Origin of the sequence: Micromonospora sp. NPDC023888, assembly GCF_040639415.1 — a bacterium.
Classification (GTDB): domain Bacteria; phylum Actinomycetota; class Actinomycetes; order Mycobacteriales; family Micromonosporaceae; genus Micromonospora.
The window spans coordinates 1-55728 of record NZ_JBEZZW010000035.1 but is presented as its reverse complement, the minus strand read 5'-3'; the positions used below and the strand labels follow the sequence as shown (position 1 = coordinate 55728).

Here is a 55728-nt window from a genome sequence, read left to right as displayed (position 1 = left end):
TGAACATTCCTGGTGGGGTGGTGGCATCGGTCCGGGGTGTCGGCGGTAACGTGACGTTTGGGGAGCGTGAGGTTGCCGAGGTTTCGGCGCTGCACGCTCCGATCAAGTTAGAACACGCCCGTCCGGTCTCCTGACCGGCGCGGCCGCGCCGGGCCCGGGTGGTCCGGGGCACCGATGGATGAAGGACGCGTCTGGTGATTCCTGAGGATCTGCGATACACCGCCGAGCATGAGTGGGTGGCGGGTGACGGCACGGGTTCGATCCGGGTCGGTATCACGCACTTCGCGCAGGACGCGCTGGGTGACATCGTGTACGTGCAGTTGCCCGAGGCGGGTGCGGTGGTCGCGGCCGGTGATTCGTTGGGTGAGATCGAGTCGACCAAGAGTGTGTCGGAGATCTACGCTCCGGTCGCCGGTACGGTGGTGGCGCCCAACGAGGCGTTGGGTGACACGCCGGAGCTGATCAACACTGATCCGTACGGTGCGGGTTGGTTGGTGGAGATCACGCCGAACGATCCGACGGCGACGGATGGGTTGCTGACGGCGGCTGCTTATCAGAAGATCACCGAAGGCTGAGTGTGCGTGATCCGGTGCGTGGGTTGTGTGCGCGCGTCCGGTTGCCCTGCATTTCGGCGCTGGCTAGGCTCGCCCAGTCGACCGAGAACCCAAATAGTTGAGCGTTGCGGAATTGCCTTCCCGGGCACGGGGAGCCAGCCGCCGGGTGTTCACCTGCCCGGCGGCCAGACCCGCCATTACCCGACGCCGACCGAACAGATCCGTGAGGTGGTCCCATGACGCGGCCAGACGACGAGTTCCCCCCGCTCGACGTCACTTCGACGCTCAATCTCGGTTCGCTCGACGAAGTGCTGGAAGGGCCGGACACCGATGTGGTGCCGAGCCGGATGTCCGGCTCGTTGCCGCCGGGTATGGCGCTGCTTGTGGTTCGTCGAGGTCCGAATGCGGGTGCCCGGTTCCTGTTGGACCACGATGTGACGACAAGTGGCCGGCATCCGGACAGTGACATCTTCCTCGATGACGTGACGGTGTCGCGTCGGCACGCGGAGTTCCACCGCGATGGTGGGACGTTCACGGTGCGGGACGTGGGTAGCCTGAATGGCACGTACGTGAATCGTGAGCGGGTCGAGGCGGCCACGTTGAGCAATGGTGACGAGGTTCAGATCGGTAAGTTCCGGGTGGTGTTCATCGCCGGTCCGCGCCCGGAGGAGGAGGCCGGCCGGGGGTGAACGAGCCTGCGGCCTCCATGTCACCCGGGGCGGCTCGGTCTGAGCCGCTGATGAGCATCGGTGAGGTGCTTGGGCAGTTGCGGGTGGATTTCCCGGACACCACGATTTCGAAGCTGCGGTTTCTTGAGGCCGAGGGTTTGGTCGAGCCGCAGCGGACGGCGGCGGGTTACCGGAAGTACAGCTGGGACGATGTGGCGCGGTTGCGGTTCGTGTTGACCGCGCAGCGGGACAAGTACCTGCCGTTGCGGGTGATCCGTGAGCAGTTGGCCCAGTGGGATTCGTCTGGTGAGCAGCCGGGGCGGTCGCGGCCGGCGTTGGTGGCGGTTGGTCCTGATGGTGCGGTGCCGGGTCGTGAGTCGGTGGAGCCGGCCGAGTCGTCGCAGGTGCGGCTCGGCCGGTCGGATCTGGTGGCGCGTAGTGGGATCGACGAGTCGACGCTTGTGGAGTTGGAGCGGCTCGGTGTGCTGGTGTCGGATCCGCCGGGGTGGTATGACGCGGATGCGTTGATCATCGCGTCGGCGGTGGCGGGGTTGGCGTCGTACGGGTTGGAGCCGCGGCATCTGCGGGGTTACCGGACGGCGGCGGATCGTGAGGTTGGTTTGTTCGCCCAGCTGGTGGCGCCGTTGGCGCGGCAGAGTGATCCGGCGGCGCGGGCTCGGGCGGCGGAGACGGCGCGTGAGTTGGTGGCGTTGTCGGAGCAGTTGCACGCGGCGTTGGTGCGGGTGGGTTTGCGTTCGACGTTGGGTCGGTGAGGGTGCCCGGTGGGTGGTGGCTGAGCGGAAAGATCTCTTCCGGGAAGCGTGCCGTAGGCTTGCCGGGGTAACCCCTTTCTGGCGCGGGCGTGGTGCGGTAGCGCACGGGACGACCGTGTCGCGGTCCGTGTACCGTGCAGGGAAGGGCGCGGTGCGGCGTAGGTGACAACGACACGGAGGCGGCGGTGCGCGAGCTGAGCGTGGTCGGAGTTCGGGTGGAGCTGCCTAGCAACCAGCCGATCGTCCTGCTCAGGGAGGTCGAGGGGGACCGCTATCTGCCGATTTGGATCGGCGCGGTCGAGGCCACGGCTATCGCTTATGAGCAGCAGGGGGTCAAGCCGGCCCGACCGTTGACGCATGATCTTCTGCGGGACGTGTTGGCGGCGTTGAAGGCGCCCTTGCAGGCGGTGGAGATCACCGAGCTCAAGGAGAACGTGTTCTACGCGGATCTGTTGATCGGTGATGGGGTGCGGGTGTCGGCGCGGCCAAGCGATTCGATCGCGTTGGCGTTGCGTGTCGGTGCGCCGATTCGTTGTGCTGAGCAGGTCCTCAGCGAGGCCGGGATCGTCATTCCTGATGAGCAGGAGGACGAGGTGGAGAAGTTCCGGGAGTTCCTGGAGCAGGTGCGTCCGGAGGATTTCGCGGGCTGAGGTGGGCCGTGGGCTCTGCTCCCGGGGGTAGCGGTCGGTGCTGCCCCGGTTCGGTTGGTGATCTTTCTCGGTGGCTGCGCGGCGTGTCGTGTCGGTTCCTCCGTGGTAACCCCTGAAGGTGGCTATAGGGTTGCCGTGTCGAGGGGTGCGCGTCCCGGAAACGACGCGTCGCCACACTGACGGGGGAGGTTGTCCGGATGCACGAGCCGCGGGATTCCGATCCGGGTGGAGAGTTCGACGAACCGGGTGCCTCGTCGCCAGGTGTGGCGATTGAGGGTGACGGTTCGGTCGGCTACCGGGGTGTGACGGCCTGCCACGCGGTGGGCATCAGTTACCGGCAGTTGGATTACTGGGCGCGGACGGCGCTTGTCGTGCCGAGTGTGCGGGATGCCTCTGGTTCGGGGACGCAGCGGTTGTACTCGTTCCGGGATCTGGTGGTGTTGAAGGTCGTGAAGCGGTTGTTGGATGCGGGGGTGTCCCTGCAGAACATCCGTAAGGCGATCGAGGCGCTGCGGTCGCGTGGTGTGGAGGATCTGGCCGGGATCACTCTGATCTCCGATGGGACGACGGTGTACGAGTGTCGGTCGCCGGAGGAGGTGGTCGACCTGTTGCAGGGTGGCCAGGGTGTCTTCGGGATTGCCATCGGTGGGGCGTTCAAGGAGATTCAGGGGTCGTTGTCGCATCTGCCGGCGGAGCCGGCGACGAGCGCTCCGGTGGAGCGTGCGGTGGCGTCGGGGTCGGATCCGGTGGGTGACGAGTTGGCTGCGCGGCGAGCGCGGCGGCGGGCTGGCTGAGCGCGGCGGCCGGTTTTTTCGGTAGGTTTTTTCGCGACCGTCGGTGACGGTGCGTGGCGCCGGTGGGTGACTTCGCTCCACTGTGGACACCCTGGGTGTCGTTCTGGTTGCCGATTGTGGAGATACCCGTCGGTAGTGGTGACGCTGCGTTCTGCGCATCTGTCGGGAACGCGATAGGGGGGCAATGACCCCAGGCGGTTGACACGCTATGGTCCCTCACGGTTATCGACCCTTCCCCGGAGGAAACGACCGTGACGGTTACCGAAGAGGCTGCCCCCAAGTCGCACTACGACCGTATTGGCGGTGCCAGCTCGGTCAAGGCGGCTGTTGAGCTGTTCTATGACAAGGTGTTGGCCGACCCGGCTTTGGCGGGCTATTTCGCCGAGGTGGAGATGGTGGGTCAGCGGCGGCACCTGACGTTGATGTTGACCACGGTGTTGGGTGGTCCGAACGAGTACACCGGCCGTGGGTTGGCCGAGGCGCACCAGCCGTTGAACATCCCGGTGGAGCACTACGCGAAGGTGGGCGAGCACCTCCTGGCGACGCTGACCGAGCTGGGTGTGCCGGCGGACATCCTGGCCGACGTGCAGACGGTGCTGGGTCAGGTGCAGGACCAGGTGGTGGCCTCCGGAGACCGGTCGGGCGCCTGAGCGTGGACGCGGCCCAACTCAAGCAGAGCTGGTCGGTGGTCGCCGAGCACGGCGACCAGGTGCCGCTCTATTTCTACTCGACGTTGTTCCTCGCTCATCCTGAGACGCGGCAGATGTTCCCGACGAACATGGCCGGGCAGCGGGACCGTCTGGTGACCGCGTTGGGGCACATCGTGTCCAACGTGGACCAGGTGGACCGGCTTGTGGGTTTCCTGCAGGATCTCGGTGCGGACCACCGCAAGTTCGCGGTACGCGCGGAGCACTACCCGGCCGTCGGTGAGGCGCTGTTGGCGACGTTGCAGCATTTCCTCGCCGACCGATGGACCGAGGAGTTGGCTGCGGACTGGGCGGCCGCGTACGGGCTGGTGGCCCAGGTGATGATGGAGGCCGCGCAGGCCGCCGAGGCGGTGAACCCGCCGTGGTGGGTGGCGGAGATCGTGGCGCACGAGCGGCGGGCGTTCGACGTGGCGGTGTTGACGGTGCGCCCGCAGTATCTGTTGCCGTTCACCCCGGGTCAGTCGATCGGGGTGTCGCATCCGTCGGTGCGTTCGTGGCGGTACTACTCGCCGGCGAACGCGCCGCGGGCGGACGGCACCCTGGAGTTGCATGTGCGGGCCGCGCCGGGTGGCGCGGTGTCGTCGCGGTTGGTCTACGGGTCGGCGGTGGGGGATCGGATCCACCTGGCGGCGCCGGTCGGGGACCGGCTGGGGTTGTGGTCGGCGGGCTCCAGTGATCTGTTGCTGCTGGTCGCGGGCACCGGCTGGGCGCCGGTGAAGGCGCTGGTGGAGCAGGTGGCGGCGGAGGGTTCCCGCCGGCGGGTGGACCTGTACGTGGGGGCCCGTTCCCGCAGTGAGCTTTACGACAGCGACGCGATCGACAAGTTGGCGTCGTCGTATCCGTGGTTGACGGTCACCTACGTGGTGGGTGCCGATGCGAACCGGCCCGGGGAGTTTTCACACGCGGTGGATCGGGCGTTGGCCGACGGTGACTGGCGCTCCCGGCACGTGTTCGTGTGTGGGTCGGACGAGATGGTGTCGTACGCGGTGCGGGCGTTGCTGCAGGCGGGTTTCCACGCGGGTCAGGTGCACCACGAGGGCCTGGGTGAGCAGTGGTACGGCCCGGCGTGGCGTACGGCGGTGCAGCAGTCGCCTGTCGGTGACGTTTCGGGAGGTGGGCACAGGTGAGCGCGACCCCGATCAGCCGGTACGACGGGATGCAGGTTTCCGGCGCGGTGCAGGTGCGGATGACCGCCGATCGGGTTCGGCGGTGGCAGTTCGGTGCGGCGTCGTTCGCACGGCGTGGCTACGACAACGCCGACGTGGACCGGTTCCGGATGCAGATCGCCGACGAGTTGGATGTGTTGGCGACGCAGATCGCGACGTTGCGGGCGGAGAACGAGCGGCTGACCGACCGGGTGGAGCTGCACCGGCACGGGGTGATCCCGAGCACGGGGACGGCGGGAAAGGCCCCGGCGGCGCGGGAGGTGAATCTGCTGTCCGCGGCGCAGCGGGAGGCGGAGCAGATCATCGCGCAGGCGCATGACTACGCGCGGCGGGTCGCCGAGTACGCCCGGGTGCAGTACGAGAGTTACCTGCACGCGGCGGAGGCGGAGGCGAAGCAGGAAGCGGAGCGGGCCGTGGCGGAGTATCGCAGCGCGGCGGGGCCGAGTTTCGACGACACGGTGGCGACCCGGGAGGCGTTGCGGATTTTCGGGGAGATGATGGTGTCGCACATGCAGGCGGCGGCGCGGCATCTCGATGATGGCAGTGAGCAGTTGGCCCGGACGATGGATCGGATCGCGGCGGAGACGCCGGGGGCGCCGTTCGTCGGCGGTGTGGTGGATCAGTCGGCGTTGCCGCGCCACCAGCAGCGGTGAGCACCCGGGTGGGGTGCGTCCCCACCCGGGTGCTCAGGTGAGGCGTTGTGCGAGGTGGAAGGTCACCTCGGTGCCGGCGTCGCTGGCGAACGCGCCGTCCTTCTCGATGGGCGCGGTGAAGCGGTGATCGAGTGGCTGCGGGTCCATTGCTCTCCTCCGTGGGGCCGGTCAGGTCGTGGCGGCGCGGATGGCGTCGGCGATCGGGGTGGGCCCGCTGACGAGTTCGAGGGTCGCTCCGGTGGTGGCTGGTTCGTCGAGCAGGGCGACGAGGACGTGGGCGACGTCCGCGCGGCTGATCGCGCCCCGCCCGGCGTGTCGGGTGAGGGTGACCCGGCCGGTGGGTTGGTCGTCGGTGAGCCGCCCGGGGCGTAGCACCGTCCAGGCCAGGTCGCGGCCGCGCAGGTCGTCCTCGGCGGCCTTCTTCGCCCGCAGGTACGCCGCCCACACGTCGTCGGTGCCGGCGGAGGGTGGGTCGTCCACTCCCATGGAGGAGACGAGCAGGTAGCGGTGGACACCGGCGCGGGTGGCGGCGTCGGCGAGGAGCGCGGCGGCGCCCCGGTCGACGGTGTCCTTGCGGGCGGCGCCGCTGCCGGGGCCGGCGCCCGCGGCGAAGACCACGGCGTCGGCGTCGGTGAGGTGCGCGGCGACCTCCGCGGCGTCGGCGTGTTCCAGGTCGCAGACGACGGGGGTGGCGCCGGCGGCGCGCAGCGTGGCGGCCTGCTGGGGGTTGCGGATCAGGCCGACGGCGGTGTCGCCGCGGCCGGTGAGGTGACGCTCGACGAGTAGGGCGATCTTGCCGTGGCCTCCGGCGATGACGACACGCATGTGCCCAACCTACCGGCGGTGGGCTCGGGCGCGGCCGTGGCTTCCCGCGACGGCGATCGTGAGGCGATCGAGGCGGCCGGGTTCGCCGATGACGTCGATCGTGTGGATGAGTCCGGCGACGATGCCCAGACGCAGGGCGGCTTGCAGCCGACCGCGTGGGGCTATCACGATGCCGGGCGCCCCGTCGATCCAGGCCACCGCGCCGGTGCGGGCGCGTGCGGTGAACAGCTTGGTCTCCTCGGCCACCAGGCGCGCGCCGCGGATCTCGGTCGCCACGTCATCGGGGACCAGGATTCGGTCGACCCGGCGGACAACGTCGGGGGCCAGCAGGTCGAGCAGCACCGGTAGGTCACCGCCACGAGACGCGGCGAGGAAGGCGTCCACGAGGAGCAGGTGCTTGGCCGTCTGCCGCTGGAGGGTCGGCTGATCGCTGGCGGCCACGTAGACCCGGTCGCGGGCCCGGCTGGCCAGCTTCTTCGCCGCTGCCGGTGAGCGGTCCATCACCTGGCCGATCTCCTCGAAGGGGACGGAGAACAGGTCGTGCAACACGAAGGCGATCCGCTGCGCCGGGGAGAGCCGGTCCAGCACCACCAGCAGCGCCAGTCCTACCGACTCGGCGAGGAGCACCTCCTCCTCACCGGTGCGGGTCACGGCGGTGGGGCGCGATGTCACACTGGCCGTCTCGATGGCGTCGTCGAGGACGACCTCACCGCGACGGCGTCTCGCCCGCAGCAGGTCCAGACACTGCCGGGCCGTCACCGTGGTGAGCCATCCGCGCAGATTCGCGACGTCGCTCAGATCCGCCTGACTGGCCTTGATCCAGGTCTGCTGCACCACATCGTCGGCGTCGTGCACGGAACCGACCAGGCGGTGGGCCACCGCCCGCAGATGCTGCCGGTCTTCCTCGAACCGTGCGGCCAGAACCTCGTCCGAATCCACAGGGGTCACCTTTCCGCAACGGGCGACGTCATGGGGGTGACCAACCCGCGACGACCGTAGCGACCCTGAGGAGTCCGACACCGTGAACCTACCGCTCCGGAAGATCCTCGGCGACCACCGAACGCCCGGATGGGAACGCTGACCCGCATGGACGCCATCTATCTGATCGTGACCGTCACGACGATGAGCGCGAACGCCGCCATCGCGATCGCCGATTTCCGCCGCGCCCCCTTCGTGCTCGCGAACTCCGCGGAGGTTGGTGTGCCATCCTCCTGGCTTCCGCTGTTGGGCGCCCTCAAGGCCGCCGGGGCAGCCGGTCTCCTGCTCGGCCTTGTCGGTGTTCCGCTCGTCGGCTCTGCCGCCGCTGCCGGCCTCACCCTGTTCTTCATCGGTGCCGTCGCCGCGCACCTGCGCGCCGGCGTTCACCACAATGTGATCTTCCCCGGCGCGTACCTGGCCCTGGCCGTCACCACCTTCGCCCTCAGTGTCACCACCACGAGGTAGACCTGCGGGGCGCACGACGGCCGGCTGGGCGTCGGGGGTGGTTTCCTGGCCGGCGAGCTTGACCTTGACCTTTGGGTAACCCCCAGCCTGGTGCGTGCCGGTCGCGGTGACCGGCACGAGGAGGATGGCGACGTGGAGTTGTTGACCATCGGGGCGTTCGCGCAGGCGGCGAGGCTGACGCCGAAGGCGCTGCGCCTGTACGACCAGGTGGGGCTCCTGCCGCCGGCCGCTATCGATCCCGAGTCCGGATACCGGCTCTACGACCCGGACCAGTTGCCGTTGGCGCGGCTGGTCGCCCAGTTGCGCCGCATCGGTATGCCGTTGGCGACGATCCGCGCCGTGTGTGGCTTGGAGCCGGCGGCGGCGGCCGAGGCGGTCACCGCGTACTGGCGGCAGGTCACCGCCGACACCGCGGCTCGGGCACGGCTGGCCTCCGTCCTCGTGGACCACCTGTCTGAAGGGGGCACCACCATGTCTGAGGCGAAACCCGCCCTGGCCGTCCGTCATGCCGCTGGTTGTGAGACCGGGGCCGTGCGCGACAGCAACGAGGACACCGCGTACGCCAGCGGACGGTTGTTGGCCGTCGCCGACGGGATGCGAGGACCCGGCGGCGCTGCCGCCAGCGCTGCCGCCATCGACGCGCTGCGACCGTTGGAACTGGCCGACGGTCCGGCCGCCGATCTGCTGACGATGCTCGCTGGTGCGGTCACCGACGCCGAGCGCACCGTGCGCGCGTTGGCGACCGACGAGTACCAGCCGGTCACCACGCTGACCGCGCTGCTGTTCAGTGGTGCCCACCTGGCCCTGGTGCACGTGGGTGACACCCGGGCGTATCTCCTGCGCGGCGGTGAGTTGTCAGTGCTCACCCAGGATCACACCTGGGTGCAGGCTCAGGTGGAGCAGGGCCGCCTCGACCGGGACCAGGCCGCCGCGCATCCGCAGCGCGCTGTGCTGGTGCGCGCCCTCGGCGGCGGCCAGCAGGTCGAGGCGGATCTCGCGTTGCGCACCGCCCTGCCCGGTGATCGGTACCTGCTGTGCTCCGACGGCCTGTCCGCCGTCGTCGACCGTGCCGACCTGCTGTCGACGCTGAGCGCGGCAACCGATCCCGAGCAGGCGGTGCGGACACTGATCGGTCTGGCCGAGGCCGCGGGGGCGCCGGACAACATCGCCTGCGTCGTCGCCGACACCGTCGCCGCGTAGAGCGCGACAGCCACCGGCCGTCAGCGCGCAGAGCACGATGCCAGGCCGCCCACGCCGAGCCGCCCACGCCGCGCAGAGCGCGACGCCCACCCGAGGTCGAATCCCCGACCTGCGACCGAGCGGCGAGCGGCGGGTGGCCGGGGGTTCGGCGTCGGCGGGTGGGTTGAGGCAGCATGGAGAGGTGACGGAGAGCTTCGAGGCGGTGCGCGCGCTGGTGGCCGACGGTGGGGTGGTGGTGCTCAGCGGTGCCGGCCTGTCCACCGAGTCGGGCATCCCGGATTACCGGGGGCCCAGCGGGGTGGCGCGGCGGCACACCCCGATGACGTTCCAGGCGTTCACCCGGGATCCCCTGGCCCGGCGGCGCTACTGGGCGCGCAGCCACCTCGGGTGGCGGTTGATCGCGGGGGCTGCGCCGAACGCCGGGCACCGGGCGGTCGCCGGGCTGCAACAGGCCGGTCTGGTCGACACGGTGATCACTCAGAACGTCGACGGTCTGCACGGTGCGGCCGGCAGCACGTCGGTGATCGAGTTGCACGGCCGTCTGGATGAGGTGATCTGCCTGGACTGCGGCAACCTGACCTCCCGGGAGGAGTTGGACCGGCGGTTGCGCGAGGCCAACCCGGACTTCGTGGCGCAGGTCGCCGCGGTGAACCCGGACGGTGACGTTGATCTCCCCGATGAGCAGGTGGCGGCGTTCCGGACGGTGGACTGTGCGATCTGCGGCACCGGGATGCTGAAACCGGACGTGGTGTTCTTCGGGGAGACGGTGCCGCCGCAGCGGGTGGCGCGCTGTTTCGCGGCCGTGGAGCGGGCCCGGTCGTTGCTGGTGCTGGGGTCGTCGTTGACGGTGATGTCCGGGCGACGTTTCGTGATTCGGGCGGCCAAACGGGGCATCCCGGTGGCGATCGTGAACCAGGGCCCGACCCGGGGCGACGGGCACGCCACCGTGTGCGTCGACGCGCCGTTGGGCGCGCTGTTGCCGGAGTTGGCCGCCCGGGTCGCCGACAACCCGGCGACGGTCGGGGTCTGAGCACCGCCGGGGGAGGACATCTGCCGGAAACACCGGCGCTGGTAGCGTTGACCATGCCGGTAACACCCACGTGGGAGAGACCGCCCGAGGGCACTCAGGGCGGCGCCGAAGGGGCAAATCCTCCCCGGAACCTCTCAGGCAAAAGGACCTCGTGGGCAGGCACTGTGGAGCACCCATGGGTGCGACAGAGGGGGAGGCCGACACGTCGACCTCGCCCCGGGAGTGCCCCCTATGACCGTAGAGCAGTTCGCCACCCGTCACATCGGTCCCGGCCCCGACGATGAGCGTCGGATGTTGGAGGTCGTCGGGCACGGCTCGATCGACGAGCTGATGGACGCCGCGATCCCCGAGGTGATCCGCTGGCACGGCACCCTCGACCTGCCGGAGGCGGCCACCGAGTCCGAGACGATCGCCGAGCTGCGGGCCCTCGCGGCCCGTAACACCGTCGCCGTTTCCATGATCGGGCTGGGGTACCACGGCACGCACACCCCGGCGGTGATCCGCCGCAACGTGCTGGAGGACCCGGCCTGGTACACGGCGTACACCCCGTACCAGCCGGAGATCAGCCAGGGCCGCCTGGAGGCGCTGCTGAACTTCCAGACGATGGTCACCGACCTGACCGGCCTGGCCACCGCGAACGCGTCCATGCTCGACGAGGGCACCGCCGCCGCCGAGGCGATGACCCTGGCGCGGCGGGCCTCCAAGAGCAAGAGCCGGGTGTACGTCGTCGACGCCGACGCGTTGCCGCAGACCATCGCGGTGATCACCAGTCGCGCCGAGCCGCTCGGCATCGACGTGCGGGTCGTCGACGTCGAGCGCGACGAGCTGCCGGGGGAGTTCTTCGGCCTGCACCTGCAGTACCCGGGCGCGTCCGGGGCGGTCCGCGACCACCGGGGCCTCGTCGAGGCCGCGCACGCCGTCGGGGCTCTCGTCACGGTCGCGGCGGACCTGCTGGCGTTGACGGTGCTACGGGCGCCGGGGGAGATCGGGGCGGACATCGCCGCCGGCACCACCCAGCGTTTCGGCGTACCCATGGGCTTCGGGGGGCCGCACGCCGGTTACCTGGCGGTGCGCGCGGGCCTGGAGCGGATGCTGCCCGGGCGCCTGGTCGGGGTGTCACGCGACGCGGACGGCAACCCGGCCTACCGGTTGGCGTTGCAGACCCGCGAGCAGCACATCCGGCGGGAGAAGGCGACGAGCAACATCTGCACCGCGCAGGTGCTGCTCGCGGTGATGGCCGGCATGTACGCCGTCTACCACGGCCCGGACGGGTTGCGTGACATCGCGGCGCGTACCCATCAGATGGCGGCGCGGCTCGCGGCCGGGTTGCGCGCCGGCGGCGTGGACGTCGCGGACGTCGCGTTCTTCGACACCGTCACCGCGCACGTGCCGGGACGGGCCGCCGAGGTGGTGGCCGCCGCCGCGGACCGAGGTGTCAACCTGCGGCTGGTCGACGCCGACCGGGTGGGGATGTCCTGCGACGAGACGACCACCGACGCGCACCTGGCGCAGGTGTGGGCGGCGTTCGGGGTGCCCGCGTTCGACGGGGCCGTGGACGCGGCGCTGCCCGCCGACCTGGCCCGCACCAGTGACTTCCTCACCCACCCGGTGTTCCGCAGCCACCACTCGGAGACGGCGATGCTGCGCTACCTGCGGCGGCTGTCGGACTTCGACTACGCCCTGGACCGGGGCATGATCCCGCTCGGATCGTGCACGATGAAGCTGAACGCCACCACGGAGATGGAGCCGGTCAGCTGGGCGGAGTTCGCGCACATCCACCCGTTCGCCCCGGACACGCAGACCGCCGGGTACCGGGAAATGATCGGTCAGCTGGAGTCGTGGCTGGCCGAGGTGACCGGCTACGACGCGGTCAGCGTGCAACCCAACGCCGGGTCGCAGGGTGAGCTGGCCGGGCTGCTGGCGATCCGCTCCTACCACGCGTCGCGCGGCGAGTCGCACCGCGACGTGTGCCTGATCCCGTCGTCGGCGCACGGCACCAACGCGGCGTCGGCGGTGATGGCCGGCATGCGGGTCGTCGTGGTGGCCTGCGACGACAACGGCAACGTCGACCTCGTCGACCTCGACGCGAAGATCGACAAGCACCGGGACGCGCTCGCCGGGATCATGGTGACGTACCCGTCGACGCACGGGGTGTACGAGACGGGCATCGCGTCGCTGTGCGCGAAGGTCCACGACGCCGGCGGTCAGGTGTACGTCGACGGGGCGAACCTCAACGCCCTGGTCGGGTTCGCGAAGCCCGGTAAGTTCGGCGCGGACGTGTCGCACCTGAACCTGCACAAGACGTTCTGCATCCCGCACGGCGGCGGTGGCCCCGGGGTGGGTCCGGTGGCGGTGCGCGCGCACCTGGCGCCGTTCCTGCCCGGTGACCCGCTGGGCGCGCACGCGGACGCCACGCCGGCGATCTCGGCGGCGAAGTACGGGTCGGCGGGGATCCTGCCGATCCCGTGGGCGTACCTGCGGATGATGGGCGCCGAGGGGCTGACCCGGGCGACCGGTGTGGCGGTCCTCGCGGCGAACTACGTGGCGGCGCGCCTGCGGGGGCACTTCCCGGTGCTGTACGCCGGCAACAAGGGCCTGGTGGCCCACGAGTGCATCCTCGACCTGCGGCCGGTGACGAAGGCGACCGGGGTGAGCGTCGACGACGTGGCGAAGCGGCTGATCGACTACGGCTTCCACGCCCCGACGATGTCGTTCCCGGTGGCGGGGACGCTGATGGTGGAGCCGACCGAGAGCGAGGACCTGGCCGAGCTGGACCGGTTCTGCGACGCGATGATCGCCATCCGGGCGGAGATCGAGCAGGTCGGTTCGGGGCAGTGGCCGGCGGGGGACAACCCCCTGGCCAACGCGCCGCACACCGCGGCGATGGTCAGCGGCGACGACTGGGCGCACCCGTACCCGCGGTCGGTGGGCGCGTACCCGGCCGGGGTGGACCGGGCCGGGAAGTACTGGCCGCCGGTGCGGCGCATCGACGGCGCCTACGGCGACCGCAACCTGGTCTGCTCGTGCCCGTCGCCGGAGGCGTTCGAAGACTGACGACGGCGAGCCGGGGCGGGCGGTGTGGGCCGCCCCGGCAGCCGCTACGGCCTGGGCGAGGACGTCCCTTTACCGGGGGACAAGCCTGGCCGACGGCGGCTATTCGGTGACGCTGGGTGGTCGAATCAGGCCACGAGGGCGTGGCGGGCGGGACCGCGGTGCGGTGCGATGCTGCTGCCGTCGGGAAGCAACTCGCCGGTGTCCTCGAAGACGATCACACCGTTGCAGAGCAGGCTCCAGCCCTGCTCACGGAAGCAGGCGAGGACTCGCGCGGCTTCCCGGTCGGTGGCTTCAGCGGAGGGGCAGGTCGGTTGGTGCTGGCACATCAGGGTCTCCGGACTGTGGGGGCACTGTGTCATGGTTCACATGACCAGTGACGCACAGTACCAAGCGAAAGTGTCCAGCATCGTGCAGGTGCCGGTCTGGCGCACGGGAAATCCACTGAACGGATGAGGAAGGTCGGACCATACGGCGTGGAAACGCTCCCACAGGTGCCGGTCGATGTGCCTGCGGCGCCGGCCGCCTGCCGAAACGCGCTCACCGAACGCGCCCGCCTGCAATGGCACCGCCGCGACGGCGGCGACCCCGCCGCCCTCGCCGAGGAGTTCCTCGCCGCGCACGGCCTGCCACTGCACGACCTGACCCGCCCCACCCCCGCCCACCACCACACCCGGGCGTGCGGCGCCGCGCTCTACCTGTCCGCCGCTGCCGGCGCGCACCTGGCCGGGGCGCCCACCACCGCCCCCGAACCCGCGCCCACCCTGCCCGACCTCACCGTCGTCGTCTACGACCACGGCCCCACCCGCACCACCGGACCAACCCCACCCACCCCCTGGTGGCTCGGCCCGTGGACCGAAAGCTGGACCCCCCGCCAACACGCCGACGCCGTCGACGCGGTCCGCGCCGCCATCGGCCGCGGCGACGTTTACCAGACCAACCTCGTCGGACACGCCGCCGCCCGATACACCGGCGACCCGCGACCCGCCCTGAGCCGCCTCAGCGCGCTCCCCGGCGCCCGCTACGGCGGCGTCCTCACCGGCGACGGCTGGGCCATCGGCTGCGCCTCCCCGGAAACCCTCATCGAGGTCACCGACGGGCACCTCATCACCCGACCCATCAAGGGCACCCGCCCCGCCACCCCCGCCGGCCGCGCCGAACTGCTGACCAGCGCCAAGGAACGCGCCGAACACATCATGATCGTCGACCTGGAACGCAATGACCTCGCCCGCATCGCCCGCACCGGCACCGTCACCGTCGACGACCTGTTCACCGTCCGCCGCTGGTGCGACCTGTGGCAGGCCGAGTCGACAGTCCGCGCCACCGCCGCCGACGGCCTCGGCCTCGCCGACCTGCTGCGCGCCACCTGCCCCGGCGGCTCCGTCACCGGCGCACCCAAACACGCCGCCCTCACCCAGATCGACACCCTCGAACCCGTCGGCCGCGGCGCCAGCATGGGCGCCCTCGGCTGGGTCACCCCCGGCCACATCGACCTCGGCCTGACCATCCGCACCGCCGCCGCCGACACCGAACTACTGCACACCTGGGCCGGCGGCGGCATCACCTGGGACAGCGACGCACACGCCGAAGTCGCCGAAGCCGCCGCGAAGACCGCCCCCATCCGCGCCACCCTGGCCGGACGCGAAACCCGCCAGGACCAGCGATAAACTGACCCCCATGACCATGCGGCCCATCCGGATCATCGGCGACCCCGTCCTGCGCACCGGATGCGAACCGGTCACCACCTTCGACGCCGAGCTGCGGGCCCTCGTCACCGACCTGATGGACACCCTCCTCGGCGCCCCCGGCCGCGCCGGCGTCGCCGCACCACAGATCGGCGTCAGCGCCCAGGTGTTCGTCTACGACGCCGACGGGCACCGCGGCCACCTCATCAACCCCACCCTGGAGCTCTCCGACGACCTCCAGGACGACGACGAAGGCTGCCTGTCCATCCCCGGGCTGTACTTCCCCACCCAACGGGCCCTGCACGCCACCGCCCACGGCGTCGACCAACACGGCGAGCCCCTCACCATCGCCGGCAGCGGATTCCTCGCCCGCGCCCTGCAACACGAAACCGACCACCTGCACGGCACCCTCTACGTCGACACCCTGCGCGGTGACACCCGCCGCCGGGCCCTGCGCGAGATCCGCGCCGGCCGCTTCGACTCACCCAGCCGACGCGGCTGACGCCGTCAATACCCACTCGTCGTAGTCGGCGACCCGGGCGAAACCCACCCGCTCGTACAGGCGCACCGCCGCCACATTGTCCGCCTGCACATTGAGCGTCACGTGCTCCACGCTCACCCGCAGGCGAGCACACAACGCCGCCACCACCGACGCGCCCAACCCCCGCCCCCGCCACCGCGGATGCGTCGTGACGTTGCCCAACGCCGCCACCCCGTACGCCGGCGAGAACACGTGCACCCCGGCCACCGCGACCACCGCACCCCCGTCGCGGATCCCCACGTACTGCCCGGTCTGCACCATCCGCTCGTCGAACCAGTTCCCCGGATACGCCCCCGCGTACAACTCCCGCAACTGCGGCAGGTCCGCCGCGCCGAGCACCACCCCCGCCGGGGCCACCGCGTCCAGCCGCGCCGGGTCGACCAACGCCATCCGATGGTGCCGGCCACCGGACTCCAACCGGAACGACCCGGCCAACGCACCGGCCAGACCGGGGGACAGGTGCGCGTACAACCGGGCGGGCAGCACCGGCGCCATCTCCGCCAGCAACACCGCCAGCGCTTCCGTGTCCGCCGGCGCGGCGAACGCCAGCAACGTCGGCAGGTCGACGCCGTGGTACAGCAACGCGACCTGCTCACCCCGACGGAACCACGACGTGTACGGCCAGAAGAAATCGTCCAGATCACCCAACTGGTAGGCGTGCAACACCGGGTCACGCCCCAGCAACCGTGCCAACACCAACCGGTCGTGCTCGGCCCGCACCGCCATCAGCGCGCCACCCACTGGTCGTGACCCAGCTTCGCCACCAACGCCAACACCACCACCAACAACACCACCCGCACGAACCCCGACCCACGACGCAACGCCATCCGCGCCCCCACCACCGCCCCGGCGATGTTGCACACCGCCATCGCCGCACCCAGCAACCACCACACGTGCCCGGTCACCCCGAACACCACCAACGCACCCAGATTCGTCCCCGCGTTGACGACCTTCGCCATCGCCGACCCGTGCACAAAATCCGCACCCACCAACGCGGTGAACGCCAACACCAGGAACGTCCCCGTACCCGGACCGATCAACCCGTCGTACAGCGCGATACCCACCCCGGCCACCGCGACCACCGCCACCACCCGCACCGGAGTCCGCCGCCGCGGCACCCCCACCACCCCCAACCGGGGGCGCAGCAGCACGAACACCGCCACCGCCACCAACACGACCAACACCACCGGCCGGTACGCCGACGCCGGCACCGCCCCGGCCAACGCCGCACCCACGCCCGCGCTCACCACCGCCAACCCCGCCGCCGGCACCACCACCGGCCAGTCGACAGTCGTCCGCCGGGCATACGTCGCCGCCGCCGTGGCCGTACCGAAGATCGCGGCCAACTTGTTCGTGCCCAACGCGGTAGCCACCGGCAAACCCGGGGCAGCCACCAGCAACGCCGGCAGCAGCAACAACCCGCCACCACCGACCACGGCATCGACCCACCCGGCCATCGCGGCGGCGGCCAGCAGAGTACTCAGCGATACGGCGTCCACGGGCGGCAATTCTCCCGACCACCACCGCCTCGACCACCACCCGAGTGGCAAGCCTCACCCGGTCAACGACCCCGGGAACGCCGCAACCGCACCCCCAACGCGCCAACCGCCACGAACACCAGCACGGAACACAGCAACACCTTCACCACCGGGCAACCATGCCACGGGGACGTATGGTGCAGAAGTGCGCCTGGCCACCTTCAACCTGCTGCACGGACGATCCCTGACCGACGGGCTCGTCAACTCCGACCGCCTCACCGCCGCCATCCGCGCCCTCGACGCCGACGTACTCGCCCTGCAGGAGGTCGACCGCGACCAACACCGCAGCGGCAAACTCGACCTCACCACCATCGCCGCCCACGCCCTCGACGCACCCCACCACCGCTTCGCCGCCGCCGTCGTCGGCACCCCCGGCGAACACTTCCGCCCGCTGCGCCACGACGACGACGGGCACGGCGAACCCTGCTACGGCATCGGCCTCATCAGCCGACACCCCGTCCGCAGCTGGCACATCACCCGCCTCAAACCCGCACCCGTACGCTCCCCGGTCTACGTGCCCGGACCCCGCGGCGGGCTCGTCCTGCTGCACGACGAACCCCGCGTCGTGCTCGCCGCCGTCCTGGACACCCCCCACGGCCCCCTCACCGTCGCCGCGACCCACCTGTCCTTCGTGCCGGGCTGGAACGCCCGCCAACTACGCCAGACCGTCCGCGCCCTGCGCGCGCTACCCGGCCCCCGCGTCCTGCTCGGCGACCTCAACCTGCCCGCCGGCCCTGCCCGGCTCGTCTCCGGCTGGTACCCCCTGGGCCGCCGCCCCACCTACCCCTCAGGGCAGCCCCGCGTCCAACTCGACCACGTCCTCGCCGACCGGCACGCCCTCCGCCAACTCCCACCGGTACGGGCCGTCACCGCGCCGGCGTCCACCATCTCCGACCACCGTCCCCTGCTCGTCGACCTCGGCTGAACCCCCTCGGCCACCGCGGGCGCTCGCCGTTGCGGTCAGGGGCGAAGGATCACCTTCCCGTGGTTGGCCCGCGCCTCGATGATCTCGTGCGCGGTCGCCACGTCGGACAGGGGAATCTCGGCGTGGATGGCGGCTCGTAGCTGCCCGGCGCGGTGCAGGTGCCACAGCCGCCGGTGGTGGCGGTCGTAGAGCTCTCGCCGGGTGGCGGCGAACCGGGCCATCGTGAGACCGGTGATGGTCTTCGAACCAGCCAGCAGGTCGAACGCGGGCACCGTACCGCCACCCGAGCCGAAGAAGACGAGCCGTCCACCCGGCCGGAGCGCGGCGACCGCGCGCGGGAGAAGGTCACCACCGACGGCATCGAGGACGACATCGACCGGGTCGCCCCAGGATTCGTCGTGATAGACGACGACCTCATCGGCCCCGAGACCACGCACGAAGTCGGCCTTCTCAGCGGTGCTGACAGCCGCCACGACACGCGTGATCCCCTCGGCCTTCGCCAGTTGGACGGCGAGATGCCCCACGCCGCTGGCGGCACCGGTGAGCAGGACCGACTCGGCGACGGCGATCTCCGCGGTGGACAGTGCCGCCAGGGCGACGTGTCCGCTGCGGACCAGCGCGGCGGCCTGCACATAGTCCGCGTGCTCGGGGATGCGGCTCGCCGTGAGCGTCGGTACGACGACGAGGTCGGCATAGGCGCCCGCGAAGGCCAGGGCGGTGACACGGTCACCGATCGCGAAGTCACCGACCTGCGGGCCGACGGCGACCACGTCACCGGCCACCTCACCGCCCAGGGTCGCCGGCAGCGACGCGCCACCACCCTCACACGCACCCTGCGTACCCCGGGAAGCGTGACACCGATGGCTTCGACGCGGATCAGCAACTCTCCGCTGCCGGGACGGGGTGGGGGCGCCTGCTCCACCCGCAGGACCTCCGGCCCGCCGTGCCGGTGGTAACGAACAGTGCGCACAGGCACCTCCTGTCGTTGGGTACCCCCAACGATAAACGCAACTGTTGGGGACGCCCAACGATTAAGTACTGTCCTGACATGGCCGACACCCCATACGCCCCCGCGCGCATCCGCGTGCTGCCCAGCTGGCTACTGGGCCGAGCCGCCGCCCGCGGACACCGACTCGTCGCCCAGGCACTCGCCCGCGAGGGCCTCCGGATGATGCACCACGCCGTGCTGGCCACCGTTGCCGAACTCGGACCGGTCTCGCAGGCCCAACTCAGCAGAACCCTCGGAGTGGACCCCAAGGACATGGTCCCGATCGTCCACGACCTGCACACCGAAGACCTGATCACCCGAGCCCCCGACCCTGCCGACCGACGCAAGAACGCCATCTCCATCTCACCCACCGGCACCCGCCTCCTGCGACGCACCGAGAAGCTGGGCGAGCAGGCCAACGCCGAACTGACCGCCGCACTCACCCCCGAAGAGCGCCAACAGCTCGTACGACTCCTGACCCGCATCGTCACGCCCATCCACCCACCGGCATGACCCCCCGCACTCAGCCCCGATCCACCACCAGCGACGCCAACACCCGATTCGTACGGTTGGCCCGCACCGCATCGCGCTGCTGCCCGGCCGTCACCTCGATGTACGTCTGCGACGACGCCAACGACGCGTGCCCCAGCAACCGCATGATCTCCGCGGCACTCGCCCCGTCCTCCGCCAGCCGGGTCGCGAACGTGTGCCGCAGCGCGTGCAACCGCGCCCCCCGCGGCACCCGGTCCCCGATACCAGCCCGCCGATAACACGACTCCACCAGATACTGAAGCCCACCCCGGCGCAGCGGCTCACCGTGACGATCCACGAGCAACGCCGAATCGGGGCGCACCGACCGCCCCCCGAAGCGCCGCCGCCGACTGTCCAGATAGTCGGCCACCACCCGGTCCAGATCGGCCTCGATCGGCACCACCCGCGGCCGACCGCCCTTGCCCGCCACCTCGATGCGCCGCTCGCCAGGCCGACCACCCAGCGAGCCGACCCGCAGCGCCAACAGCTCCGACAGGCGCAGCCCGGCGCACAACGCCACCGCCAGCACCGCCACGTCCCGCTCCGGCCACGGGTCACGCTGCCGACCGTCGTCGCGGGCAACCGACGCGAGCAGCACCTCGGGGGTGTCCGTACCGCGCAACGGCTTGGGCTGGGGGAGTAGCGCCCGAGGTCGCCCGACCGCCGGCATCGGGTTGCCCGCCAGCAGCCCCTCTGCCACCAGGAACGTGAAGAAACTGTTCCAGGTGGACCAGGCGCGGTGCACCGAGGCGGCCGCCCGGGGAGCGGCGAACCGCGCGAAGGCCGCCCGCATCACCCGGGGGGAGAGGTCGGTGATCGACAGTTCGTCCAGGGGGAGGGGAGTGGTGACGTCCTCGGCGATCAGGTCGCCCACCGCGTGCAGGTCCCGCCGGTACGCCGCCAGGGTGTGGGGGGAGGGCTTGCGGGTGGCTCGGGCGGTCAGGAACTCCTCGATCAGCAACCCGAGCGATTCGTCCTTTTTGTCATGCATAAGGGATATTATGCAGCATTTTCATGTTTCCGGGAAGAGCGGAAGAGGGGGAGCGATGCCCGAACCCAGGCGGTACGTCCTGACCGGAGCACCCGGCGCCGGCAAGACGACCCTGCTGGAAGCACTGCGCCACCGGGGGCACGTCACCGTGCGGGAGGCAGCCACCGACGTCATCGCCGAGCGCCAGGCGCAAGGCCACGCCGAGCCGTGGGACGAGCCCGGATTCCTCGACGCGGTCGCCGTCCTCCAGCACCGCCGTCAGGCCGACCTCGACAGGCACGGGCCGGTGCAACTGCACGACCGGTCACCACTGTGCACCCTGGCACTGGCCCGCTACCAGCGCAGGCCGGCAGGCCCCGCGCTGCGAGCCGAACTCGACCGGATCACGCGGCTGCGGACCTACCAGCGGCTGGTGTTCATGATCAGCCCGCTGGGCTTCATCCGACACACACCCGCACGCCGGATCAGCTACGCCGAATCGCTGACCTTCGCGCGGGTGCACAGACAGGTGTACGAAGAGTACGGACACCATGTGGTGGACGTCCCGGCCGGACCGCCGTGGAAGCGGGTCGCGGTGATCGAGCGGCACGTATCGTGGCCGACGTGACGTCGCCAGGCGCGAACTGCCCCGCCTGCGGTCAGCCCCGCCTGCCGGTCATCTACACCGAGCGCGGCGGCCACACCGATCGGGCCTGCCCGCGGCGGCACGAGTGGCGGGCCGACGGGGATCCAGGGGCGGTACCAGGTGCCGTCTCCGACGGTCACGACGATCGCGGCCCGGCGACAAGCGTGGACTCCGTGCGCACCAGCGACGGGCGGACCTGGCGGATCGGCACCGCCAGCGACATCGACTGGATCGCCGGCCACACCACACCAGGCCTCTCGGTCACCGCGGCGATCCCGCCGGCCTTCGACGCGTACGCCACATTCCATCCGCCCGACGGCGTCAGCCTGGAGGCCCACGAACGAGCCGTGGTCCGCGAACTCGCCGCGGCCACCCCGGAGCAGCCCTGGTGGCTGGGCTACCTCGACACCGGCGCCCACGACATCGTCTTCCCGCGTGCGGCGAAGGTCTTCCTCTATGGAGGCTGGTCCTACGTGCTTGTCGAAGCCGGACCCGAGCAGGCGCTCACCTGGCGGGCCGGTCACCTGCGCGGTGACGGAGCGCTGCCCGACCTCTTCTTTCCGACGGATCGCTCCTGGCTCGTCTCCGCCCTCTGGGACGACACCTGGACCGACGTCGGCGGCAGCGCGCTCGTGCTCGCGGGCCTGCGCCGCGATCCGCTTGTCAACGCGCGCCCCGTCCGACCCGACGAGGACGCCTGCCCGCCGGGTCGGACGCGCGACTAGTGCGGCACCGCAGCCGGCGCACCGGACTCTGGTCCATCTCGTGGCGGTGCCTTTGAGGTGCCAGTCGTGGTGTGGCATCTCGCTACCATGACCGGGTGGCCGCTACTTCTCGCCGGAAGCTGGTGTGGGCCGGGCTTCTTCTCCTCACCCTGGCCTACGTCGTGTCGCTGGTCACGACGAGTCTCGGCGCGGTATGGGCAGCCTGGTGGTCCGGTGAGTCCACGATGTCCATGCGTTTGTGGTGGTGGCCGATGCTTTGCTGGAGTCGCTTGGGCAAGGTCATTCAGCTTGTGGCCGGACTCGTCGTGATACTCGACTTGATCGATCTGAAGCGGCTGGGGCGATCTGCGGCCAACCTCGACCGCCGAGGACGCGGCCTCAATCGCCTGGCGCCAATAGAAAGGCACCGCGCCAAGGTGTACGGCGTTCGTGAAGAACTCGCCGAATGCATCGTGGACGCGAAGGCCGTAGCGGCTCGAGGCATTGCCATCGACACCTCGTCGCCACGAGCCACGCCAAGCCTCACCGTTTCCGAGGAGACGGCAAACCTACTCGGCAACGTCGATGTGGGCGACTTTCTGAGCAGGGTGCATGCCGAGGCTGCCAAGGAAGGTTGGCGCGGCGCGAACCTCAAGTGGCACGTCCGTGATCGCATCGACAGCTTCCTTGGCGAGCAGCTCGGTACGGGTGAGCGGGGATGGTCGGGCGAGGTTGCCCACCAGTTTCAGGCACGCAGCAACACCTTCGGGCTAATCGGGTTGGTGGCAGCGGCAGCTGTCAACGCTGCCGTGATTAGGGCCCTGCTCTCCACGACGCTCAGTGGATGGATATCCGTACCCATCATGCTCGTCGTCCTCCTCGTAAGCGTTCCCCTCGGCGTATCGCTGATAGACGATTCGCGTCTCAGCGGGCCCTTGCTGGCGGCTTGGCGCTCCGGCTGCGCCCGGATCTTGCGCCTCTTCGCCGGGGTGATCGGCATTGCCCGGCCGGGACACGTGTTCCGTTGGGCGGCACTCTTCCTCTTCCTCGCGGGCATGCACTTCGACCTGTTGGCCTCCTGATGCCCGGAGGTGGCTAGCCGAGCGCCCCCGGGGACCCTCAACCTGGCTAACTTTACATAATGTGCATTATCGAAGGTCTTGCTGGCGCAGCCACTGCTGGGTCAGCGAGCGCAGCACGGTGGGCTGTTCGAAGGGCAGGTAGTGTCCGGCCGCGTCGATCACCGTGAAGGTGCCGCGGGGATAACGGCCCATGGCGCGGAACTGGTCGGCGTAGCCGACGATGCGGTCCTGACGGCCGGTGAGGACGGTGACCGGGCCGTCGAAGACGACCTCGGCGTTCTCGTCGGGCAGTGCGTAGTCGGGACCGGACTGCAGCTTCTGCCGGAACGTCGCGTCGCCGGGGCCGCCGGAATCCAGTGCCGCGAGCACCGTCGCGACCACGGCCGGGGTGCGCTGGCCCAGGGCCGCGTCGAAGTGCTCGCGCAGGGCGGCGGGAGCGGCGTCGAGCCAGCCCGTGGGCGCGTCGAGCGGTGGCTCGTCGGGCAGGGTCCGCGTGTCGCGGGCGATGGTGACGCCGGGACAGACGAGGAGCAGGCCGCGGACGAGGTCGGGTCGCTGACGGGCGATGCCGGCGGCCAGGTACGCGCCGTAGGAGGCGCCCGCCAGCAGGACCGGTGCGTCGACGTGGTCGTCGAGCCATCCGCAGACGGCGTCCAGCATCGCCTGGGACGTTGGGGCGCAGGTGGCCGGGCTGTCTCCGTGGCCGGGCAGGTCCAGGTAGGTTTCCCGTAGGTCGGCGCCGGCGAAGGCGGGGCTGACGGCGGCGGCCATGGCGGCGCGGCTCATGGTGAACATGGGCAGGCACACCACCTCCGGTCCGGTGCCCGCTGATCGGTCGAATGCCAGGTTCATGGCGGAAGTCCTCGCTGCGGTGGCGGGCAGGAAACGTGGCACCAGCCTACAAACGGTGGTGCGCGGGCGGTTGTGCGCGGGCGGTTGTGCGCTCACGGTGGGCGGCGGGGGTGGTCGCCGACGGGTGTCTGCTCCCCCGGCTCCGGAGGCGGCGGGGTGGAGTGTAGGTGTTTCCCGCTTTATGATGATCGAAGCTATTCGATCAGGTCGGGTTGGGCGTTACCCGCGTCACACCTGGGCTGCAAACCGTCGTCTGGGCTGTAACCCTTCTTCAAGGTAAGCGCCGTCGCTGTCGCCGACCTCACGTGCGCCGCTCGCGGGGAATTCCCGGAGCGGGTCGCGCGGTTCTCCGTTCGGAAGATCAGGATCACATGATCGAATGGAAGTGCCATGCACATGCGCTCAGATGCGGTAGTGCTGTTCGGCGTCACCGGCGACCTCGTCTCGAAGAAGCTGTTCCCGGCGCTGTACGAGTTGACCCGGCGCGACCGCCTCGACGTCCCGGTGCTCGGGGTGGCCCGCTCCCCCTGGGATGACCAGCAGCTCGTCACGATGGCCCGCAAGTCGGTCGCGGAGGCCAACGACGAGGTCGACGACGAGACCTTCGACCGGCTGGCGCACAACCTTTCGATGATCTCCGGCGACTACGCGGACCCGGCCACGTACCAGCGGCTGGCCGAGCGTCTGCGGGGTGCCGAGCGACCGGTCTTCTATCTGGCGATCCCGCCGGCGGTGTTCGGTGCCGTCGTGGAGGGTCTCGCGGCGGCCGGTCTGGCCGATCGGGGTCGGGTCATCGTGGAGAAGCCGTTCGGGCGTGACCTGGAGTCCTCCCGTGAGCTGGATCGGACGCTGCGGGGGGCCTTCGACCAGGAGCGGGTGTTCCGCATCGACCACTACCTGGGCAAGGAGGCCGTCGAGGGCCTGTACGCCTTCCGGTTCGCCAACCGGTTGTTCGAGCCGCTGTGGAACAACCAGCACATCGACAACATTCAGGTCACCCTGGCTGAGGGTTTCGGCACGCAGGGCCGCGCTGGTTTCTATGACACGGTGGGTGCGACCCGGGACGTGTTGCAGAACCACATCCTGCAGGTCGTCGCGTTGATCGCGATGGAGGCGCCCGACGGCGACGACACCACCGCGTTCCGCGAGGCGGAGGTGCGGGTGCTGCGGCAGATCGTGCCGCTGTCGCCGGAGTCCACGGTGCGGGGGCAGTACGTCGGCTACCGGGACGAGCCGGGTGTCGCGGCGGAGTCGAACACGGAGACGTTCGTGGCCACCCGGTTGACTGTCGACTCCCCCCGTTGGGCGGGTGTGCCGTTCTATCTGCGGACGGGTAAGTCTCTGCCAGGGACGGCGACGGAGGTCGTTGTCGAGTTCAAGCAGCCGCAGCGGTCGCTGATCCCGGCCGAGCGGGGCACGGCGAGTGTGGCGAATCTGCTGCGGTTCCGGTTGGGGCGTGGTGACGGGATCACCATGTCGATCCAGGCGAAGAGCCCGGGTGCCGAGGTGGCGAGTCGTCCGGTGGATCTGTCTGTCGACTTCGGTGCGGCGCTCGGTCGTCGTCAGGAGGCGTACGAGCGGTTGCTCGACGATGCGATGGACGGGCAGCACCTGCGGTTCGCGCGGGCGGAGACGATCGAGCAGGAGTGGCGCATCGTGGAGCCGATCCTGGATCTGCCGGCGGCGGTGCAGTCGTACGACAAGGGCAGTTGGGGTCCGGCGGACGCCGACGCGCTGGCCGGTGGTTGGCACACCCCGCAGTTGGGGTAGCGGGGTTCCGGTTGGGTTGCCGGTCACTGGCGGTACGGGCTGCGCGGCGCTGATTGACCGCTCAGCTCAGCGTAGTGACCGTCCGGCGATGGTGAGGTTTGCCGCCTACGTGTGGTGTGGGCACGGTGTGCGGGATGTCTCTCGTCCTCGTCGGAGAGGAAGCAGCGCATGCTTTCCGCACTCGATCGTCGGCACACCGTCGCGCCGCCCGGCTACAGCAGGTGGCTCATCCCCCCGGCGGCGTTGGCCATTCATCTCTGCATCGGTCAGGTCTATGCCACAAGCGTCTACAAGAACTCGCTGATCGCCCACTTCGACACCAGTCAGACCGCGATCGGGGTGATCTTCAGCATCGCGATCGTGATGTTGGGGTTGTCCGCAGCGGTCGCCGGGACCTGGGTGGAGGCGAACGGGCCGCGGAAGGCGATGTTCGTGTCGGCCTGTTTCTGGGCGGCGGGCTTCCTGGTGGGTTCGTTGGGTATCGCGACGAAGCAACTGTGGTTGCTGTATCTGGGCTACGGGTTGCTCGGTGGTATCGGTCTGGGCATCGGTTACATCTCCCCCGTCTCCACGTTGATCAAGTGGTTCCCGGATCGGCCGGGTCTGGCCACCGGGTTGGCGATCATGGGGTTCGGTGGTGGGGCGATGGTCGCCTCTCCCCTGTCCCGGCAACTGTTGTCGTTCTACGACCCGGGCTACGACCCGGCCAACGCGGGTTCGACGGCGTCGGGCAGTGCCCTGGTGTGGTTGTTCGTGACGCTCGGCCTGGGCTACTTCGTGGTCATGATGTTCGGGGTGGCTAACGTGCGGGTGCCGGCGGAGGGTTGGCGTCCGGCCGGCTTCGACCCGGCGAGTGTGGCGGCGAAACCGCTTGTCACCACGGCGAACGTGTCGGCGGCGAACGCGGTGAAGACCCGCTCGTTCTGGTTGCTGTGGGTGGTGTTGTTCTGCAACGTGACAGCGGGGATCGGCATCCTGGAGCAGGCCAGTCCGATGATCCAGGACTTCTTCCGGGACAACGGCACGTCGGCGGTGTCGGTGGCGGCGGCCGGCGGGTTCGTGGGGCTGCTGTCGCTGTTCAACATGGCGGGCCGGTTCGTGTGGTCGTCCACCTCGGATGTGATCGGCCGCAAGCCGATCTACCTGGTGTACCTGGGTGTCGGCATGGTGCTGTACGCGTTGCTGGCCGTGTTCGGGCAGACCGCGACGGCGTTGTTCGTGTTGTTGGCCTGCGTGATCCTGTCGTTCTACGGCGGCGGGTTCGCCACGGTGCCGGCGTACCTGCGGGACCTGTTCGGCACGTTCCAGGTCGGTGCGATCCACGGCAGGTTGTTGACCGCCTGGTCGGCGGCGGGGATCGCGGGTCCGCTGATCGTCAACGGGTTCCTCGACGCGCAGGGCAAGCCGGGTTCGTTGACGGCGGCGGCGTACCGGCCGGCGCTGTTCACGATGGTGGGCGTGCTGGCGGTGGGTTTCGTGGCGAACCTGCTGGTGCGGCCGGTGCCGCAGCGCTACCACGAACCGTCGTCGGAGCGCGGTGTGGATGAGGACCCGATGGTGGAGAGGAGTGCCACGCGATGAGCGACGACAGCCGATCCGGGCAGCGGGCCCGGTTGTGGATCTCCTGGTTGGTGGTGGCGGCGCTGCTCGGCTACGGGGTGGCGCAGACCGTCGTCACGGCGGCGAAGCTGTTCACGCACTGAGCCGGGTCCGGCGGTCTCTGGCCGGGTAGGTGAGGTCAGAGACCGCCGGCGACCCGCAGGACGGTGCCGGTGGCGTAGGAGGCGTCGGGGCTGAGCAGCCAGGCGATGGCGGCGGCGATCTCGTCGGGTTCGCCGGCGCGGCCCAGCGGGATGCGGCCGGCGGCGGTGTCGGCGCGGTCGGGTACGCCGGAGTCGGCGTGGATGTCGGTGCGCACGATTCCGGGTGCGACGGCGTTGACCCGGATGCCCTTGGGGGCGAGTTCCTTGGCCAGGCCGACGGTGAGGGTGTCGGTGGCTGCCTTCACCGCGGCGTAGTGCACGTACTCCCCCGGGCTGCCGAGGGTCGCGGCGGCCGACGAGACGTTGACGATCGCGCCGCCGGCGGTGAGTCGGCGGGCGGCCTGCTGGGCGCAGAGGACGTAGCCGACGAGGTTGACGTCGACGACCCGGCGCAGGTCGTCGACGCGTAGCTCGGTGAAGGGGCCGATCGGGCTGGTGACGCCGGCGTTGTTGACCAGGCCGGTGAGTGGGCCGAGCGCGGCGGCCGTATCGAACAGGGCGCTGACCTGGTCGGGGTCGGTGGTGTCGGCGCGTACCGCGAGGGCCTGTGCGCCGGCGGCGCGCAGGTCGGTCAGGACGGCGGTGGCGGCGGCGTCGTCGCGGCGGTAGCACAGCGCGATGCGGTGGCCGGCGCGGGCGAGCCGGCGGGCGGTGGCCGCGCCGATGCCACGGCCGCTGCCGGTGATGACGGTGACGGGTGCCACGGTGCCTCCCGAGCTTCTCCACGGCTGCGTAACGGTCGCGCCGACGCTACCGTGGCCGGCGCGGATCGGTCGTCGAGAGGAGGGTCACATGCAGCGGGCGTTGGTGTTGGGCGGCGGCGGGGTGACGGGGGTGGCCTGGGAGTTGGGGCTGCTGGCAGAGCTGGTCGAGCGGGGTGTCGCGGTCACCGGGGCGGAGCTGGTGGTGGGGACGTCGGCGGGTTCGATGGTCGGCGCGCTCGTGTGTTCCGGGTTGCCGGTGCAGCGGTTCTACGAGGAGCAGTTGGCGCCGCCGTCGGGCGACGTGGTGGCGCGGTGGGGTTTCGCGACGCTGGCACGGCTGGTCTGGGCCGGTGGGCGTACCCGGGACGCGGCGCGGGCACGGGCGCGGATCGGGGCGATGGCGGTGGCGGCGCGTACCGAGTCGGAGGCGTCGCGGCGGGCGGTGATCGAGGCCCGTCTGCCGGCTCGGGAGTGGCCGCGGCGGCGGTTGTTGGTCACGGCGGTGGACGCGTCGTCCGGTGAGTTCGTGGTGTTCGACCGGGACAGTGGGGTGTCGCTGGTGGACGCGGTGGGTGCGAGTTGCGCGGTGCCCGGGGTGTGGCCGCCGGTGACGGTCGGGGCGCGCCGTTATGTCGACGGTGGGATGCGCTCGTCGGTGAACGCGGATCTGGCGGCGGGCGCGGAGCGGGTGCTGGTGCTCGCGCCCACGTCGGCGGCGTTCGGGCCGATGCCCCGGTTGTCGGCGCAGGTGCAGGGGTTGCGGGCGGCCAGGTCGCGGGTGGTGGTGGTGACGCCGGACGCGGCGGCGCGGGCGGCGATCGGCCGCAACGTGTTGGATCCGGCGCGGCGGGCCGGTGCGGCGCGGGCCGGGCGGGTCCAGGCGGCGGCGATGGTGGACGAGGTGGCGGCGCTGTGGGCGTGATCGCTTACGCTCACCGCGCGTTCGATCGGACAACGGAGGTGCGCGGTGGCGGGTGTGGGTGTCGGCGACGAGGTGCGGGATTTCGAGCTGCCGGATGAGACGGGTACGCCCCGGCGGCTGTCGGAGTTCCTGGCGGGCGGGCCGGTGGTGTTGTTCTTCTACCCGGCGGCGATGACGCGCGGGTGCACGGCGGAGAGCTGCCACTTCCGGGACCTCGGGGCCGAGTTCACGGCGCTGGGCGCGTCGCGGGTGGGCATCAGCCGGGACCCGGTGGCGAAGCAGGCGCAGTTCTCGAAGCTGCACGGCTTCGACTATCCGTTGCTGTCGGACGTGGACGGGACGGTGGCGCAGCAGTTCGGGGTGAAGCGACGGGTGCCGTTGGGGCCGTTGAGCATGAAGCGGATGACGTTCGTGATCGGCACCGACCGGCGGGTCGTCGAGGTGATCCACAGTGAGGTCAGCATGAACGACCACGCGGACCGGGCGCTGCGGGCGTTGGGCGGCTGAGTGGGTGTGAGCCCCGTGCGGCGGGTGTCGCAGCCGGCTGGTATCAAGACAGCAATCAAACAGGTGTACGGAAGAGGGTTGTGATGGATGCCGGCCAGGGTTTGTCCACTAGCGAGGTGCAGAGCATCCGGGAGGCGTTGGCGGCCGGGCGTAAACCGCGGGTGGTGTTCACGGCGGCGGCGGGGCAGATCGCCGGTCAGGTCGGTCAGGTGGTCGAGCTGACCGACCCGGAGGTGTCCGACGAGTTCGTGGTGGTGCGCTTCGGTCGCGACGAGTTGCCGTTCTCCCCCGCCGACCTGGCGGTGGCGCCCAAGGGCGCGACGCGTCGGGTGGTGGAGCCGAAACCGGAGCCGGAGCCGCAGGAGTCGCCGGCGGTGGCGGCGCCGGAGTTCGTGTTGGACACGCCGCGGGTGCCCGCGCAGCGACAGGAGGAGCCGAAGGTGGAGCAGACGGAGAAGCCGCCGGCGCGGCGGGCGGTCAAGGCCGTCAAGCCGAAGGGCCCGGCGGGGCTGACGGTGACCCTGGCGTACGCCGACGGTGAGTGGACCGTCGCGGCGCAGCAGGGCAGCAAGGCCCTCGCGAAGCCGTACGTGGTGAAGCCGGCGGAGGCGTTGAAGATGGTGGCCCTGGTCGACGTGCCCGGGGTGCAGGAGGCGGTGGAGCAGATCCTCGGCACCGAGCGGGCCGAGGCGGAGCAGCAGGCGGAGAAGCTGCGCGCGGAGCTTGCCGAGATCGAGGCCCGGTTGGCGGAGCTGCGCGAGGCCCGCTGAGGTGGGTCACGGTCGGCTGTGGTGTTCCAGCAGCCGGGTGAGCAGTCGGGTGAGCTGCTGACGCTCGGTGGCGGACAGCGGGGCGAGCAGGTCGCGTTGGACGCGGTCGAGGGTGTCGCCCAACCGGCGGGCTTCGGCGGTGCCGGCGTCGGTGACACTGATGACGTTGCGGCGGCGATCGGCCGGGTCGGGGGCGCGCACGACGAGCCCTCGGCCGGCCAGGTCGTTGATGGCGGCGACGACGTCGCTGCGGTCGATGCCGCAGCGGCGGCCGAGGTCGGCCTGACTGGCCGGGCCGTCCTCGGTGAGCGCGGCGAGCAGCCGGTAGTGGTAGCCGCGCAGGTCGTGCGCGGCGAAGCCCTCGCTGAGCAGGCGGGTGGCGTGGTGGGCGGTCTGGTTGAGCAGCCAGGTCGGGGTGGTGCGCAGCCCGGCGGGTGACTGCGGGGCTGCGGATTCCATGGGTGCAGTCTACCAGTAATCGTTGGCGCGACCCACGATCCGTGTTACGTTGGTCAGGCCAACGTTGGTGAAGCCAACGTCCCGGAGGAGGTTTCCGTGTCCACTGTCCCCACCCTCAACGGCCAGGTCATCGGCCAGGCCCACCACGCCACCCGCGCCCTGCTCGAACGGGCCGTAGCACCGCTCGGGCTCAGCTTCGGTCAGGTGGTCGCGCTCAACGTCCTCGCCGCCGGCCCCGTCGAGCGGGCCCGGCTCGTGCACCGGGTCACCAGCACCCTCAAGGTTGACGAACCGGCCGTGCACGAGGTGATCGCCAGCCTCGTCGACGCCGACCTCGCGCACCTCGACGACGCGTCCGTGCGGCTCACCGACACCGGTCACGCCACGCAGACCCGCGTCGCCGACGCCGTCGCGGGCATCACCGCCCGGCTGTACGGGGACATCCCGGCCGACGAGCTCGCCGCCGCCGCGGCGGTGCTCACCCTGGTCACCCGGCGGGCGAACGACGAACTGGCGGGGGCCGCCTGACCCGGCAGCGGCTCAGGTGAGCCGGTTCATGGCGGCCCGGATCCGCAGCCAGGACGGGTCGGTCCCGGAGTCCTCGCTCACCACCTCCAGGTCACCCGGCTGCCAGGTCCGCGTCCCGTCGGTGAGGTCGAGCTGGTCCAGGTCGACAACCGACGCCTCGCAGGTGGCGGCGAGGAACTCGGTCACCGCGGCCCTGGGCGCCTCGCCCGTGCCGACCCTGCCCACCGACAGCAGGAGCAGCATGCCGTCGTCGCCCGCGACGACGAGGTCACCCGCGGCGGTGGCCGCCAGCGCCGTCACCGCGGCCCCGGGCAGCACCTCGTGCTCAGTCACCCGCTTCCCGTCGATCTCCAGCTCGACCACCGCGCCCTCGGGTGTCCCGATCCAGAGGACCCCCGGCAACGAGCCGAACACGACGTTGTGGCGGAACCAGGCGTGCATCTCGTCCAGCCACTCCTGCGGGTACGGGTACCCCGGACTCGGCTCCCCCAGCGTCATGCCCAGGACGCGCCGTAGCGAGGGGAACTCGAACACCTCAAGCGAGTTGTCGTACGCGTTGCCGCGCACCGCGAAGTGCCGGCCGTCCGAGCTGAAGGTCGGCGCCTCGTAGCCGTCGCAGTCCAGGACCAGCGCCCGACGCACCGGCCGCAGCACCGGCCCGGTGTCCTCGGAGAAGAGCACCAGCGTGGCACCTTGGTCGCTCTGGAGGGTGCACACGAGGCCGCCCGCCGGATGCGCCACCACCCCGGTGTCCCACCGAGGGCCGATGGTTGTCGCTCCCGAGGCGAGGTCGAGCGCGACGGACTGTTCCCAGCCGTCCTCCCCGTCGGCGGGCGACAACCAGAGCGTCCGACCGTCCGGGCTGAACGCCACCTCGCGTTGGTACTCAGTCGGCGCGACGCCATCGATCGGCGCGGTGCCCGACGGTGTCCAGCGGGCGGCGCTCTCGGCGTCCGCCACCACCAGCAGCGCCTCGCTCGGATGCCAGGCGGCGGAGGGGGTCCGCTTGGACGGCTCATAGGCGATGTCGTCGCCGTAGACGGCCGAACCCGCGCCCACGGCCCCGCACTCCCGCAGCGGCCCGTCCCCGTACGTCCAGATCCTGATCGCCGGACGGTCGGCGTCCCAACCGGCCACCAGCGGAAGTCGGGGGTGGCACAGCAGCCGCTGCACCGTCACTCCAGAGTGGATCCGCGCCAGAATGTCCACCGGCACACCGTACCGGCGAGGCGGACCCATGATCGCCCCCGGAGTGGGGTCCGCGCCCGAACGCCCGGCCCCGGCGAACGGTCAGAAGTAGTCGAGCAACTGCGCCGGCCCTCCGGCGCCCAGCAGGTCGAGCGCGGCCGGGTCGACATCCGGGCTGTGGCGCAGCAGCCCGGCCTGCGCGACCGAGCGGGCCCGCGCGGCTCCGGCGTAGAGCAGGGCGAAGCCGCGTACGTCCAGCCGCAGGTCGGCCTCGCCGCCGACCCGGGTCAGCTCGGCGTCGCCGTCGGCGACTGTCAACCGCCAGGTGCCGGTGTTCCACTCGGCGAGGGTGTCGGTGAGGGTGAAGTCGACGACGCCCCGGGCGTGGACGGGCCACCCGCGTGCGCCCACCGCGCGGGCGACGTCGACCGGTCGGTGCATCCACAGGTCCCGCTCGTGGTCGCGGGCCGACTCCAACGGCAGGTGCGGGCTGACGGCGTCGCCGTCGAGCGGGCACAGCCGCACCGTCGGTGCGACGCTTGCCCAACTGCCGAGCACCCCGACGAGCTCCCGGGCGGCCTCGGCGGTGACGGCCAGGGCCTCGTCGACGGTGAGCACCGAGTCGGCGCCGTAGCCGCGGCCCCGCTGCCAGGTGGCGTAGCCGACCAGGTCGCCGTCGCTCTCGACGAGGGTGAGACCGTCGCCGGGCAGGCCCCGGTCGGCGGCGAAGAAGTCGAACAGCTCACCCCGGCGGGTCAGCATGCCGTTGCGGTACCGGGCGACCCGCTCGTAGAGGTCGGCGACGGCGGGCAGGTCGGCCGGTGTGCCGGCCCGCACCGCCAGATCCGGGGAGGGCCGGTGCCGGGGCAGCGCGGCGGTGGTCAGATCGACGGTACGCAGCACACCGGCGGCCTCCCACCCGCAGGCCCGGTACGGGGCAGCGACGGTCGGGTACAACGCGCTGACCACCGCACCGCGCTCACGGGCGCCGCGCAGCAGCGCGGTGAGCAGGGCACGGGCCACGCCCCGACCACGGGCCTCGGGGGCGACCGCCACCCCGGCGACGTCGGCCGCCGGCACCGCCCGGCCCGACCACCACTGGTCGTGGTGCAGGTCGACGGCCTTGCCGATGAGCCGACCGCTGTCGTCGAACGCGCCGTGGCGGGTCATGCCGGGCACCTCGACGCTCGTCGACGCCGGGCGCTCCGAGGTCGAGCCGAACGCGAACCGGCCCAACTCCCAGGCGGCGTCGAGGTCGGCGAGGTTGAGTTCACGAACGTGCACGGGCTCGGGCATCGGCACACCCTAGCGGGGCGGATCGGAGCTGACCTCCGATTTTTCCGGCGGTCAGTGCTGCGGGATGTTGGCCACGCCGATGCGCTTGCGGAACACCCAGTACGTCCACCCCTGGTAGGCGAGCACGACCGGGGTGAAGATCACCGCCACCCAGGTCATGATCTTCAGGGTGTACGGGGTGGAGGCCGCGTTCGTCGCCGTCAACGTGCCGGCCGCGTCCAGCGTGGACGGCAGCACGTTCGGGAACAACGCCGCGAACAGGGTCGCCACGGCCAGGCCGATCGCCACGGCGGTGCCGGTGAACGCCCAGCCCTCCCGGCGTACCCGGGCGGCGGCCAGGCCACCGAGCAGGGCGAGGGCAGCGCCGACGGCGAGCACGACGGCCGCCGCGCTGGAACGGATGCTCAACGTCCAGGTCAGGAAGGCGACCGCGAGCACGGCGGCGCCGACGCCCACGCGCACCGCGAGCGCCCGGGCCCGCTCGCGGATGTCGCCTGTGGTCTTCAGGGCGAGGAACACCGCGCCGTGGGTGAGGAACAGCGCGAGGGTGGTCGCGCCACCGAGCAGGGCGTACGGGTTGAGCAGGTCCACCAGACCGCCGACGTACTCGTGGTCGGCGTCCAGCGGCACCCCGCGCAGGATGTTGGCGAAGGCGACGCCCCACAGGATCGCCGGCACCAGTGAGCCCACCACGATCGCCGTGTCCCAGCGGCGCTTCCAGGACGCCTCCGGGCGCTTGTGCCGGTACTCGAAGGCGACACCCCGGGCGATCAGGGCCAGCAGGATCAGCAGCAGCGGCAGGTAGAACCCGGAGAACAGGGTGGCGTACCACTCGGGGAACGCGGCGAACATGGCCCCACCGGCGGTGATCAGCCACACCTCGTTGCCGTCCCAGACCGGGCCGATGGTGTTGATCAGAACGCGGCGCTCGCGGTCGTCGCGGCCCAGGACGGGCAGCAGCATGCCGACGCCGAAGTCGAAGCCCTCCAGGATGAAGTACCCGGTGAACAGCACGGCGACGAGGAGAAACCAGATGGTGGTCAGTTCCACGATGGGCTCCGGGGGTCAGTAGGCGAAGGCGAGCGGGCGCTCGGCGTCGTCGTGGGTGTCGTCGATGGGGTGCTCGTCGCTGACGTCGGGCACGCCGGCCTTGGCGTAGCGCAGCAGCAGCTTCACCTCGATCACGGCGAGGGTGGCGTAGATGAGCGTGAAGGCGGTGAACGAGGTGAGCACCTCGGCCAGCGAGACGCTGCGCGACACCCCGTTGCGGGTGAGCATCTCGCCGAAGACGATCCACGGCTGGCGGCCCATCTCGGTGAAGATCCAGCCGAAGGAGTTGGCCAACAACGGCAGCACCGGCATGGCCAGCCCGGCACGCAGCAGCCACTTGCTGCTGGGGGTGCGGCCCTTGCGCTGGCTCCACAGGACCAGCAGGGCGATGGCGCCGGCCGCCATCCCGAAGGCGACCATGAAGCGGAAGCTCCAGTAGGTGACCGGGATGATCGGGGTGTAGCTGCCCGCGCCGTACTGGGTGGCGTACTGGGCCTGCAGGTCGTTGATGCCGTGCACGGTGCCGTGCGGGTCGCCGGTGCCCAGGTACGACAGCAGGTACGGGATCTTGAGGGCGAACACCTCGCGGCTGCCGTCGAGGCTGCCGATGGTGAGCACCGAGAACGAGGCGGGGCTCTCGGTGGTGTAGAGGCCCTCGGCGGCGGCCATCTTCATCGGCTGCACGTCCGTCATGATCTTGCCTTGGATGTCGCCGGTGAACAGCACGGCGGCGGAGGCGACCAGGACCACCCACGAGCCGAACTTCGTGGCGAAGCGGTACGCGCCGGTGTCGGCGGAGTCGCGGTTGCGGATGACGTGCCACAGGCCGACCGCGACGATCAGCGACCCGGCGACCAGGAACGAGCCGGCCAGCGTGTGCGGGAAGGTGATCAGGGCGACCTTGTTGGTCAGCACGGCCGGGAAGTCGGTCAGCTCGGCCCGCCCGGTGTCCGGGTTGATCCGGTAGCCGACCGGGTTCTGCATGAACGAGTTCGCCGCGAGGATGAAGTACGCGGACAGGTTCGTGCCGATCGCGGCGGCCCAGATGCTGGCCAGGTGGGCTCGTTTGGGCAGCCGGTCCCAACCGAAGATCCACAGGCCGATGAACGTGGATTCGAGGAAGAACGCGACGAGCGCCTCGATGGCCAGGGGCGCGCCGAAGATGTCGCCGACGAAGCGGGAGTAGTCGCTCCAGTTCATGCCGAACTGGAACTCCTGCACGATGCCGGTGACCACGCCCATCGCGAAGTTGATCAGGAAGAGCTTGCCGTAGAACTTGGTGAGTTTCAGGTAGCGCTCGTTGCCGGTGCGGTGCCACATGGTCTGCAGGATGGCCACCAGCACGGACAGGCCGATGGTCAGCGGTACGAAGAGGAAGTGGTAGACGGTGGTGACACCGAACTGCCAGCGGGCAACGTCCAACGCGTCCACCTGAAACCCCCAGCTACTCATACTACGAGACGTAGTAAATACTACTGCTCGTCGTAGAGGGGTGGACGACCCGAACCCACCCGGGACCCATGACCCTGATCACCCCGACCCGGCCTCGCGGCCACCCCGACCCGTGCGACGATGGCGCGCTGATGGACACCGCACACTCCCCCTGGCAACCGCCACTGATCTGGCGGGCCGCCCTGCTGCTGACCCGCGCCCTGGTCGGTCTGCTCGCCCGCCTCGAGGTCACCGGCGACGTCCCGGAGCACCTGCGCCGCGGCCCGCTGGTGCTGGCCGCCAACCACATCAGCCCGTTCGACCCGCTGGTGCTGGCCGCCGCCTGCCAGACCCGCGGCATCGCCCCCCGGATCATGGCGACCGCCGGGCTGTTCCGCGTGCCCGTGCTCGGCGCCGCCATGCGCCACGCCGGTCACATCCGGGTCGACCGGGGCACCAGCGCCGTCCACCGGGCACTCGACGACGCCGCGGACGCCGTCGCCAGCGGGTCGGTCATCCTCATCTACCCCGAGGGGCGCATCGGGCTGGACCCCGGCATGTGGCCCGAACGCGGCAAGACCGGCGCCGCCCGACTCGCCCTGACCTGCGGTGCCCCGGTCGTGCCGATCGCCCAGTGGGGCGCCCACGAGGTGCTGCCCTACCACGCGCCCCGCGGGATGCTGCGCGGCATCGCCCACGCGCTGCGGCACCGCCCGGTGATCCGGGTGCACCTCGGCGCGCCCGTCGACCTCGGCGAGACCACCGCCACCACACCCGGCGCCGCCCGCCGCGCCACCGACCGGATCATCGACGCGCTCACCGACACCCTCGCCCCGCTGCGCCCCGACGAACCGGACCTGCCCCGCCACGTCGACCCCAGCCGCCCGAGCGATCTCAGCCGCATCCACCGCCGCGACCCCCGCTGAGATCGACACCGGTTCCGAAAAACCGCGTCGACCACCGGCCGCTCTGGGGGAAATCCCCCAGCCGAAGACGGCCGTCAGCCGGCTCCTGCCCGGACAACCGCGCGCCTAGCGTGATCTTCCGTAGCCACCACGACGGAAGGAGATCGGGTGATCGAGGCCCGCAACCTCACCAGGCGATACGGACCGATGGTCGCGGTCGACGCCCTCAGCTTCGACGTACGCCCGGGCAGCGTCACCGGCTTCCTCGGCCCGAACGGGTCGGGCAAGTCCACCACGATGCGGCTGATCCTCGGCCTGGACCGGTGCGACGCCGGTCAGGTGCGCATCGGCGGTCGCCGCTACCGCGAGTTGCGCTGGCCGCTGCGGGAGGTCGGCGCGCTCCTCGAAGCCAGGGCGTTCCACCCGGGCCGCAGCGCACGCGCCCACCTGAGCGCGCTGGCCGCCAGCAACGCGATCCCACGGGCCAGGGTCGACGAGGTGCTCGACCTGGTCGGCCTGACCAGCGTGGCCGGGCGGCGGGCCGGGAAGTTCTCCCTCGGGATGGGCCAGCGCCTGGGCGTCGCCTCGGCGTTGCTGGGTGATCCGGCGGTGCTGCTGCTCGACGAGCCGGTGAACGGGCTGGACCCCGAGGGGGTCCGCTGGATTCGCGACCTGCTGAAGTCGCTGGCCGCGCAGGGCCGCACCGTGTTCGTGTCCAGCCACCTGATCAGCGAGATGGCGGTGACCGCCGAGCGGCTGGTGGTGATCGGCCGGGGGCGGCTGCTCGCGGACACCACGGTCGCCGACCTGTCGGCCGGCTCGGCATCGCTGGAGGACGCGTTCTTCCAGCTCACCAGCACAGCGGTCGAGTACCAGGGCAACCAGGCGAAGGAGGCGACGTCATGACCACGACCGCGCAAACCCGGGTGCCCAACGGCCGCCACGGGCTGGCGCAGGCGGCCCGGATGGAATGGATCAAGCTGGGCAGCCTGCGGTCGACCTGGTGGACCCTGCTCGTCACTGTCGTCGGGACCGTCGGGATCGGGATCGCCGTGGGCCTGAACACCCGCAGCGCCACCGGGGACGTGACGAACAACGCGCTCGCCGGGGTGGTCCCCGGCCTGCTGCTGACCGGTGTACTGGGCGTGCTGACCATGACCAGCGAATACAGCTCGGGAACGATCCGGGCCACGCTGACCGCCGTGCCGCGGCGTCCCCTGGTGCTGGTGGCGAAGGCAGCGGTGTTCGCGACGGTGACCCTGATCGTCGGGGAGGCCGCCTCGTTCGTCGCGTTCATCGCCGTGCGGGCCACGCTGCGCCACGGCGTCGTGGCACCCACGCTCGACCAACCCGGCGTACTCAGGGCGGTCGCGGTGACCGGGGCGGGCTTCTGCCTGATCGGACTGCTCGGCCTGGGCCTGGGCGCGATCATCCGGCACAGCGCGGCCGCCGTCGGGGTGCTGGTGGCCGGCGTGTACGTCGTCGCGCAGTTCATCGGCTTCGTCGCCCACGGCGTGGCGTCGTACATGCCGATCCTGATCGTGGAGAACTCCCTGAGCACGACCCGGCCGGTGACCTGCGGCACGGACGCCGCAGCCTGCCCGGATTTCCTGTCCGCGTGGGCCGGGCTGGGCGTGCTGTTCCTGTACGCCGTGCTCGCGCTGACCGTCGGCGGTTGGCTGCTGGCCAAGCGGGACGCGTGAGCGCACAGCGGGATGGGCAGGGAGGATGATGACGGCATGGGCCCTCCGGTGCGCACGCCGACCGCGAGCCCGCCGCCGGGCGAGCTGAGGCGGGGCAGCCGCTCGTGGCGGGCCGCCCACCCGGCGGTCGTGGCCCCGTTTGACAGGCGCGCGGGCCGCGAGCTGGTGTTCTGCCTCGCCGGGCTGCCGTTCATCGTGCTCAACCCGGTGGCTCTCCTCGTCGTCGCCGTGGACCTGAGCTGGTGGGTCAGCAACGGCGGGCGGGGCAACCCCGCCCCGAGCGACGTGGCCGTCGCCGTTGTCGGCGTGGGACTGCTGCTCGTACTGCTGGTGTCGACGACGGCGGCTCGGCGGCTCGGCGCCCTGCACCGCATGCTCGCGGCCCGGCTGCTCGGGGTCCGGGTCGCGGCGCCGCCGCCGGCGCGTCCCCGGCGCGCCGGTCGGGCCTGGCCCGGCTCCCGCGACGGGGCCGGTTGGCGGGTCGTCGGGTATCTGCTGGCCAAGCTGCCGGCCAGCCTGATCGAGCTGTACGCCGTGTTCTTCTGGGTCGGCGGGCTGGTCAACCTGAGCTACCCGCTGCTGTGGGGGGCCTTCCGCAACCACCCGCCGGGGGTCCGGCTGGACCCGGTGCCGGTGTTCACGCCGTTCGGGTTGTTCGGCGACGGCACGTTCCGCGTCGCGACCCTCGGCGGCACGTTCGCCGCCGCCGCGGCGGGGGCGGCGATGCTGCTGGCCGCGCCGTGGGTGACCAGAGCCGTCACGTCCGCCGACGCCTGGCTGATCCGAGGTCTGCTCGGGCCGGGGCGGCTGGCGCAGCGGGTCCACGAGCTGGAGGTGAGCCGGGCGTCGGCCGTGGACGACTCCGCCGCCCTGCTGCGCCGGCTCGAACGCGACCTGCACGACGGCGCGCAGATCCGGCTGGCCACGCTGGCCATGAACCTCGGCATGGCCCGCCGCAAACTCGGCGACGGCGACGAGGTCGCGGACGCCGCCGCCGTGCGTGAGTTGGTCGACGCCGCGCTGCGCGGCGCGAAGGACGCGCTGGGCGAACTGCGCAGTCTGACCCGCGGGATCCACCCGCCGGTGCTCGACAACGGGCTGGCCGACGCCCTCGCCTCGCTGGCCGCCGACAGTGCGATCCCGGTCGAGCTGGAGATCGGCATCCCGGTCCGGCCCACCCCCGCGATCGAGACCATCGCGTACTTCTGCGCCGCCGAACTGCTGGCCAACGCCGCCAAGCACAGCTACGCGAACACCATCGCCGTCCGGGTGGCCGGCGGCCGCGGAGTGCTGCGGCTCAGCGTCGCCGACGACGGCACGGGCGGCGTCGACCCGACCCGGGGCACCGGCCTGTCCGGGCTGGCGCAACGGGTCGCCGTGGTCGACGGCACGCTGACCATCGCGAGCCCGCCCGGTGGCCCGACGACGGTCACCGTCGAGCTTCCGTTGCGCGCATGAGTGTGCGCGTGGTGATCGCCGAGGACGCCGCCCTGTTCCGGGCGGGGCTCGCCCGCCTGATCGAGGACCACGGCCACCAGGTGTGCGCCGCCGTGGGCGACGGCGACCTGCTGCTGGCCGCGGTGACCGAGCACCAGCCCGACGTCGTGGTGGCCGACATCCGGATGCCGCCCACGCACACCGACGAAGGGCTGCGCGCCGCACTGGAGATCCGCCGCCAGCACCCCCGCACGGGCGTGCTGGTGCTGTCGCAGTACATCGAGACCAGGTACACGGCCCGGCTGCTGGAAGGCAACGCGGCGGGCGTCGGGTACCTGCTGAAGGAACGGGTGGCCGACGTCGCGGAGTTCGCCGACGCGCTCCAACGGGTCGCCACGGGCGGCATGGCGCTCGACCCGGAGGTCGTCGGTCAGCTTCTGCGCGTCAGCCGACGCGCCGGCGGCGTGGCGGCGCTGACCCCACGCGAACGCCACGTGCTCGCGCTGATGGCGGAGGGGCGCTCGAACGCCGGTGTCGCCGACGCGCTCGTGGTGACCGGCGGAACCGTGGAGAAGCACGTCGCGAGCATCTTCGACAAGCTGGGGTTGCCCCCGGACGAGGCCGACAACCGGCGTGTCCTCGCGGTCCTGCGTTACCTGAGTTCGTAGGTCGGCGCCGCGCAGCGGTGGTGCTGGGGGCTAACCCCCACGTCGAATCTGGGGTTTTCCGGTTGGTGCGGACATCGAGGCTCTTCGTACCGTTTGGGCACATTGTTGTTCCGAAGGGAGCCTTGAGGTGAGTGTGGTTTTCGCAGTACGGAAGGCGGTGCGCTGGCGCGGCGTCGTGGCGGCCGCGACAGTGGCGGCGGTGCTGTCCACCATCGTCGGCCCGGCGGCCGGGTCGGCCGCGCCGCCCACCCCGGATCACCGGTCCACGGTCACGGTGCTCCAGGAGGGCCTCGACGACCTGCACGACCTGGGCGTGTCCGGGACGCAGGGCCTGGTCCGCGACGGGGGCCAGGTGACCGCGGCGCGCAGCGGCGTGGCCGACCTGGACACCGGCGCGCCGGTGCCGACCGACGGGTACTTCCGCATCGGCAGCACCACCAAGACGTTCGTGTCGGTGGTGCTGCTCCAACTCGTCGGCGAGGGCCGGCTCCGGTTGGACGACCCGATCGAACGCTGGCTGCCCGGCGTCGTCACCGGCAACGGCAACGACGGCCGAAACGTCAGTGTCCGCCAACTCCTACAGCACACCAGCGGCCTCTACGACCCCACCGGCGACCTCGCCGCCCTGCAGTCGGCCGACGAGTTCCTGGCGCACCGCTTCGACCACTACACGGAGGCGCAGCAGGTGGCGACCGCGATGCGGCACTCGCCGCTGTTCGTCGCCGGCACCGGCTGGAGCTACTCGAACACCAACTACCTGCTGGCCGGGATGCTCATCGAACGCGTCACCGGACACCTGTGGCACACCGAGGTGCGCTCCCGGATCCTGCTGCCGCTGCGCCTGACCCACACGTTCTACCCGGGTGACCTGCCGACCCTGCCCCGCCCGCACGCCAACGGGTACCGGCAGTTCGCACCCGACGGGCCGATGGTCGACACGACCGTGTTCAACCCGACAGTGACGGCCTCGGCCGGCGGCCTGGTCAGCACCCCCACCGACCTGACCCGCTTCTGGCAGGCGGTCGGCCGCGGCGAACTGCTGCGACCCACGCAACTGGCCGAACTGCGCCAGACCGTGCTGGCCGACGGATTCCAGGGGATCCGGCCGGGCATCCGCTACGGGCTGGGCATCATGTGGATACCCAACCGGTGCGGCGGCTCCTGGGCGCACGTCGGCTCCATGCCCGGGATGAGCACCCTCGCCGCGGTCAGCCCGGACGGGCGCCGCTCGACGGTTCTGTACCTGGCCACCGAGCTGGCCGACCCGGGCCCGGCGGTGGCGGTCATCCAGCGGCAGATGACACTGCTCGACGACCTGATCTGCGGCTGACGGTCAGCGGCGGCACCGCCCACACCCGTCAGCCAGAGCCATCGACGTGGCGTACGCCATCGCGGGCGCTCACTGTGCGAACGCGACGAGCCGGGGCGGGGCGGGCATCGGGCTTCCCGACACCCGACGCCCGCCCCGGCCGTACCATGCGGTGACGTTCACCAGAGGTCACGTGCGTGCCGGGCGGCTGGCACGCGATCGAAACCCCGCCCGGCACGAAGGCAGGAGCTCATGAGCGAGCAGACGGTGCTGATCACCGGCACGTCCACCGGCATCGGCCTGGAGACCGCGCTCGGCTGCGCCCGCGCCGGCTGGCGGACGGTCGCCACCATGCGCGACGTCGGCCGCGCCGATCGGCTGCGCGCCGCCGCCGGCACCGCCGGGGTCGCCGACCTGATCGACGTACGCCGCCTCGACGTCACCGACCCCGACTCGGTGAGCGCCTGCGTCGACGAGGTGATCGACACGTACGGGCGGCTCGACGCGGTCGTCAACAACGCCGGAGCCGGGCACATCGGCACCCTGGAACAGGACAGCGTCGACGACATCAGGGCCGTGATGGAGGTCAACTTCTTCGGTGTGCTGCACGTCAGCCGGGCCGCCCTGCCGCATCTGAGGGCCAGCCGAGGTCGCCTGATCACGGTCTCCAGCGTCGGTGGGATCGTCGGGCAGCCGTTCAACGAGGCGTACTGCGCCGCGAAGTTCGCCGTCGAGGGGTACCTGGAAGCCCTCGCCCCGCTCGCCGCCACCACCGGCGTGCGGGTCACCGTCATCGAGCCGGGCGCGGTGGCCAGCGAGTTCGTCGCCACCATCGGCATCGATCCCGACGCCGCCGCCGAAGCCGCCGGGGTGTACGGGCCGGCGCTGCGGGCGTACCTGGCCCGCACCGGGCAGGCGTTCGCCGCCGCGCAGTCCTCCGCCGACGCCGCGTCGGTCGTCGCGGCGACGCTTGTGGACCCGACGCCGCCGGTGCGGGTGCAGACCTCCGACGCCGCGCGGCAGTTCGTCGGCGTCAAGCTCGCCGACCTCGACGGCTCCGCGGTGGCCCGGCTGACCGGCGGCTGGTTGGCCTGACCGGCGTCGAAGGACGAATGTCGCCGGCAGGCCATCCGGGGTCCACCAGCAGCGGGCATACTGCGTCGCGTGTTGACCCGATTCGGCTACCTCGACGCGCCCGCGCCGCTGGCGTTCGCCCACCGTGGCGGCGCGGCCGAGGGTGACGAGAACACCACCGAGGCGTTCGCCCGGGCCATCGGGCTGGGCTACCGGTACGTGGAGACCGACGTGCACGCCACCGCCGACGGCGTGGCGGTGATCTTCCACGACCCGACGTTGCACCGGGTCACCGGTGAGGCGGGGCGCATCGCCGAGCTGAGCTGGGCCGATCTCGCCTCGGTACGCGTCGGCGGCGCTGCCGTCGTACCCCGGCTCGACGAGGTGTTGGGCGCCTGGCCGCAGGTCCGCTTCAACATCGACGTGAAGGCCGACGGCGGTGTCGAACCGACGGTCGCGACAGTGACCCGGGTCGGCGCCGCCGACCGGGTGCTGCTCGCGTCGTTCAGCGACGCCCGCCTGACCCGCCTGCGCGCGCTCACCGACGGTCGGGTCGCCACCAGCCTGGGTATGCGGGGGGTCGCCCGGCTGCGGCTCGCCTCCCTGCACGGTCGGCCGCTGCGGCTGCCTCCGTCGGTGGTCGCCGCGCAGGTGCCACCGCGCTACGGGCGGGTGCCGGTGGTGGACCGCCGGTTCCTCGACTACTGCCACCGGCTCGGCCTTCAGGTGCACGTCTGGACGATCGACCAACCCGCCCAGATGCACGACTTACTGGATCTCGGTGTGGATGGCATCATGACCGATCACGTCGGCGTGCTGCGCGACGTCTACCGCAGCCGCGGCCACTGGGCCGCCTGATCCGTCGAAGGACCCCCGGATGGCCGAGACCGTGACCCCCACGGTGGACGACACCCCGCCCCCGGCGAGCACCCGCCGCGAGCGCAGAGGCTGGTACATCTACGACTGGGCCAACTCCGCGTTCCAGACCACAGTGATCACCGTGTTCCTCGGCCCGTTCCTGACCACCGTCGCCGAGCTGGCCGCCGGCTGCGAGCTGGGCGCGGACACCTGCGACGGGTACGTGCACCCGCTGGGCATCCGGGTCGCGGCCGGCTCCTACTACCCGTACCTGATCTCGCTGTCGGTGTTCCTCACCGTGTTCGTGCTGCCGGTCATCGGGGCGATCGCCGACCGGTCGGCGCACAAGAAGCGGCTGCTCGGCGCGGCGGCGTTCACCGGTGCCGGCGCGACCATCGCGATGGCCTTCGTCACCGGCGACCGCTACCTGCTCGGCGGGGCGTTGTTCCTGGTCGCCAACATCTCCTTCGGCGCGGCGGTCGTGGTGTACCACTCGTTCCTGCCGCAGCTCGGCGGCCCCGACGAACGCGACGGCATCTCCAGCCGCGGCTGGGCGATCGGCTACCTCGGCGGCGGTCTGCTGCTGGCGCTCAACCTCGTCGCGATCACCCTGCTCGACGAGGCGGACAATCCGCAGCGCACCCTGGACCTGGCCCGCTGGTCGATCGTGTCGGCCGGGGTGTGGTGGGCGGTGTTCACGCTGGTGCCGCTGCGCTGGATGCGCGAGCACCCCACCGCCGCGGCCCTGGCCGGTGGGGGCGGCAACGTGGTCACCGACGGGTTCCGGCAACTCGGCCGCACCATGCGCGAGATCAAGGCGTACCCGTTGACGTTGTTCTTCCTGCTCGCCTTCCTGGTCTACAACGACGGCATCCAGACCGTCATCACCCTGGCCAGCCAGTACGGCACCGAGGAGCTGCGCCTGGAGCAGAGCACCCTGATCATCACGATCCTGCTGGTGCAGTTCCTCGCCTTCGGCGGCGCGCTGAGCCTCGGAGCGCTGGCCAGGCGCATCGGCGCGTGGAAGACCGTGCTGCTCAGCCTGGTGCTCTGGACCGCTGTGATCATCGCCGCGTTCCGGCTGCCCGCCGAGGCGCCGGTGCCGTTCATGATCCTCGGCGCGGGCATCGGCCTGGTCCTCGGCGGCAGCCAGGCGTTGAGCCGCTCGTTGTTCAGCCAGCTCATCCCGGTCGGAAAGGAAGGCGAGTACTACGGCTTCTACGAGATCAGCGACAAGGGCACGAGCTGGCTCGGCCCGCTCGCCTTCGGCCTGGTGTTCCAACTCACCGCCTCCTACCGGGTGGGCCTGGTCTCACTGCTGATCTTCTTCGTGGTCGGCTTCCTGCTCCTGGCCGCCGTGCCGATCCGCCGCGCCATCGTCGCCGCCGGCAACACCCCGCCCCGGGTGCTCTGAGCACGCGTCCCGCGCGCGGCAGATCAGCCTCGGTCGATCGGCTAGGCTGCCCGACCGTGACAGACGACGCCGCCACCGCTCCGACCTGCCTGGCTCACCCGTTCCCCGGCCAGCCGCACGCACCGGCCGGGTGCGCGGCCGCGCGCGGGCTCGACGGGCGTCCGGTGCACGCCGCGGCGTTGAAGTTCTTCTGGGGGCCGATGGACTGCGGCAAGTCGACGATGGCGTTGCAGATGAACTACAACCACGCCCGGCAGGGTCGGCGCGGGCTGGTCACCACCCGCATCGACCGGTCGCTGGGCCCGCAGGTCACCACCCGCATCGGCCTGGCTCACGAGGCCATCGAGGTCACCGACGACCTGGACCTGCGGGCCCTGGTCCGCGGCCGGTGGGCCGACGGGGTACGCGTGGACTACCTGATCTGCGACGAGGCGTGCTTCTACACCGTCGAGCACGTCGAGCAGATGGCCGAGCTGGTCGACAGCTACGACGTCGACGTGTTCGCGTTCGGTCTGGCGACCGACTTCCGGTCCTGCCTGTTCCCCGCCGCTCAACGCCTCTTCGAGTTGGCCGACGAGGTGGCCCGCATCCAGGTCGAGGTGCTCTGCTGGTGCGGCCGGGAGGGGCTGCTCAACGCCCGCGTCGTCGACGGGCGGGTGGTCCGCGAGGGCGCGCAGGTCGTCATCGGCGACACCGTCGACACCGCCGAGGTGCGCTACCAGGTGCTCTGCCGCCGGCACTACCGCAGCGGCGACCTCGGGCCCCGCGACTGAGCGCGCTGGGCCCGCAACCGGTCGGTCACGATGACGGCGACGGTTGCCGCCAACGCCAGCGCGGCGCACACCGCGACGGGCGCTCCCAGCCCCACACAGGCCGGCACCAGCGCCAGCAGCACCAGCACGGCGGTGATCCGACTGGTCGGCAGGATCCGCCACAGCACCGCCTTGTAGGCGGCGTGCCCGGCGAGGAACAACGCCGGGCCACCCAGGGTGAACAGCGCGCCGGCCGTGGTGGCGGGGGCGCCGGGTTCGCGCAGGAGCTGCTCGTCGCCCGCCGAGGTGACGATGATCCCGGCGACCATCACGGGGTGCAGGTAGTTGAACGCCAGCCGGCCCAACGCGCCGGTACGCTCACCGGCGCGCGCGATGACCTCCGCCGCCGCCGGGGCGGACCGGGCGAAGTACACCCACCACAGCGCCACCGAACCGGCGAACGCCAGCAGGAACGCCCCGGACATCGTCAGGTCCAGGTGCTGCGCGAGTGTGCTCCCAGTGACCAGGATCGACTCACCCAGGGCGATGAGGATGAACGCCTGGCACCGCTCGGCGAGATGCCCGCCCTCCACCATCCACCGCTCGGCGGGACTCCGGCCCAGACCGGGCACCGGGAACCCGGTCTGCAGGCCGATCACCTCGATCACGATCGCCGCCGCCCACAGCGCCTCCTGGAAGGCTCCGCCGATCACGGCGCCGAGCACCACGAGCAGTGACGTCGCGACGAACCACAGCAACGTCTTCCGAAACCCGTCGATCAGCCACGGCTGGCCCTGCACCGCCCACAGCCCGAACACGGTGCGGCCCATCTGCACTGTCACGTAGACCAGCGCGAAGACCAGCCCGGCGCCGGCGAACGCCTCGGGGATCGCCGCCGAGAGCAGCATGCTGCCCAGCATCAGCGCGATCAGCAGCGCCCGCACCGGCGCCTGGTCGGGCCGCAGCCAGTTCGTCCCCCAGGCGGTGTAGATCCAGACGAACCAGACAAGCGCCAGCAGGAGCGCGGTGCGTGCGGCGCCGCGCCAGTCCGGGTGCGCGATCAGGTAGTGCGCCAACTGGGTGGTGGTGAAGATGAAGACCAGGTCGAAGAAGAGCTCCATCGACGTGGTCGGCTCCACGCCCCGACGCTCGCGTAGCAACCAGGGCCGCTTCGGCCGAACGACCGGCGGCTCAGAAGGGGTCACCGCACACCCGCCAGTCCCCGCTCTCGCGGACCACCGGTAGGCGTCGTTCCTCGCTGAGCCCGCCGGCACGGGTCACCTTCACGGTCACCGTGCCGTGCGGTCGTCCGCCGCGGGTGGCGACCGACACGTCGGTGATCTCGTAGTCGGTGACCATCGGCGGCGTGCGCACCCAACTGGTGAAGCCGATCGCGCTCCACCGGCTGCGCGCGTCCGCGCAGAGCCGTTCGTAGGCCTGGTCGCTGTCGCCCAGGGCCACCTCGCTGAGGAAGTCGTCGGCGGTTTCCCGGATCGGGCCGGCGGCCTGACGGACGGTCTGCAGGTTCCACGCGGCCAGCCCGGCCACCCCGACGCAGCACAGCGCCACACCGAACCCGGCGAACGCCAGCCCGGTGCGCATCGGGCGGTTGCGCCGGGCCGGTCGGCTCCACGGCTGGCCGGCACCCACGACTACCGACCGTAGAGAACACGATCGCGCTGAAGTGCGACAAGCCGAAAATCGGCGGTGCCTGGCTGGGTGGGACTGCCCTGTTCGGATCGGCGGCGGATCGTCTACCGTCGGCGCACACCCCCGAGCAGTGCCAGGAGTCGATCGATGAGCCGCTTCGTGCAGCCGGTACCACCTCCCGTCGACCCGTACGCCGGTGACGGCCTGCTGCGGTCCTGGCTGGAACGCCACCTGGGCCCGGGTGGGCACGCCGATGCGAAGGGACGCCTCGCCGACCTGGCCGCCGACGTCACCGGGCCGCTGCGCGCGGCGCACGCCGACGCGGAGGCGCACCCGCCGACGCTGGTCCGCTACGACCCGTGGGGCGCTCGGATCGACCGGATCGACACCTCCACCGGCTGGCAGGCGCAGCGCGCCGCCGCGGCCCGGCACGCCGTGGTCGCGCTGCCGTACCTGACGGACGCGCGCGGCACCTGGGGTGCCGCCGCGCGGGTCGTGCAACACGCCCTGCTGCACCTGTACGGGCCGGAGTCGGCGACCTTTTCCTGCCCGGTGGCGATGGCCGACGGGGCGGCGGCGCTGCTCAGCATGCCCGACGTGGACGCCGGGGTCCGCGACGCGTGGCTGCCCCGGCTGATCTCCACGGACCCGGCGACGGCGATCACCAGCGGGCAGTGGATGACCGAGTCGCAGGGCGGCTCCGACCTGGGCCGGTCGAGCACCATCGGTCGACCGGCGGCGGATGGGTCCTGGCGGCTGACCGGGGAGAAGTGGTTCTGCTCGGCCGCCGACGCGGCGATGGCCGTGGCGCTGGCCCGGCCGGAGGACGCCGGGCGCGGCAGCCGGGTGCTCGCGCCGTTCCTGGTTCCCCGCTACGCGGTCGACTCGCCGTTGAGCAACGGTGGGGCACCGGGCGCGCCCGCACCGGGTGTCACAGTGCACCGCCTCAAGGACAAGCTCGGCACCCGCGCGCTGCCCACCGCCGAGATCGGGCTGCACGACGCGTACGCGCTCCCGCTCGGTGATCCGGCGGTGCCCGGCCTGGTCCGGGCGATGACGCTGGTGGTGGTGACCCGGGTGCACAACGCCGCCGCGGCGGCCGGGGGGATGCGCCGCGGGCTGGACTACGCGCGCGCGTACGCCGAGGTGCGGCATGTCGCGGGCGGGCCGTTGGTGTCCTCGCCGCTGCACCGGGCCACCCTGGGCACCCTCGCGGTCGACGCGGCGGGCGCGTTCGCCCTCGCCGGGCACGCGTTCGCCCTGCTGGGGCGGGTCGAGGTCGGTGCCGACCCGGCGGCGGCGGCGGAGCTGCGGATCGTGGCGCCGCTGGCGAAGCTCGCCACCGGGAAGCTGGCCGTCAGCTCCGCCAGTGAGTACGTGGAGAGTTTCGGCGGGGCCGGTTACGTGGAGGACACCGGCGTGCCAAGGCTGCTGCGCGACGCGCAGGTGCTGCCGATCTGGGAGGGCACCACGAACGTGCTGGCCCTGGACGTGCTGCGCGCGTTGACCCGGGAGGACGCCGGGACGCCGGTGCTGGCCCGGCTCGCCGCCGCGGTAGACCTGGCCCGACCGCTGTCGCCGACGCTTGCCGACACCCTGGCTGCCGCCGCCGCGCGGTTGGGCGACACCATCACCTCGGTCACCGCCGAGCCGAGTGCCGCGGCGGTGCAGGCCGGTGCCCGTGGTCTGGCGCTGCGCCTGGCGTACGCGCTGACCACCGCGTTGCTCGTCGAGCACGCCGCGTGGGGTGACGAGCAGGCGGAGTTGGCGGCCCGGCTGTGGGCGCGGCGCTGGCTGCGGCACGAGGAGATCGCCGAGGACGCCCACCACCACCTGGATCTGCTCTGCTGAGCGGCCGAGGCGAGCGCGCGGGCAGGCGCCCATGTCGGTGCTGATCGAGCTGGGTGACGACCGGGGCGCACCCCGGGACGAGCGTCGGCCGCCGCCGCAGGTGTCCCGCCGTTGGCGGGTGGCGCTGCTGCTGGTGGCGTGCGCCCTGCTCGGCGGCGCGGCCGGGCCCGCGTACCTGACGCCCCAGGTCGGCCCGGCGGTGCCCGCCGGGGCGACAGTGCTCGGGGCGGGGCCGCTGCTGCTGGTCGTCGACCCCGACGCGAACCCGCCGACGCTGAGTGCCTACGACTCGGCCGCGCCGAACGGCCCGCACCGGTGGCGGGTCACCGTGCCGTGGGCCGCCGGGTGGTTCGCCGAGGTCGCCGGCGAGCTGCTGCTGCTGGTCGAACGCGACCAGACGAGCGGGGCGAGGGTGACCACCGCGCGGTCGATGCGGAGCGGCGAGCCGGTGTGGCGGCGACCCGAGCGGGTGGTCGCGGCCGGAGACGCGCCGGTCGCGGTGAGCGAGGTGCGCAGTGCCTCCGCGCCGGGACGGCGGGTCGAGGGCACGGTGCACGGTGTCGATCCGGCGACCGGCGCGACCCGGTGGTCGGTCCCGGTGCCCTCCACGGCGGTGCTGCGGGCGCTGCCCGGGCGGTTGCTGCTGGTGCAGGACGACGGGCTGGCCCGGCTGCTCGACGCCCGCGACGGCACGGAGCGTGGGCGTGGGCGGCTTCCGCCTGCCGACTACGGCCCGGACAACCCCCAGGTCGTCGGCGAGCACCTGGTGCTGCGCCACCCGAGCGGCAGTGGGCCGGCGCTGACCGGGTACGACCTGCCCGCCCTGGCACCGCGTTGGCGGCTGCCGGTCGAGCCGGGTGAGCTGACCCTGCGGCCCTGCCAGGGTCTGATCTGCGGGCAGGACGAGCAGGGCCGCTGGGCCATCGACGCGGGCACCGGGGCGCGGCGCTGGACGTGGCCGGCCGGGGCGCGCTGGCGCACGGTGCCGGGCCCACGGGTGCCCACGGAACCCCTGGTGGTGCTGGGGATGGCGGCGGACGGGAAACGTTCCCTGGTCGCGACGGTGGGGCGCGACGGGCATCGGGTGTCGGCGGTGCTTCCGGCGGGGCTGACCGACTGCCGGTGGGTCGGCAGCGCTCTCCTCTGCCGCGACGGCACTGCCCGGGTGACGCTCTGGACACTCGCCGCCCCGTGACCGATCGCGAGGGTCAGCGCAGGGGGCCTCGGGCGACGGCGGCGCGCATCGTCGCCGGGTCGTCGGCCGGGATGAACTCCAGCCACCAGGTGGCGCCGGCCGCCGCGAGCTCACCGAGGTACACGCGTTCGGCGCGTTCGTCGGATCGGCGCCGTCGGCCGCCGATCGCCACGTCGAACGGTTGACCGTCGGCGCGGGTCGCTGGCAGGGCGCTCACCAACTCGTGGACTTCGTCGGGGGTGAGGTCGGACCACCCGTCGGTGTCGGTGAGCTTGTACGGCACGATGCCGTCGGCGCGGGCCGCACGGCGGCGCACCGCCCCGGCCTGGATGCTGCCGCCGACCCAGACCGGCACCCGGGGCGACTGCACCGGCGGAGGTCGCAGCGCCACCCCGTCGGCCCGGTAGTGGGCGCCCTGATGGCTGACCCGCTCGCCGCCGAGCAGCCCGGTCAGCAGGTCGAGACCCTCGTCGAGCATCGCGGCGCGCACGGACACCTCGGTCTGCTCGCCGAACGCGGCCAGCCCCCGGTCAGCGGGGTCGCCGACGCCGACCGCCACGGTGGCGCGGCCGGCGCTGAGGTGGTCGAGGGTGAGGACCTCCCGCGCCAGTTTCGCCGGGCGGCGCCGGGGCAGCGCGGTGACAGTGGTGCCCAGCCGCACCCGGGCGGTGCGGCCGGCGATGGCGGCGAGCACCAGCCAGGGGTCGTAGGTGGACGGGTCGTCGCCGGCGTAGTGGATCAGGTAGTCCTCCAGGAACACGCCGTCCCACCCGGCGCGCTCGGCCATCTCCCCCAACTCCACCAGAGTGGACACCGCGAGGGACGCTCCGCCGCAGGAAATCTCCAGACCATGTCGCATCCGTCGACCGTACGAGCACGGTACGACGTCCGGCCGTGGCGAGTGTCGCGGGCGTCCACGCTCAGCCGCGGCGGCGGGACCGGGCCGCCCACACCACGTAGGCCGGGTCGCGGTCGAGGTTGTGCCGGTCGCGGTCGTAGCGGCGGGTGGTGCGCGGGTCGGCGTGGCCCATCGCGTCCTGCACGTCCTCAAGTGGCACGCCCTCGGAGCGGGCCGTGGTGGCGAAGGCGTGCCGCAGTGAGTGCGGTGACAGCTTCGCCCAGGCCGGGATGCCGGCGGCGCGGGCGAGCCGGCGCACCATCCGGAACACCGAGTGCCGGTCCAGCCGGGCGCCGCTGGCGGTGACCAGCAGCGGCCCGGTGAGCTGTGGCACGGGCACGCCGGTGGCGGCGGCCCGCTGGGCCAGGTAGGCGTCCACGGCGTACCCGCTGCCGGGGGTGAGGGCCCGGCGGCGTTGCTTGCCGCCCTTGCCGACGAAGCGCACGCTGCGATGGCCGCGTTCGGTGCCGAGGTCGGTCAGGTCCAGCGAGATCAGCTCTCCGACGCGCAGGCCCAGGTCGGCGAGGAGCGCGATGGCCGCCCGGTTGCGCAGGGCGGTCGGGCCGGTGTCCGCGTCGGCGGCGCCGAGCAGGGCGTCCACCTCCTCCGGGGTGAGCCCGAGGGTGGCGGAGTGGTCCCGGTCGACGCGGGGCCGGTCCGCGCCGGAGACCGGGTTGGCCGGCACCGCGCCCAGCTTCACCAGGAAGTCGTACCAACTGGACAGCGCGGAGAGCCGCCGCGCCACGGTGGCCGGGGTCAGCGGTCGACCGCTGCGGGCGGCGAGCGTGGTCTCCAACGCGCGGGCGTAGTCGTTGACGTGCAGGAACGTGGCCCGCAGCGGGTCCAGGTCACGGCCGGCGCACCAGGTGAGCCAGCCGGTGACGTCGCGCCGGTACGCGTCGCGGGTGTGCTCGGACAACCGCCTGTTGCGCAGCCACGCCTCGGTGACCTCGACCGGCCCACTCGGCAGCGCGGGTGGCGCGGACGGGCGGGCCAGCACCGGAGCGTCGGAGAACACCATGTGAAAAAGGCTCTCAGCCTCGGGTGGGATCAGCGTGCAGGCGCGCCGATCCCACCCGTCACCGTGATCATGCGTTGATCTGCCGGCGTCCGTCGCCGTTGGCGGTGATGGTCACGCGGCGGGGCTTGGCGCGCTCGGCGACCGGGATGCGCAGCGTCAGCACCCCGTGCTCGTAGCCGGCTTCCAGCTTGTCGGTGTCCAGAGTGTCGCCCAGGAACAGCCGCCGGGTGAAGGTGCCCATCGGGCGTTCGGCGGCGACCAGCTCGACGCCGTCGCCGGTGGGCCGGCGACGCTCGGCGCGGACGGTGAGCACGTTGCGCTCGACGGTGCAGTCGATGGTGTCCGGGTCGACGCCGGGCAGGTCGAACGCCGCGTAGAAGTGGTCGCCGTCGCGGTAGGCGTCCAGATGCATCATCGCGGGGCGGGCTGCCGTACCGAAGAACTGCTCGGCGAGCCGGTCAACCTCGCGGAACGGGTCGGTACGCATCAACATGGTCATGCCTCCTCGGTTCTCCTGGCCGAAGGTGATGAGTTGAGCCGGGGTGACTCAACTTCCTCTTCTTATTTAGCGCATCCGTCGACCGGCGTCAACCGCTCACCGCAGCCGCTTCTCGAACCAGTGATCGGCGTAGGGGCCCTGCGAGTACGCCGGGATCTCGACGTAGCCGTGCCGGGCGTACAGGGCGCGGGCCTCGACCAGGTCGGCGCGGGTGTCGAGCCGAATCCGGTCCGCGCCGGCCGGCCGTGCGTGTTGCTCGACGGCGGCCAGCAGCGCGGCGCCGCCACCCGCGCCCCGATGGGCGGGTCGGACGAACACCCGGGTCAGCTCGGCCCAGCCGGGCTGCCAGCGCAGTCCGGCGCAGCCGGCCAGGTCGGCGTCGTGGTGGGCGAGCAGCAGCACACCGCTCGGGTGGGTCAGGTCGTCACTGGACATCTCGGCGAGCGCCTCGTCGACCTCGCCGGGCAGGGCCGGGCGGTGATGGTAGCGCACCACCATCTCGGTCATGTACTCGCGCAGCAGCAGCATGGCGTCGGGCTGGTCGGGTCGGCTGACGCTGATTGTCCAGGTTGGCCGGGCGGTGATGGTCACCAGTCGATGATCACCGCCCGGTCAACCTCTTATCGAGGTGGTCAGCGGCGGCGGGCCGGCAGCAGAGCGACAAGTGGGAGCGCCACGGCCAGGTGCGTCGCGCCGAGGGTCAGTTTGGCCCCACCGGTGGCCTCGACGCCGAGCAGGGGGACGAGGGACACCATCGTCACCACCACGGCCAGCGAGATCCAGACTGGCCGGGCGACTCGCGGGGCGAACCGCTCCAGCAGGGCCAGTGCCGCCCAGCCGAGCAGGGCCGCGCCCAGGGCGACCGTGACGATCGCGCCCGCCCCGATGTCGGTGGCGGGTTGACCGGGGCTCTCGACGGTGAAGTCGACTCCGGCCAGCGCGCCGATCGCCCAGATCGCCAGGGCGGCCACGACGGCGGCGAGGACGCCGAGGGCGCGGCGGCGCAGGGTCGAGGTGGCGGGGGTCGTGACGGCGGTAGCGCTCATGACGGACTCCTCGTTCAGGGGAAACGAACGAGTACGACCGTAGCAGATAGTCTTGTTCGGAACTATCTTTCTCGGAACTAACAGCCGGAGCGGGCACCCGGCGCGTACGGGGAGGTGTTCGCCAGTGGACCACTCACCAACGCCAGCAGCGCCCGCAGGAACGCCTCCCGGTCCTGCTCGGGCAGCGTCGCGAGCAGGTCGTCCTGGATGCGCCGGACCACCTGCTGCGCCCGTTGCAGGACCTGCTCCCCCGCCGGTGTCACCACGACCAGCCGGGCCCGCCGATCCGTCGGCGCGGGACGGCGCTCGGCCAGCCCGGCCCGCTCCAACTGGTCGAGCGTGACGACCATCGTGGTCTTGTCCACGCCGCACCGCTCGCCGATCTCCCGCTGGGTGAGTTCGCCGGTGCGGGCCTGCGCCAGCACGTAGTGCGCCCGCGGCGAGATGCCCAACTCGGCCAGCCCCGCGGCATGCTCGGTCTGCAGCGCGTGACTCGACCAGGAGAGCAGAAACAACAGGTCCGGTGGGCCGTCGGCGAGCGTGCAGGAGGTCATGCGCCGAGGCTAGCAACCTGCTCCGCGACCAGACGGTTCGCGCCGTGGACGATCAGGGTCGCTGGTAGATGCCGTGCTCGCGGGTGAGCAACCGCTCGTCGATGAGGTACCGACGCAGCGTGGCGTGATCCGACCCGCCCGCCGCGCACCACGCCTTGAGCGCGTCGTCGACGGCCCGCTCCGGATAGCGGGTGCCTGGTTCGAACGACCGCTCGGCGATGTGCGCGAGCAGGACGCGCCGCCGTTTCGGCTGCGCCGGCAGGCCCACCAGGACGTCTCCGCGCAGGAAGGTCCGCAGCACCGGATCGGCGGCCGGGTCGGTGTCGTCGGCCGGGCGGCTGTCGCGGGCTGCCGCCCGCAACGACGCGTCGTCGGCCGCGAGCGCGCCGTCCGCGCCGGTGACTAGGCCCGCGTCGGTGAGCCGGCGGACCCCGGCAGCCTCTTCGACACCATCGAGGGCGCCATCGAGATGGGCATCCCGTACCTGTCGGCGTACGCGTTCTCCACCGAGAACTGGCGGCGTTCGCCCG

Annotated in this window: 62 protein-coding genes, 1 pseudogene and 1 riboswitch (1 of these 64 only partly in view); of the genes and pseudogenes, 40 read left to right on the top strand and 23 right to left on the bottom strand. The window is 71.6% G+C overall.

Annotation, left to right across the window (positions count from 1 at the left end; translation table 11 throughout):
* From AB0F61_RS26440 to AB0F61_RS26400, 9 genes are all read left to right on the top strand, one after another.
* Positions 1–134: the 3' portion of a DUF881 domain-containing protein gene (locus AB0F61_RS26440; protein ID WP_357814629.1), read on the top strand. It extends 868 nt beyond the left edge of the window; 134 of the gene's 1002 nt are visible here — the last part of the coding sequence; its start codon lies beyond the left edge, outside the window; its stop codon occupies positions 132–134.
* Positions 135–194: 60 nt separating this feature from the next.
* On the top strand, positions 195–575 hold the full coding sequence (gene gcvH, locus AB0F61_RS26435) for a glycine cleavage system protein GcvH (protein ID WP_355031815.1): 381 nt from the start codon (positions 195–197) through the stop codon (positions 573–575).
* 215 nt (positions 576–790) lie between these two features.
* Positions 791–1243, top strand: a complete 453-nt coding sequence (locus AB0F61_RS26430) for an FHA domain-containing protein (RefSeq protein WP_007071101.1) — start codon at positions 791–793, stop codon at positions 1241–1243.
* Positions 1244–1293: 50 nt separating this feature from the next.
* Positions 1294–1995, top strand: a complete 702-nt coding sequence (locus tag AB0F61_RS26425; RefSeq protein ID WP_238647315.1) for a MerR family transcriptional regulator — start codon at positions 1294–1296, stop codon at positions 1993–1995.
* Between the two features lie 185 nt (positions 1996–2180).
* Positions 2181–2645 (top strand): bifunctional nuclease family protein, encoded by a 465-nt coding sequence (locus AB0F61_RS26420; protein WP_030327706.1) that lies wholly within the window; start codon positions 2181–2183, stop codon positions 2643–2645.
* Positions 2646–2842: 197 nt separating this feature from the next.
* A complete protein-coding gene (locus AB0F61_RS26415) occupies positions 2843–3439 on the top strand; it encodes a MerR family transcriptional regulator (RefSeq protein WP_357814625.1) in 597 nt (198 codons plus the stop codon).
* A 251-nt stretch (positions 3440–3690) separates the two neighbouring features.
* Positions 3691–4089: a group 1 truncated hemoglobin gene (locus AB0F61_RS26410; protein ID WP_357814622.1), complete on the top strand. Its 399-nt coding sequence runs from the start codon at positions 3691–3693 to the stop codon at positions 4087–4089.
* Positions 4090–4091: 2 nt separating this feature from the next.
* Entirely contained in the window at positions 4092–5273 is a 1182-nt protein-coding gene (locus AB0F61_RS26405; RefSeq protein WP_357814620.1) for a globin domain-containing protein, read from the top strand.
* A complete protein-coding gene (locus AB0F61_RS26400) occupies positions 5270–5965 on the top strand; it encodes a cell division protein DivIVA (RefSeq protein WP_357814617.1) in 696 nt (231 codons plus the stop codon). Before AB0F61_RS26405 ends, AB0F61_RS26400 begins: the two co-directional genes overlap by 4 nt.
* 168 nt (positions 5966–6133) lie before the next feature.
* On the opposite strand, the gene AB0F61_RS26395 is transcribed toward AB0F61_RS26400, so the two are convergent.
* On the bottom strand, positions 6134–6790 hold the full coding sequence (locus AB0F61_RS26395) for an NAD(P)H-binding protein (protein WP_357814615.1): 657 nt from the start codon (positions 6788–6790) through the stop codon (positions 6134–6136).
* Between the two features lie 9 nt (positions 6791–6799).
* Positions 6800–7729: a sigma-70 family RNA polymerase sigma factor gene (locus AB0F61_RS26390; RefSeq protein WP_357814612.1), complete on the bottom strand. Its 930-nt coding sequence runs from the start codon at positions 7727–7729 to the stop codon at positions 6800–6802.
* A gap of 147 nt (positions 7730–7876) precedes the next feature.
* On the opposite strand from AB0F61_RS26390, the gene AB0F61_RS26385 reads away from it, so the two are divergent.
* The 4 genes from AB0F61_RS26385 (at position 7877) to gcvP (ending at position 13517) form a co-directional block, all read left to right on the top strand.
* A complete protein-coding gene (locus AB0F61_RS26385; protein WP_357814609.1) occupies positions 7877–8233 on the top strand; it encodes a DoxX family protein in 357 nt (118 codons plus the stop codon).
* Between the two features lie 132 nt (positions 8234–8365).
* Positions 8366–9433 carry a MerR family transcriptional regulator gene (locus tag AB0F61_RS26380; RefSeq protein WP_357814607.1) on the top strand — a complete coding sequence of 356 codons (1068 nt, stop codon included), beginning with the start codon at positions 8366–8368 and terminating at the stop codon, positions 9431–9433.
* Positions 9434–9614: 181 nt separating this feature from the next.
* The gene (locus AB0F61_RS26375; protein WP_357814604.1) at positions 9615–10463 is read left to right on the top strand and encodes an NAD-dependent protein deacetylase; all 849 of its coding nucleotides are present in this window, start codon (positions 9615–9617) and stop codon (positions 10461–10463) included.
* Between the two features lie 61 nt (positions 10464–10524).
* A riboswitch (glycine riboswitch) is annotated at positions 10525–10623 on the top strand.
* A 71-nt stretch (positions 10624–10694) separates the two neighbouring features.
* Complete coding sequence (gcvP, locus tag AB0F61_RS26370) at positions 10695–13517, top strand: aminomethyl-transferring glycine dehydrogenase (protein WP_357814602.1); 2823 nt, start codon at positions 10695–10697, stop codon at positions 13515–13517.
* A 125-nt stretch (positions 13518–13642) separates the two neighbouring features.
* Here the strand turns inward: gcvP and AB0F61_RS26365 are convergent, their stop codons facing one another.
* Positions 13643–13843: a DUF5999 family protein gene (locus AB0F61_RS26365; protein ID WP_007460326.1), complete on the bottom strand. Its 201-nt coding sequence runs from the start codon at positions 13841–13843 to the stop codon at positions 13643–13645.
* Positions 13844–13939: 96 nt separating this feature from the next.
* Here AB0F61_RS26365 and AB0F61_RS26360 point away from each other — a divergent pair, with 96 nt between their 5' ends.
* Together AB0F61_RS26360 and AB0F61_RS26355 are read left to right on the top strand one after the other, a co-directional pair.
* Positions 13940–15181: a chorismate-binding protein gene (locus AB0F61_RS26360; protein WP_357814686.1), complete on the top strand. Its 1242-nt coding sequence runs from the start codon at positions 13940–13942 to the stop codon at positions 15179–15181.
* 10 nt (positions 15182–15191) lie between these two features.
* Positions 15192–15701: a peptide deformylase gene (locus AB0F61_RS26355; protein ID WP_357814598.1), complete on the top strand. Its 510-nt coding sequence runs from the start codon at positions 15192–15194 to the stop codon at positions 15699–15701.
* On the opposite strand, the gene AB0F61_RS26350 is transcribed toward AB0F61_RS26355, so the two are convergent.
* Together AB0F61_RS26350 and AB0F61_RS26345 are read right to left on the bottom strand one after the other, a co-directional pair.
* The gene (locus tag AB0F61_RS26350) at positions 15681–16466 is read right to left on the bottom strand and encodes a GNAT family N-acetyltransferase (protein ID WP_357814596.1); all 786 of its coding nucleotides are present in this window, start codon (positions 16464–16466) and stop codon (positions 15681–15683) included. The two genes, AB0F61_RS26355 and AB0F61_RS26350, sit on opposite strands and share 21 nt — an antisense overlap.
* Positions 16466–17239 carry a TSUP family transporter gene (locus AB0F61_RS26345; protein ID WP_357814593.1) on the bottom strand — a complete coding sequence of 258 codons (774 nt, stop codon included), beginning with the start codon at positions 17237–17239 and terminating at the stop codon, positions 16466–16468. Before AB0F61_RS26345 ends, AB0F61_RS26350 begins: the two co-directional genes overlap by 1 nt.
* Positions 17240–17423: 184 nt before the next feature.
* On the opposite strand from AB0F61_RS26345, the gene AB0F61_RS26340 reads away from it, so the two are divergent.
* Positions 17424–18203 (top strand): endonuclease/exonuclease/phosphatase family protein, encoded by a 780-nt coding sequence (locus tag AB0F61_RS26340; RefSeq protein ID WP_357814590.1) that lies wholly within the window; start codon positions 17424–17426, stop codon positions 18201–18203.
* A gap of 35 nt (positions 18204–18238) precedes the next feature.
* On the opposite strand, the gene AB0F61_RS26335 is transcribed toward AB0F61_RS26340, so the two are convergent.
* Positions 18239–18985, bottom strand: a complete 747-nt coding sequence (locus tag AB0F61_RS26335; protein WP_357814587.1) for a zinc-binding dehydrogenase — start codon at positions 18983–18985, stop codon at positions 18239–18241.
* A gap of 266 nt (positions 18986–19251) precedes the next feature.
* Here AB0F61_RS26335 and AB0F61_RS26330 point away from each other — a divergent pair, with 266 nt between their 5' ends.
* The gene (locus AB0F61_RS26330; protein ID WP_357814585.1) at positions 19252–19704 is read left to right on the top strand and encodes a MarR family winged helix-turn-helix transcriptional regulator; all 453 of its coding nucleotides are present in this window, start codon (positions 19252–19254) and stop codon (positions 19702–19704) included.
* A 10-nt stretch (positions 19705–19714) separates the two neighbouring features.
* Here the strand turns inward: AB0F61_RS26330 and AB0F61_RS26325 are convergent, their stop codons facing one another.
* Entirely contained in the window at positions 19715–20713 is a 999-nt protein-coding gene (locus tag AB0F61_RS26325; RefSeq protein WP_357814583.1) for a tyrosine-type recombinase/integrase, read from the bottom strand.
* A 55-nt stretch (positions 20714–20768) separates the two neighbouring features.
* Between AB0F61_RS26325 and AB0F61_RS26320 the strand changes: the two genes are divergently transcribed.
* The 3 genes from AB0F61_RS26320 (at position 20769) to AB0F61_RS26310 (ending at position 23124) form a co-directional block, all read left to right on the top strand.
* Positions 20769–21320, top strand: coding sequence for an AAA family ATPase (locus tag AB0F61_RS26320; RefSeq protein WP_357814580.1), 552 nt, complete (start codon positions 20769–20771; stop codon positions 21318–21320).
* Positions 21317–22063: a hypothetical protein gene (locus tag AB0F61_RS26315; protein WP_357814577.1), complete on the top strand. Its 747-nt coding sequence runs from the start codon at positions 21317–21319 to the stop codon at positions 22061–22063. Before AB0F61_RS26320 ends, AB0F61_RS26315 begins: the two co-directional genes overlap by 4 nt.
* A gap of 95 nt (positions 22064–22158) precedes the next feature.
* On the top strand, positions 22159–23124 hold the full coding sequence (locus tag AB0F61_RS26310) for a hypothetical protein (protein ID WP_357814574.1): 966 nt from the start codon (positions 22159–22161) through the stop codon (positions 23122–23124).
* Positions 23125–23190: 66 nt separating this feature from the next.
* On the opposite strand, the gene AB0F61_RS26305 is transcribed toward AB0F61_RS26310, so the two are convergent.
* Entirely contained in the window at positions 23191–23976 is a 786-nt protein-coding gene (locus AB0F61_RS26305) for an alpha/beta hydrolase (RefSeq protein ID WP_357814571.1), read from the bottom strand.
* Between the two features lie 390 nt (positions 23977–24366).
* Here AB0F61_RS26305 and zwf point away from each other — a divergent pair, with 390 nt between their 5' ends.
* The 3 genes from zwf (at position 24367) to AB0F61_RS26290 (ending at position 27449) form a co-directional block, all read left to right on the top strand.
* Positions 24367–25746 (top strand): glucose-6-phosphate dehydrogenase, encoded by a 1380-nt coding sequence (zwf, locus tag AB0F61_RS26300; RefSeq protein ID WP_357814568.1) that lies wholly within the window; start codon positions 24367–24369, stop codon positions 25744–25746.
* Positions 25747–25914: 168 nt separating this feature from the next.
* Positions 25915–27327, top strand: coding sequence for an OFA family MFS transporter (locus AB0F61_RS26295; RefSeq protein ID WP_357814565.1), 1413 nt, complete (start codon positions 25915–25917; stop codon positions 27325–27327).
* On the top strand, positions 27324–27449 hold the full coding sequence (locus AB0F61_RS26290; RefSeq protein ID WP_357814562.1) for a hypothetical protein: 126 nt from the start codon (positions 27324–27326) through the stop codon (positions 27447–27449). Before AB0F61_RS26295 ends, AB0F61_RS26290 begins: the two co-directional genes overlap by 4 nt.
* A gap of 35 nt (positions 27450–27484) precedes the next feature.
* On the opposite strand, the gene AB0F61_RS26285 is transcribed toward AB0F61_RS26290, so the two are convergent.
* Positions 27485–28213 (bottom strand): SDR family oxidoreductase, encoded by a 729-nt coding sequence (locus tag AB0F61_RS26285; protein ID WP_357814559.1) that lies wholly within the window; start codon positions 28211–28213, stop codon positions 27485–27487.
* A gap of 88 nt (positions 28214–28301) precedes the next feature.
* Here AB0F61_RS26285 and AB0F61_RS26280 point away from each other — a divergent pair, with 88 nt between their 5' ends.
* The 3 genes from AB0F61_RS26280 to AB0F61_RS26270 all read left to right on the top strand — a co-directional run bounded on the left by AB0F61_RS26280 (position 28302) and on the right by AB0F61_RS26270 (position 30412).
* Positions 28302–29135 carry a patatin-like phospholipase family protein gene (locus AB0F61_RS26280; RefSeq protein WP_357814557.1) on the top strand — a complete coding sequence of 278 codons (834 nt, stop codon included), beginning with the start codon at positions 28302–28304 and terminating at the stop codon, positions 29133–29135.
* A gap of 45 nt (positions 29136–29180) precedes the next feature.
* A complete protein-coding gene (locus tag AB0F61_RS26275; RefSeq protein ID WP_357814555.1) occupies positions 29181–29642 on the top strand; it encodes a peroxiredoxin in 462 nt (153 codons plus the stop codon).
* A gap of 83 nt (positions 29643–29725) precedes the next feature.
* On the top strand, positions 29726–30412 hold the full coding sequence (locus tag AB0F61_RS26270; RefSeq protein WP_357814552.1) for a hypothetical protein: 687 nt from the start codon (positions 29726–29728) through the stop codon (positions 30410–30412).
* A 6-nt stretch (positions 30413–30418) separates the two neighbouring features.
* Here AB0F61_RS26270 and AB0F61_RS26265 read toward each other — a convergent pair whose 3' ends face one another.
* Positions 30419–30871 (bottom strand): MarR family winged helix-turn-helix transcriptional regulator, encoded by a 453-nt coding sequence (locus AB0F61_RS26265; RefSeq protein WP_357814549.1) that lies wholly within the window; start codon positions 30869–30871, stop codon positions 30419–30421.
* 96 nt (positions 30872–30967) lie between these two features.
* On the opposite strand from AB0F61_RS26265, the gene AB0F61_RS26260 reads away from it, so the two are divergent.
* Positions 30968–31399: a hypothetical protein gene (locus tag AB0F61_RS26260; protein ID WP_357814546.1), complete on the top strand. Its 432-nt coding sequence runs from the start codon at positions 30968–30970 to the stop codon at positions 31397–31399.
* A gap of 12 nt (positions 31400–31411) precedes the next feature.
* Here the strand turns inward: AB0F61_RS26260 and AB0F61_RS26255 are convergent, their stop codons facing one another.
* From AB0F61_RS26255 to AB0F61_RS26240, 4 genes are all read right to left on the bottom strand, one after another.
* Positions 31412–32608, bottom strand: a complete 1197-nt coding sequence (locus AB0F61_RS26255; RefSeq protein ID WP_357814543.1) for a hypothetical protein — start codon at positions 32606–32608, stop codon at positions 31412–31414.
* Between the two features lie 81 nt (positions 32609–32689).
* Complete coding sequence (locus AB0F61_RS26250) at positions 32690–33883, bottom strand: GNAT family N-acetyltransferase (RefSeq protein WP_357814541.1); 1194 nt, start codon at positions 33881–33883, stop codon at positions 32690–32692.
* A gap of 51 nt (positions 33884–33934) precedes the next feature.
* A complete protein-coding gene (cydB, locus tag AB0F61_RS26245) occupies positions 33935–34933 on the bottom strand; it encodes a cytochrome d ubiquinol oxidase subunit II (protein ID WP_357814539.1) in 999 nt (332 codons plus the stop codon).
* 15 nt (positions 34934–34948) lie between these two features.
* A complete protein-coding gene (locus AB0F61_RS26240) occupies positions 34949–36364 on the bottom strand; it encodes a cytochrome ubiquinol oxidase subunit I (protein WP_357814683.1) in 1416 nt (471 codons plus the stop codon).
* Between the two features lie 152 nt (positions 36365–36516).
* Between AB0F61_RS26240 and AB0F61_RS26235 the strand changes: the two genes are divergently transcribed.
* The 10 genes from AB0F61_RS26235 to AB0F61_RS26190 all read left to right on the top strand — a co-directional run bounded on the left by AB0F61_RS26235 (position 36517) and on the right by AB0F61_RS26190 (position 46505).
* A complete protein-coding gene (locus AB0F61_RS26235) occupies positions 36517–37290 on the top strand; it encodes a lysophospholipid acyltransferase family protein (RefSeq protein ID WP_357814680.1) in 774 nt (257 codons plus the stop codon).
* 147 nt (positions 37291–37437) lie between these two features.
* Entirely contained in the window at positions 37438–38175 is a 738-nt protein-coding gene (locus AB0F61_RS26230) for an ATP-binding cassette domain-containing protein (RefSeq protein ID WP_357814536.1), read from the top strand.
* Positions 38172–38972, top strand: a complete 801-nt coding sequence (locus tag AB0F61_RS26225) for an ABC transporter permease (RefSeq protein WP_357814533.1) — start codon at positions 38172–38174, stop codon at positions 38970–38972. Before AB0F61_RS26230 ends, AB0F61_RS26225 begins: the two co-directional genes overlap by 4 nt.
* 36 nt (positions 38973–39008) lie before the next feature.
* A complete protein-coding gene (locus AB0F61_RS26220; protein WP_357814530.1) occupies positions 39009–40430 on the top strand; it encodes a sensor domain-containing protein in 1422 nt (473 codons plus the stop codon).
* Between the two features lie 2 nt (positions 40431–40432).
* On the top strand, positions 40433–41077 hold the full coding sequence (locus tag AB0F61_RS26215; protein WP_357814677.1) for a response regulator transcription factor: 645 nt from the start codon (positions 40433–40435) through the stop codon (positions 41075–41077).
* Positions 41078–41204: 127 nt separating this feature from the next.
* Positions 41205–42407, top strand: coding sequence for a serine hydrolase domain-containing protein (locus AB0F61_RS26210; protein WP_357814527.1), 1203 nt, complete (start codon positions 41205–41207; stop codon positions 42405–42407).
* Between the two features lie 231 nt (positions 42408–42638).
* Positions 42639–43481, top strand: a complete 843-nt coding sequence (locus AB0F61_RS26205) for an SDR family oxidoreductase (RefSeq protein ID WP_357814524.1) — start codon at positions 42639–42641, stop codon at positions 43479–43481.
* A gap of 69 nt (positions 43482–43550) precedes the next feature.
* The gene (locus AB0F61_RS26200) at positions 43551–44318 is read left to right on the top strand and encodes a glycerophosphodiester phosphodiesterase (RefSeq protein ID WP_357814521.1); all 768 of its coding nucleotides are present in this window, start codon (positions 43551–43553) and stop codon (positions 44316–44318) included.
* Positions 44319–44337: 19 nt separating this feature from the next.
* Positions 44338–45732, top strand: a complete 1395-nt coding sequence (locus AB0F61_RS26195; RefSeq protein ID WP_357814519.1) for an MFS transporter — start codon at positions 44338–44340, stop codon at positions 45730–45732.
* 164 nt (positions 45733–45896) lie between these two features.
* On the top strand, positions 45897–46505 hold the full coding sequence (locus AB0F61_RS26190; protein ID WP_238647311.1) for a thymidine kinase: 609 nt from the start codon (positions 45897–45899) through the stop codon (positions 46503–46505).
* On the opposite strand, the gene AB0F61_RS26185 is transcribed toward AB0F61_RS26190, so the two are convergent.
* Together AB0F61_RS26185 and AB0F61_RS26180 are read right to left on the bottom strand one after the other, a co-directional pair.
* Positions 46472–47623, bottom strand: coding sequence for a low temperature requirement protein A (locus AB0F61_RS26185; RefSeq protein ID WP_357814517.1), 1152 nt, complete (start codon positions 47621–47623; stop codon positions 46472–46474). The two genes, AB0F61_RS26190 and AB0F61_RS26185, sit on opposite strands and share 34 nt — an antisense overlap.
* 52 nt (positions 47624–47675) lie before the next feature.
* On the bottom strand, positions 47676–48134 hold the full coding sequence (locus tag AB0F61_RS26180; RefSeq protein WP_357814515.1) for a hypothetical protein: 459 nt from the start codon (positions 48132–48134) through the stop codon (positions 47676–47678).
* Positions 48135–48281: 147 nt separating this feature from the next.
* Here AB0F61_RS26180 and AB0F61_RS26175 point away from each other — a divergent pair, with 147 nt between their 5' ends.
* Positions 48282–49985 carry an acyl-CoA dehydrogenase family protein gene (locus AB0F61_RS26175; protein WP_357814512.1) on the top strand — a complete coding sequence of 568 codons (1704 nt, stop codon included), beginning with the start codon at positions 48282–48284 and terminating at the stop codon, positions 49983–49985.
* 31 nt (positions 49986–50016) lie between these two features.
* Positions 50017–51180 (top strand): PQQ-binding-like beta-propeller repeat protein, encoded by a 1164-nt coding sequence (locus AB0F61_RS26170; protein WP_357814509.1) that lies wholly within the window; start codon positions 50017–50019, stop codon positions 51178–51180.
* A 13-nt stretch (positions 51181–51193) separates the two neighbouring features.
* Here AB0F61_RS26170 and AB0F61_RS26165 read toward each other — a convergent pair whose 3' ends face one another.
* The 7 genes from AB0F61_RS26165 to AB0F61_RS26135 all read right to left on the bottom strand — a co-directional run bounded on the left by AB0F61_RS26165 (position 51194) and on the right by AB0F61_RS26135 (position 55466).
* Positions 51194–52039 carry an LLM class flavin-dependent oxidoreductase gene (locus AB0F61_RS26165; RefSeq protein WP_357814506.1) on the bottom strand — a complete coding sequence of 282 codons (846 nt, stop codon included), beginning with the start codon at positions 52037–52039 and terminating at the stop codon, positions 51194–51196.
* 61 nt (positions 52040–52100) lie between these two features.
* Complete coding sequence (locus tag AB0F61_RS26160) at positions 52101–53099, bottom strand: tyrosine-type recombinase/integrase (protein WP_357814503.1); 999 nt, start codon at positions 53097–53099, stop codon at positions 52101–52103.
* A gap of 67 nt (positions 53100–53166) precedes the next feature.
* Positions 53167–53592 (bottom strand): Hsp20/alpha crystallin family protein, encoded by a 426-nt coding sequence (locus AB0F61_RS26155; protein WP_357814673.1) that lies wholly within the window; start codon positions 53590–53592, stop codon positions 53167–53169.
* A gap of 102 nt (positions 53593–53694) precedes the next feature.
* Positions 53695–54189 (bottom strand): GNAT family N-acetyltransferase, encoded by a 495-nt coding sequence (locus AB0F61_RS26150; protein ID WP_357814500.1) that lies wholly within the window; start codon positions 54187–54189, stop codon positions 53695–53697.
* Positions 54190–54230: 41 nt separating this feature from the next.
* Complete coding sequence (locus AB0F61_RS26145) at positions 54231–54644, bottom strand: DUF6069 family protein (RefSeq protein WP_357814498.1); 414 nt, start codon at positions 54642–54644, stop codon at positions 54231–54233.
* 77 nt (positions 54645–54721) lie between these two features.
* On the bottom strand, positions 54722–55198 hold the full coding sequence (locus AB0F61_RS26140) for a MarR family transcriptional regulator (protein WP_357814495.1): 477 nt from the start codon (positions 55196–55198) through the stop codon (positions 54722–54724).
* Positions 55199–55250: 52 nt separating this feature from the next.
* Entirely contained in the window at positions 55251–55466 is a 216-nt protein-coding gene (locus tag AB0F61_RS26135; RefSeq protein WP_357814670.1) for a DUF2087 domain-containing protein, read from the bottom strand.
* 168 nt (positions 55467–55634) lie between these two features.
* Between AB0F61_RS26135 and AB0F61_RS26130 the strand changes: the two are divergent.
* A pseudogene (locus AB0F61_RS26130) lies at positions 55635–55728 on the top strand (undecaprenyl diphosphate synthase family protein); the annotation flags it as partial.

Bases quoted from the DNA above. Each gene is read 5' to 3' on its own strand.
- AB0F61_RS26430 (WP_007071101.1), top strand. From the start codon at position 791: ATGACGCGGCCAGACGACGAGTTCCCCCCGCTCGACGTCACTTCGACG.
- AB0F61_RS26425 (WP_238647315.1), top strand. From the start codon at position 1,294: ATGAGCATCGGTGAGGTGCTTGGGCAGTTGCGGGTGGATTTCCCGGAC.
- AB0F61_RS26415 (WP_357814625.1), top strand. From the start codon at position 2,843: ATGCACGAGCCGCGGGATTCCGATCCGGGTGGAGAGTTCGACGAACCG.
- AB0F61_RS26395 (WP_357814615.1), bottom strand. From the start codon at position 6,790: ATGCGTGTCGTCATCGCCGGAGGCCACGGCAAGATCGCCCTACTCGTC.
- AB0F61_RS26385 (WP_357814609.1), top strand. From the start codon at position 7,877: ATGGACGCCATCTATCTGATCGTGACCGTCACGACGATGAGCGCGAAC.
- gcvP (WP_357814602.1), top strand. From the start codon at position 10,695: ATGACCGTAGAGCAGTTCGCCACCCGTCACATCGGTCCCGGCCCCGAC.
- AB0F61_RS26365 (WP_007460326.1), bottom strand. From the start codon at position 13,843: ATGTGCCAGCACCAACCGACCTGCCCCTCCGCTGAAGCCACCGACCGG.
- AB0F61_RS26355 (WP_357814598.1), top strand. From the start codon at position 15,192: ATGACCATGCGGCCCATCCGGATCATCGGCGACCCCGTCCTGCGCACC.
- AB0F61_RS26350 (WP_357814596.1), bottom strand. From the start codon at position 16,466: ATGGCGGTGCGGGCCGAGCACGACCGGTTGGTGTTGGCACGGTTGCTG.
- AB0F61_RS26330 (WP_357814585.1), top strand. From the start codon at position 19,252: ATGGCCGACACCCCATACGCCCCCGCGCGCATCCGCGTGCTGCCCAGC.
- AB0F61_RS26325 (WP_357814583.1), bottom strand. From the start codon at position 20,713: ATGCATGACAAAAAGGACGAATCGCTCGGGTTGCTGATCGAGGAGTTC.
- AB0F61_RS26320 (WP_357814580.1), top strand. From the start codon at position 20,769: ATGCCCGAACCCAGGCGGTACGTCCTGACCGGAGCACCCGGCGCCGGC.
- AB0F61_RS26305 (WP_357814571.1), bottom strand. From the start codon at position 23,976: ATGAACCTGGCATTCGACCGATCAGCGGGCACCGGACCGGAGGTGGTG.
- zwf (WP_357814568.1), top strand. From the start codon at position 24,367: ATGCACATGCGCTCAGATGCGGTAGTGCTGTTCGGCGTCACCGGCGAC.
- AB0F61_RS26295 (WP_357814565.1), top strand. From the start codon at position 25,915: ATGCTTTCCGCACTCGATCGTCGGCACACCGTCGCGCCGCCCGGCTAC.
- AB0F61_RS26290 (WP_357814562.1), top strand. From the start codon at position 27,324: ATGAGCGACGACAGCCGATCCGGGCAGCGGGCCCGGTTGTGGATCTCC.
- AB0F61_RS26280 (WP_357814557.1), top strand. From the start codon at position 28,302: ATGCAGCGGGCGTTGGTGTTGGGCGGCGGCGGGGTGACGGGGGTGGCC.
- AB0F61_RS26270 (WP_357814552.1), top strand. From the start codon at position 29,726: ATGGATGCCGGCCAGGGTTTGTCCACTAGCGAGGTGCAGAGCATCCGG.
- AB0F61_RS26265 (WP_357814549.1), bottom strand. From the start codon at position 30,871: ATGGAATCCGCAGCCCCGCAGTCACCCGCCGGGCTGCGCACCACCCCG.
- AB0F61_RS26250 (WP_357814541.1), bottom strand. From the start codon at position 33,883: ATGCCCGAGCCCGTGCACGTTCGTGAACTCAACCTCGCCGACCTCGAC.
- AB0F61_RS26235 (WP_357814680.1), top strand. From the start codon at position 36,517: ATGGACACCGCACACTCCCCCTGGCAACCGCCACTGATCTGGCGGGCC.
- AB0F61_RS26225 (WP_357814533.1), top strand. From the start codon at position 38,172: ATGACCACGACCGCGCAAACCCGGGTGCCCAACGGCCGCCACGGGCTG.
- AB0F61_RS26220 (WP_357814530.1), top strand. From the start codon at position 39,009: ATGGGCCCTCCGGTGCGCACGCCGACCGCGAGCCCGCCGCCGGGCGAG.
- AB0F61_RS26205 (WP_357814524.1), top strand. From the start codon at position 42,639: ATGAGCGAGCAGACGGTGCTGATCACCGGCACGTCCACCGGCATCGGC.
- AB0F61_RS26195 (WP_357814519.1), top strand. From the start codon at position 44,338: ATGGCCGAGACCGTGACCCCCACGGTGGACGACACCCCGCCCCCGGCG.
- AB0F61_RS26175 (WP_357814512.1), top strand. From the start codon at position 48,282: ATGAGCCGCTTCGTGCAGCCGGTACCACCTCCCGTCGACCCGTACGCC.
- AB0F61_RS26170 (WP_357814509.1), top strand. From the start codon at position 50,017: ATGTCGGTGCTGATCGAGCTGGGTGACGACCGGGGCGCACCCCGGGAC.
- AB0F61_RS26165 (WP_357814506.1), bottom strand. From the start codon at position 52,039: ATGCGACATGGTCTGGAGATTTCCTGCGGCGGAGCGTCCCTCGCGGTG.
- AB0F61_RS26160 (WP_357814503.1), bottom strand. From the start codon at position 53,099: ATGGTGTTCTCCGACGCTCCGGTGCTGGCCCGCCCGTCCGCGCCACCC.
- AB0F61_RS26155 (WP_357814673.1), bottom strand. From the start codon at position 53,592: ATGTTGATGCGTACCGACCCGTTCCGCGAGGTTGACCGGCTCGCCGAG.
- AB0F61_RS26145 (WP_357814498.1), bottom strand. From the start codon at position 54,644: ATGAGCGCTACCGCCGTCACGACCCCCGCCACCTCGACCCTGCGCCGC.
- AB0F61_RS26140 (WP_357814495.1), bottom strand. From the start codon at position 55,198: ATGACCTCCTGCACGCTCGCCGACGGCCCACCGGACCTGTTGTTTCTG.